Origin of the sequence: Bacillus sp. NTK034 (genome assembly GCF_017303275.1) — a bacterium.
GTDB lineage: Bacteria > Bacillota > Bacilli > Bacillales > Cytobacillaceae > Cytobacillus.
The window spans coordinates 173,015-230,685 of the sequence record NZ_JAFKOJ010000009.1 but is presented as its reverse complement, the minus strand read 5'-3'; the positions used below and the strand labels follow the sequence as shown (position 1 = coordinate 230,685).

At 41.9% G+C, this 57,671-nt stretch carries 61 protein-coding genes and 1 pseudogene (2 of these 62 running past the window's edge); 14 read left to right on the top strand and 48 right to left on the bottom strand.

From position 1 onward, the window contains the following. Nucleotides 1–632, bottom strand: the 5' portion of a protein-coding gene (locus tag JI665_RS22730; RefSeq protein WP_206844573.1) for a DsbA family oxidoreductase. It extends 22 nt beyond the left edge of the window; only the first 632 of its 654 coding nucleotides appear in the window; its start codon is at nucleotides 630–632; its stop codon lies off the left edge, out of view. A 410-nt stretch (nucleotides 633–1,042) separates the two neighbouring features. After that, nucleotides 1,043–2,050, bottom strand: coding sequence for a DUF3231 family protein (locus tag JI665_RS22725; RefSeq protein ID WP_206844471.1), 1,008 nt, complete (start codon nucleotides 2,048–2,050; stop codon nucleotides 1,043–1,045). A gap of 142 nt (nucleotides 2,051–2,192) precedes the next feature. On the opposite strand from JI665_RS22725, the gene JI665_RS22720 reads away from it, so the two are divergent. Further along, nucleotides 2,193–2,735, top strand: coding sequence for a hypothetical protein (locus tag JI665_RS22720; protein ID WP_312886286.1), 543 nt, complete (start codon nucleotides 2,193–2,195; stop codon nucleotides 2,733–2,735). 17 nt (nucleotides 2,736–2,752) lie between these two features. On the opposite strand, the gene JI665_RS22715 is transcribed toward JI665_RS22720, so the two are convergent. Both JI665_RS22715 and JI665_RS22710 read right to left on the bottom strand, forming a co-directional pair. After that, nucleotides 2,753–3,868, bottom strand: coding sequence for a cysteine desulfurase family protein (locus JI665_RS22715; RefSeq protein ID WP_206844469.1), 1,116 nt, complete (start codon nucleotides 3,866–3,868; stop codon nucleotides 2,753–2,755). Nucleotides 3,869–4,317: 449 nt separating this feature from the next. Continuing rightward, nucleotides 4,318–4,578 (bottom strand): hypothetical protein, encoded by a 261-nt coding sequence (locus tag JI665_RS22710; protein ID WP_206844570.1) that lies wholly within the window; start codon nucleotides 4,576–4,578, stop codon nucleotides 4,318–4,320. 194 nt (nucleotides 4,579–4,772) lie between these two features. Between JI665_RS22710 and JI665_RS22705 the strand changes: the two genes are divergently transcribed. After that, entirely contained in the window at nucleotides 4,773–5,066 is a 294-nt protein-coding gene (locus JI665_RS22705) for a phospholipase (RefSeq protein ID WP_206844468.1), read from the top strand. A 113-nt stretch (nucleotides 5,067–5,179) separates the two neighbouring features. Then, nucleotides 5,180–5,551, top strand: a complete 372-nt coding sequence (locus JI665_RS22700) for a VOC family protein (protein ID WP_206844466.1) — start codon at nucleotides 5,180–5,182, stop codon at nucleotides 5,549–5,551. Nucleotides 5,552–5,618: 67 nt separating this feature from the next. Here the strand turns inward: JI665_RS22700 and JI665_RS22695 are convergent, their stop codons facing one another. Further along, nucleotides 5,619–5,849, bottom strand: coding sequence for a hypothetical protein (locus JI665_RS22695; RefSeq protein ID WP_206844465.1), 231 nt, complete (start codon nucleotides 5,847–5,849; stop codon nucleotides 5,619–5,621). Nucleotides 5,850–6,006: 157 nt separating this feature from the next. Here JI665_RS22695 and JI665_RS22690 point away from each other — a divergent pair, with 157 nt between their 5' ends. After that, nucleotides 6,007–6,876, top strand: coding sequence for an EamA family transporter (locus JI665_RS22690; RefSeq protein WP_206844462.1), 870 nt, complete (start codon nucleotides 6,007–6,009; stop codon nucleotides 6,874–6,876). Nucleotides 6,877–7,128: 252 nt separating this feature from the next. Here JI665_RS22690 and JI665_RS22685 read toward each other — a convergent pair whose 3' ends face one another. Together JI665_RS22685 and JI665_RS22680 are read right to left on the bottom strand one after the other, a co-directional pair. Then, a complete protein-coding gene (locus tag JI665_RS22685) occupies nucleotides 7,129–7,974 on the bottom strand; it encodes a GNAT family N-acetyltransferase (RefSeq protein WP_206844459.1) in 846 nt (281 codons plus the stop codon). Nucleotides 7,975–8,042: 68 nt separating this feature from the next. Continuing rightward, nucleotides 8,043–8,546 (bottom strand): hypothetical protein, encoded by a 504-nt coding sequence (locus tag JI665_RS22680; RefSeq protein ID WP_206844456.1) that lies wholly within the window; start codon nucleotides 8,544–8,546, stop codon nucleotides 8,043–8,045. A 131-nt stretch (nucleotides 8,547–8,677) separates the two neighbouring features. Between JI665_RS22680 and JI665_RS29280 the strand changes: the two genes are divergently transcribed. The 3 genes from JI665_RS29280 (at nucleotide 8,678) to JI665_RS22665 (ending at nucleotide 11,398) form a co-directional block, all read left to right on the top strand. Continuing rightward, the gene (locus tag JI665_RS29280; RefSeq protein WP_142301762.1) at nucleotides 8,678–8,722 is read left to right on the top strand and encodes an erythromycin resistance leader peptide; all 45 of its coding nucleotides are present in this window, start codon (nucleotides 8,678–8,680) and stop codon (nucleotides 8,720–8,722) included. A 334-nt stretch (nucleotides 8,723–9,056) separates the two neighbouring features. Continuing rightward, nucleotides 9,057–9,929 carry a putative RNA methyltransferase gene (locus tag JI665_RS22670; protein ID WP_206844453.1) on the top strand — a complete coding sequence of 291 codons (873 nt, stop codon included), beginning with the start codon at nucleotides 9,057–9,059 and terminating at the stop codon, nucleotides 9,927–9,929. 2 nt (nucleotides 9,930–9,931) lie between these two features. Further along, complete coding sequence (locus JI665_RS22665; RefSeq protein WP_206844450.1) at nucleotides 9,932–11,398, top strand: Msr family ABC-F type ribosomal protection protein; 1,467 nt, start codon at nucleotides 9,932–9,934, stop codon at nucleotides 11,396–11,398. Between the two features lie 57 nt (nucleotides 11,399–11,455). Here JI665_RS22665 and JI665_RS22660 read toward each other — a convergent pair whose 3' ends face one another. The 5 genes from JI665_RS22660 to blaOXA all read right to left on the bottom strand — a co-directional run bounded on the left by JI665_RS22660 (nucleotide 11,456) and on the right by blaOXA (nucleotide 17,899). Beyond that, nucleotides 11,456–11,866 carry a RidA family protein gene (locus tag JI665_RS22660; RefSeq protein WP_206844448.1) on the bottom strand — a complete coding sequence of 137 codons (411 nt, stop codon included), beginning with the start codon at nucleotides 11,864–11,866 and terminating at the stop codon, nucleotides 11,456–11,458. A gap of 334 nt (nucleotides 11,867–12,200) precedes the next feature. Then, a complete protein-coding gene (locus JI665_RS22655; protein WP_206844446.1) occupies nucleotides 12,201–14,528 on the bottom strand; it encodes an alkaline phosphatase D family protein in 2,328 nt (775 codons plus the stop codon). A 534-nt stretch (nucleotides 14,529–15,062) separates the two neighbouring features. Continuing rightward, nucleotides 15,063–15,635, bottom strand: a complete 573-nt coding sequence (locus JI665_RS22650; RefSeq protein ID WP_206844443.1) for a glycerol-3-phosphate responsive antiterminator — start codon at nucleotides 15,633–15,635, stop codon at nucleotides 15,063–15,065. Nucleotides 15,636–15,882: 247 nt separating this feature from the next. Continuing rightward, on the bottom strand, nucleotides 15,883–16,902 hold the full coding sequence (locus JI665_RS22645; RefSeq protein WP_206844441.1) for an SDR family oxidoreductase: 1,020 nt from the start codon (nucleotides 16,900–16,902) through the stop codon (nucleotides 15,883–15,885). Nucleotides 16,903–17,101: 199 nt separating this feature from the next. Continuing rightward, the gene (blaOXA, locus tag JI665_RS22640) at nucleotides 17,102–17,899 is read right to left on the bottom strand and encodes a class D beta-lactamase (RefSeq protein ID WP_206844439.1); all 798 of its coding nucleotides are present in this window, start codon (nucleotides 17,897–17,899) and stop codon (nucleotides 17,102–17,104) included. 144 nt (nucleotides 17,900–18,043) lie between these two features. Between blaOXA and JI665_RS22635 the strand changes: the two genes are divergently transcribed. Further along, on the top strand, nucleotides 18,044–19,390 hold the full coding sequence (locus JI665_RS22635; protein WP_206844437.1) for a PLP-dependent aminotransferase family protein: 1,347 nt from the start codon (nucleotides 18,044–18,046) through the stop codon (nucleotides 19,388–19,390). A 112-nt stretch (nucleotides 19,391–19,502) separates the two neighbouring features. Further along, a complete protein-coding gene (locus tag JI665_RS22630; protein WP_206844435.1) occupies nucleotides 19,503–19,997 on the top strand; it encodes a hypothetical protein in 495 nt (164 codons plus the stop codon). Between the two features lie 114 nt (nucleotides 19,998–20,111). Here the strand turns inward: JI665_RS22630 and JI665_RS22625 are convergent, their stop codons facing one another. From JI665_RS22625 to JI665_RS22540, 18 genes are all read right to left on the bottom strand, one after another. Further along, nucleotides 20,112–21,197: a hypothetical protein gene (locus JI665_RS22625; protein WP_206844431.1), complete on the bottom strand. Its 1,086-nt coding sequence runs from the start codon at nucleotides 21,195–21,197 to the stop codon at nucleotides 20,112–20,114. Nucleotides 21,198–21,507: 310 nt separating this feature from the next. Beyond that, on the bottom strand, nucleotides 21,508–22,614 hold the full coding sequence (gene menC, locus JI665_RS22620; RefSeq protein ID WP_206844428.1) for an o-succinylbenzoate synthase: 1,107 nt from the start codon (nucleotides 22,612–22,614) through the stop codon (nucleotides 21,508–21,510). 21 nt (nucleotides 22,615–22,635) lie between these two features. Then, nucleotides 22,636–23,454 carry a GNAT family N-acetyltransferase gene (locus JI665_RS22615; RefSeq protein ID WP_206844426.1) on the bottom strand — a complete coding sequence of 273 codons (819 nt, stop codon included), beginning with the start codon at nucleotides 23,452–23,454 and terminating at the stop codon, nucleotides 22,636–22,638. 2 nt (nucleotides 23,455–23,456) lie between these two features. Beyond that, complete coding sequence (locus tag JI665_RS22610) at nucleotides 23,457–24,584, bottom strand: M20 peptidase aminoacylase family protein (RefSeq protein WP_206844424.1); 1,128 nt, start codon at nucleotides 24,582–24,584, stop codon at nucleotides 23,457–23,459. Then, nucleotides 24,581–25,444 (bottom strand): MurR/RpiR family transcriptional regulator, encoded by an 864-nt coding sequence (locus JI665_RS22605; protein WP_206844422.1) that lies wholly within the window; start codon nucleotides 25,442–25,444, stop codon nucleotides 24,581–24,583. The genes JI665_RS22610 and JI665_RS22605 overlap by 4 nt, the downstream gene beginning before the upstream one ends. Nucleotides 25,445–25,616: 172 nt before the next feature. Then, nucleotides 25,617–26,696: a Ger(x)C family spore germination protein gene (locus JI665_RS22600; RefSeq protein WP_206844419.1), complete on the bottom strand. Its 1,080-nt coding sequence runs from the start codon at nucleotides 26,694–26,696 to the stop codon at nucleotides 25,617–25,619. Beyond that, on the bottom strand, nucleotides 26,693–27,781 hold the full coding sequence (locus JI665_RS22595; protein ID WP_206844417.1) for a GerAB/ArcD/ProY family transporter: 1,089 nt from the start codon (nucleotides 27,779–27,781) through the stop codon (nucleotides 26,693–26,695). The genes JI665_RS22600 and JI665_RS22595 overlap by 4 nt, the downstream gene beginning before the upstream one ends. Nucleotides 27,782–27,817: 36 nt before the next feature. After that, a complete protein-coding gene (locus tag JI665_RS22590) occupies nucleotides 27,818–29,344 on the bottom strand; it encodes a spore germination protein (RefSeq protein ID WP_206844415.1) in 1,527 nt (508 codons plus the stop codon). A gap of 231 nt (nucleotides 29,345–29,575) precedes the next feature. Then, on the bottom strand, nucleotides 29,576–29,725 hold the full coding sequence (gene rpmG, locus JI665_RS22585; protein ID WP_206844412.1) for a 50S ribosomal protein L33: 150 nt from the start codon (nucleotides 29,723–29,725) through the stop codon (nucleotides 29,576–29,578). 26 nt (nucleotides 29,726–29,751) lie between these two features. Beyond that, nucleotides 29,752–30,918 (bottom strand): FAD-dependent oxidoreductase, encoded by a 1,167-nt coding sequence (locus JI665_RS22580; RefSeq protein WP_206844409.1) that lies wholly within the window; start codon nucleotides 30,916–30,918, stop codon nucleotides 29,752–29,754. A 59-nt stretch (nucleotides 30,919–30,977) separates the two neighbouring features. Continuing rightward, the gene (locus JI665_RS22575) at nucleotides 30,978–31,343 is read right to left on the bottom strand and encodes a hypothetical protein (RefSeq protein WP_206844406.1); all 366 of its coding nucleotides are present in this window, start codon (nucleotides 31,341–31,343) and stop codon (nucleotides 30,978–30,980) included. Between the two features lie 33 nt (nucleotides 31,344–31,376). Further along, nucleotides 31,377–31,628 (bottom strand): type B 50S ribosomal protein L31, encoded by a 252-nt coding sequence (locus tag JI665_RS22570; RefSeq protein WP_206844404.1) that lies wholly within the window; start codon nucleotides 31,626–31,628, stop codon nucleotides 31,377–31,379. Nucleotides 31,629–31,651: 23 nt separating this feature from the next. Next, on the bottom strand, nucleotides 31,652–31,921 hold the full coding sequence (gene rpsN / locus JI665_RS22565) for a 30S ribosomal protein S14 (RefSeq protein WP_206844403.1): 270 nt from the start codon (nucleotides 31,919–31,921) through the stop codon (nucleotides 31,652–31,654). A gap of 523 nt (nucleotides 31,922–32,444) precedes the next feature. Continuing rightward, nucleotides 32,445–32,930: a peptide ABC transporter substrate-binding protein gene (locus tag JI665_RS22560; protein ID WP_206844394.1), complete on the bottom strand. Its 486-nt coding sequence runs from the start codon at nucleotides 32,928–32,930 to the stop codon at nucleotides 32,445–32,447. 403 nt (nucleotides 32,931–33,333) lie between these two features. Continuing rightward, nucleotides 33,334–34,935 (bottom strand): ABC transporter permease, encoded by a 1,602-nt coding sequence (locus JI665_RS22555; RefSeq protein ID WP_206844391.1) that lies wholly within the window; start codon nucleotides 34,933–34,935, stop codon nucleotides 33,334–33,336. After that, nucleotides 34,935–35,837, bottom strand: a complete 903-nt coding sequence (locus tag JI665_RS22550) for an ABC transporter ATP-binding protein (protein WP_206844388.1) — start codon at nucleotides 35,835–35,837, stop codon at nucleotides 34,935–34,937. The genes JI665_RS22555 and JI665_RS22550 overlap by 1 nt, the downstream gene beginning before the upstream one ends. 2 nt (nucleotides 35,838–35,839) lie before the next feature. Beyond that, the gene (locus tag JI665_RS22545) at nucleotides 35,840–36,442 is read right to left on the bottom strand and encodes a TetR/AcrR family transcriptional regulator (protein WP_206844386.1); all 603 of its coding nucleotides are present in this window, start codon (nucleotides 36,440–36,442) and stop codon (nucleotides 35,840–35,842) included. A gap of 392 nt (nucleotides 36,443–36,834) precedes the next feature. After that, nucleotides 36,835–37,584 carry a phosphotransferase family protein gene (locus tag JI665_RS22540; protein WP_206844384.1) on the bottom strand — a complete coding sequence of 250 codons (750 nt, stop codon included), beginning with the start codon at nucleotides 37,582–37,584 and terminating at the stop codon, nucleotides 36,835–36,837. Nucleotides 37,585–37,774: 190 nt separating this feature from the next. On the opposite strand from JI665_RS22540, the pseudogene JI665_RS22535 reads away from it, so the two are divergent. Both JI665_RS22535 and JI665_RS22530 read left to right on the top strand, forming a co-directional pair. Continuing rightward, a pseudogene (locus JI665_RS22535) lies at nucleotides 37,775–38,893 on the top strand (YibE/F family protein). Next, complete coding sequence (locus tag JI665_RS22530) at nucleotides 38,890–39,666, top strand: YibE/F family protein (protein ID WP_206844382.1); 777 nt, start codon at nucleotides 38,890–38,892, stop codon at nucleotides 39,664–39,666. The pseudogene JI665_RS22535 and the gene JI665_RS22530 overlap by 4 nt, the downstream one beginning before the upstream one ends. A gap of 92 nt (nucleotides 39,667–39,758) precedes the next feature. Here the strand turns inward: JI665_RS22530 and JI665_RS22525 are convergent, their stop codons facing one another. Beyond that, nucleotides 39,759–40,778, bottom strand: coding sequence for a DUF3231 family protein (locus tag JI665_RS22525; RefSeq protein WP_206844380.1), 1,020 nt, complete (start codon nucleotides 40,776–40,778; stop codon nucleotides 39,759–39,761). A gap of 242 nt (nucleotides 40,779–41,020) precedes the next feature. On the opposite strand from JI665_RS22525, the gene JI665_RS22520 reads away from it, so the two are divergent. After that, nucleotides 41,021–41,512 carry a CBO0543 family protein gene (locus JI665_RS22520; RefSeq protein WP_206844378.1) on the top strand — a complete coding sequence of 164 codons (492 nt, stop codon included), beginning with the start codon at nucleotides 41,021–41,023 and terminating at the stop codon, nucleotides 41,510–41,512. Between the two features lie 87 nt (nucleotides 41,513–41,599). Here JI665_RS22520 and JI665_RS22515 read toward each other — a convergent pair whose 3' ends face one another. The 6 genes from JI665_RS22515 to JI665_RS22490 form a co-directional block, all read right to left on the bottom strand. After that, entirely contained in the window at nucleotides 41,600–42,403 is an 804-nt protein-coding gene (locus JI665_RS22515) for a DUF817 domain-containing protein (protein WP_206844376.1), read from the bottom strand. 68 nt (nucleotides 42,404–42,471) lie between these two features. Beyond that, nucleotides 42,472–42,681: a helix-turn-helix domain-containing protein gene (locus JI665_RS22510; protein WP_048008671.1), complete on the bottom strand. Its 210-nt coding sequence runs from the start codon at nucleotides 42,679–42,681 to the stop codon at nucleotides 42,472–42,474. A 9-nt stretch (nucleotides 42,682–42,690) separates the two neighbouring features. After that, complete coding sequence (locus tag JI665_RS22505; protein ID WP_206844373.1) at nucleotides 42,691–43,173, bottom strand: DUF2975 domain-containing protein; 483 nt, start codon at nucleotides 43,171–43,173, stop codon at nucleotides 42,691–42,693. Nucleotides 43,174–43,428: 255 nt separating this feature from the next. Beyond that, on the bottom strand, nucleotides 43,429–44,688 hold the full coding sequence (locus JI665_RS22500; protein ID WP_244671288.1) for a M20 family metallopeptidase: 1,260 nt from the start codon (nucleotides 44,686–44,688) through the stop codon (nucleotides 43,429–43,431). Then, the gene (ggt, locus tag JI665_RS22495) at nucleotides 44,609–46,291 is read right to left on the bottom strand and encodes a gamma-glutamyltransferase (protein ID WP_206844372.1); all 1,683 of its coding nucleotides are present in this window, start codon (nucleotides 46,289–46,291) and stop codon (nucleotides 44,609–44,611) included. The genes JI665_RS22500 and ggt overlap by 80 nt, the downstream gene beginning before the upstream one ends. A gap of 241 nt (nucleotides 46,292–46,532) precedes the next feature. Beyond that, nucleotides 46,533–47,087: a DUF3231 family protein gene (locus JI665_RS22490; protein WP_206844369.1), complete on the bottom strand. Its 555-nt coding sequence runs from the start codon at nucleotides 47,085–47,087 to the stop codon at nucleotides 46,533–46,535. Nucleotides 47,088–47,180: 93 nt separating this feature from the next. Between JI665_RS22490 and JI665_RS22485 the strand changes: the two genes are divergently transcribed. Beyond that, complete coding sequence (locus JI665_RS22485) at nucleotides 47,181–47,756, top strand: CBO0543 family protein (RefSeq protein ID WP_206844367.1); 576 nt, start codon at nucleotides 47,181–47,183, stop codon at nucleotides 47,754–47,756. Nucleotides 47,757–47,797: 41 nt separating this feature from the next. On the opposite strand, the gene JI665_RS22480 is transcribed toward JI665_RS22485, so the two are convergent. Together JI665_RS22480 and JI665_RS22475 are read right to left on the bottom strand one after the other, a co-directional pair. Further along, entirely contained in the window at nucleotides 47,798–48,478 is a 681-nt protein-coding gene (locus tag JI665_RS22480) for a lysoplasmalogenase (RefSeq protein WP_206844365.1), read from the bottom strand. A gap of 53 nt (nucleotides 48,479–48,531) precedes the next feature. Further along, nucleotides 48,532–49,098 carry an MOSC domain-containing protein gene (locus JI665_RS22475; protein ID WP_206844363.1) on the bottom strand — a complete coding sequence of 189 codons (567 nt, stop codon included), beginning with the start codon at nucleotides 49,096–49,098 and terminating at the stop codon, nucleotides 48,532–48,534. Between the two features lie 210 nt (nucleotides 49,099–49,308). On the opposite strand from JI665_RS22475, the gene JI665_RS22470 reads away from it, so the two are divergent. After that, on the top strand, nucleotides 49,309–49,893 hold the full coding sequence (locus JI665_RS22470; RefSeq protein WP_206844361.1) for a hypothetical protein: 585 nt from the start codon (nucleotides 49,309–49,311) through the stop codon (nucleotides 49,891–49,893). Nucleotides 49,894–50,013: 120 nt separating this feature from the next. Here JI665_RS22470 and JI665_RS22465 read toward each other — a convergent pair whose 3' ends face one another. The 9 genes from JI665_RS22465 to cobA all read right to left on the bottom strand — a co-directional run. Continuing rightward, nucleotides 50,014–50,508, bottom strand: coding sequence for a CBO0543 family protein (locus JI665_RS22465; RefSeq protein WP_206844359.1), 495 nt, complete (start codon nucleotides 50,506–50,508; stop codon nucleotides 50,014–50,016). 157 nt (nucleotides 50,509–50,665) lie between these two features. Beyond that, complete coding sequence (locus tag JI665_RS22460) at nucleotides 50,666–51,862, bottom strand: CbiX/SirB N-terminal domain-containing protein (protein WP_206844357.1); 1,197 nt, start codon at nucleotides 51,860–51,862, stop codon at nucleotides 50,666–50,668. 252 nt (nucleotides 51,863–52,114) lie between these two features. Beyond that, nucleotides 52,115–53,095, bottom strand: a complete 981-nt coding sequence (locus tag JI665_RS22455; protein ID WP_206844355.1) for an ABC transporter substrate-binding protein — start codon at nucleotides 53,093–53,095, stop codon at nucleotides 52,115–52,117. Between the two features lie 23 nt (nucleotides 53,096–53,118). After that, a complete protein-coding gene (locus JI665_RS22450; protein ID WP_206844352.1) occupies nucleotides 53,119–53,883 on the bottom strand; it encodes an ABC transporter ATP-binding protein in 765 nt (254 codons plus the stop codon). A 2-nt stretch (nucleotides 53,884–53,885) separates the two neighbouring features. After that, nucleotides 53,886–54,926, bottom strand: coding sequence for a FecCD family ABC transporter permease (locus JI665_RS22445; protein WP_206844349.1), 1,041 nt, complete (start codon nucleotides 54,924–54,926; stop codon nucleotides 53,886–53,888). After that, the gene (locus JI665_RS22440) at nucleotides 54,923–55,759 is read right to left on the bottom strand and encodes a methyltransferase domain-containing protein (RefSeq protein ID WP_206844346.1); all 837 of its coding nucleotides are present in this window, start codon (nucleotides 55,757–55,759) and stop codon (nucleotides 54,923–54,925) included. Before JI665_RS22440 ends, JI665_RS22445 begins: the two co-directional genes overlap by 4 nt. A gap of 64 nt (nucleotides 55,760–55,823) precedes the next feature. Further along, nucleotides 55,824–56,363, bottom strand: a complete 540-nt coding sequence (locus JI665_RS22435) for a cob(I)yrinic acid a,c-diamide adenosyltransferase (RefSeq protein ID WP_206844344.1) — start codon at nucleotides 56,361–56,363, stop codon at nucleotides 55,824–55,826. A 13-nt stretch (nucleotides 56,364–56,376) separates the two neighbouring features. Further along, nucleotides 56,377–56,931, bottom strand: a complete 555-nt coding sequence (locus JI665_RS22430) for a nitroreductase family protein (protein ID WP_206844342.1) — start codon at nucleotides 56,929–56,931, stop codon at nucleotides 56,377–56,379. Next, nucleotides 56,925–57,671, bottom strand: partial view of a uroporphyrinogen-III C-methyltransferase gene (gene cobA, locus JI665_RS22425; RefSeq protein ID WP_206844340.1) — the 3' portion only. Its footprint extends 15 nt past the window's final position; the window shows 747 of its 762 coding nt (coding positions 16–762); its start codon lies off the right edge, out of view — the gene reads right to left on this strand; its stop codon occupies nucleotides 56,925–56,927. Before cobA ends, JI665_RS22430 begins: the two co-directional genes overlap by 7 nt.

Sequence of the window (57,671 nt, the reverse complement as noted above, 5' to 3'; positions counted from 1 at the left end):
CCATCATCATCACAGATCATACCGTCATGATCATTTAAAACAGTAATCTCATCCTCTGCAATAATCTTCTGCAAAGCTTGAACAAACATCTCAGTTGGCTGTGCTCCGCTAAGGGCATACTTTTTATTGATAAGGAAAAATGGAACCCCTGTGATGCGGTATTGCTGGGCCAATTGCTCATCTGCACGGACTGCATCTGCAAACTCATTGCCGGCAAGCATTTTTTCAGCCCCTTCACGGTTCAGGCCAACTTCTTCGGCTAATTCTGCTAAAGCGGCATGATCCCCTATATGCCTTGAATCTGTAAAATAAGCACGCAGCAGCCGTTCAGTCATTTCTTTCATTAGCCCTTTCGTTTTGGCAAACATCGTCAGACGGTGAGCATCAAACGTGTTTGTGAGAACGACGGTATCAATGTTGAATTCCAGCCCGGCGTTTCTTGCCATCTGCACCATGTTTTTCGTGTTGGCTTTCGCCTGTTCAATCGTCATCCCATATTTTTTGGATAACTTTTCATACATGTTATCCTTTATATCCCGTTCAGCTGTCGGGTCCAGCTCAAAGCAGCGATAAGTCACTTCAATCGGATGATTAATCTGTTTAATGGCATCCTCCAGATGCCTTTTGCCAATATAGCAAAACGGTCAAGCGAAGTCAGTCCACATTTCAATATGCATTTTCCATTCCTCCAATACTGTATATTCTTCTTTAGTATAGTAGGCGGCATTTTATTTTACACGGAAAGTGCTTAAGAGTGCTGATTTGGGATTAACACCCGTATAAGGATGGGCATTGTCATTTTGGTCGCTATTGATTGTGATTAACTGCCATTTCTTATGGGATTCTTTTATTTGGTCGTTAATCAGCTTGATTAACGACCATTTCTTACGGCACTCAGCTTTTTTCGTCGTTATTGATCAAGATTAACGACCATTTCTTACGGCACTCAGCCTTTTTCGTCGTTATTGATCACGATTAACTACCTTATATAGTCGAAAAAAAGCTGGAAAAAGGTATACGTCCCTTCCCCAGCCATCAGCAATTATATATTTGCCAGTTCATCATGGTCTGCCGGATGCGGCGGCTCCTCGAACCAGCCATTTTTTATGAGAATGTTTGCACCATCTTCAGCAAAATTAGCAATTTCAGCAGATAAACGAATGAAATTAATCGCAATATCTTTTCGCGCACTTGAAGCAGCACTTGTTGCATAAATCCCTGCACTTAAGGCAATAAGGGATGTGGTCATAAACATCATTAATTTATCTGAAAAAGGTGGATCAGTGGAATCTGTTACTTCCATATCCCAACTCATGCTAACTGGCAAATAACTTTCTTCGAGCATTCCAGCAAAGACTTTTGTATGTTTGGCCGCTATGTCCCTGCCCCTTACCATGAATTGGCCAACTTCCTTCGATTGGGCAACCTGGCTAAATCCCACCATAATCGTTTTTCCCATGGCATTCTTTTTCAAATTCATATATATATTACTAATTTCAATAACATTCGGCGGTCTTTTATCACCAAACAATCCACCCATAAATTTTTTGCTTTCTACAAAGCTGGTTTCTTTTACTGGGATGACATGGGGAGATTTCATATACAAGCCTTTTTGGAGCAGCATATTTTTAAGCTTTGTTTCGTATTCATTAACTTCCATTAAACAATTATTAAAGTAATTAACGATATCAGACCGGACAGAAAGTGTTTTGGCCAGCGCATAAAAGCTGACTGCAAACATGGCAATATTATAGAGGAAATGAAGGGAAAAATTTTCTGAGAACAGCTTTGAATCTTTTGCCTTTACATCCTCTTCGGCTTTAAATCCATATGGCACGGATAACCCTTCGTTTTCAAAAAAACCAGTAAGCTTCTGTAAATGTGTTTCTGTTAATTGAATGCTATCCCAGAGCATGGACTGCAGTTCCTTATCTTCAACAGTATTTAAAAAGTATGTGAAAATACAATTACACATGCTGCTGTTCAAATAAGCAGACCATAATTGCGCTATTTCAGCTGCAGTTAATTCCGAGTTCTGATTATTACTCATTGGCTGCACGTCCCCCTTTTTTATTTTATTATTTCCAAAGTCCTGAAATAAAAAAGAAACTTTTTATTAAAAACAGGGTTTCATGCTGGATCATTTCACCATTAATAACAGACCCAAATATGGGGCATCCTATCAATGGGAGGTGTCTCTATTGATCGTATATCACGGTTCCACAAGAAAATTTGACCACTTTCACAAAGAGCAGGCCATTCAAAAAACAATGAAAGAGTTCGATACGCTTGGCATATGGTTTTCATCTGACATAGAGTCTGCTAAGCCATTTGCTGTCGGGACAGAAACAGTCATCGAAACATCAGAAACTGAGCTTTGGGAAGATGGAGTACCCAAAGTAATTCAGTATGACAAGCCAGTCCGCGGATTTGTTTATAAAGTGTATATAGATGAACCCATTTTAAAGGACTACGATTCCTTTGAACATTTCATGAATGAACGGGATCCCTATTGTGACTATGCAAGCGTAAAAAAAAGACACCTTACCTGGAAAGATAAGGCGATCTTACTGAATAAAGATGAAGCCAATGCAGCGTTTCGCAAAAGTCTTGCGAAGCAAGGCTACGATGGTATTGCCGTACAGAAAATGGGCATTGAAACCGGTGATAAGGATATGTATTGCATTTTTTCGGATGAAATTCTGCAGATTGCCGATGTCTATCCAGTGGAATAAACGGCTGCCCAGATCTCTTATAATATTTCTTTCAGCCAGGAAACTGCCTGATCGAGGTCCTCTTTTGCCGTATATCTTCCAAGACTGAATCTGACAGCACCCATTCCCACATGTTCAGGAACCTTCATTTCCCTCAAAACAGGGGACAATTCAACTTTGCCTGAATGGCAGGCAGATCCTGTAGAGGCAGCAAGCTGTGGGATGGCGGCTAAAATATCCTGGCCAACCCGATTGACAAAACTGACATTCAGGGTATTCGGCAGCCGTTTTTCTTCATGGCCGTTAAGGACTACCTCATCACCAAATGCCTCCTTCAATTGAACCCAGAAATAATTCGTTAAGTCAGCAAGCTTCCGGTCCCTTGCGTGCTCCTGAGCTAACTCACAGGCTTTGCCAAGCCCGGCTGCAAGCAGTGTGTTCTCTGTTCCTGCACGCACTCCAAACTCGTGTCCGGCCCCATGAATGAGCGGCTCAAGCTTTATGCCCTTTCTGATATATAAGGCGCCAATTCCTTTAGGAGCATACAGTTTATGACCCGCTATCGTGAGCATATCCACATTCAGGAGATTAACATCAACAGGTACCTTGCCCACAGATTGAGACGCATCGGTATGAAAAGCGATCCTGTGTCTTCTGGCGATTTCCCCTATTTCTTCAATCGGCTGAAGGGTCCCCACTTCATTGTTTGAATGCATGATGGTGATCAGGATTGTCTCTTCCCGAATCGCATCTTCAATTGCCTCGGGAGAAACCATCCCATATGCATCTACATCCACCATGGTAATTTCTGCACCCAGGCGCTCCAGAAATTTCAGGGGCTCCACGATGGCAGGATGCTCTATTTTTGACGTAATGATGTGTTTGCCTTTTTCCAGATGTTTATAATAATAGCCCTTTATAGCCAAATTATTCGCTTCACTTCCGCCGCTTGTAAAAATAACCTCTTCCGGCGAACATGACAACAAGCCAGCTGCCTGTTTCCTTGCAATCTTCAGCTTCTCTTTTACTGGCTGCCCAGCCCAATGCAATGCGGAAGGATTTCCGTAAAAGTCCGTCAGCAATGGACTCATGGCATCTATAACCTCTGGTGCCAAAGGTGTGCTTGCATTGTAATCGAGATAGACTTTGTTCATTCCCTTCTCCCCCTTTTCTTTAAGAATATCAAATTCAATAAAATAGAGGAATAGAGCTGCTTCAGCTCATAGAAAAAGGGATATCAGTTCCCCCTCAAACTTCATTTAACAAAAAATTTACAGGCCAATTATATTCTATTAATAAAGAACACTTAGAATAAAACTATGCACAATCGAAAGGAGCTGGCGGAATGCTTGAGAAACTGTTCAGATTAGTGGTCCTGACGATTTTTTGTACACTTTTTCCGTAAGTTGTAATCTAAAAATACTGCTTCAGGCACCTCTTCTTTTACCTCTACATCGAAATATACTTGATACAAACTTGCATCCTCCCTTGAACTGACATTCCTCAGGATATCCTGTTTAATCATGCTCTTACACTCATTATTACACATCAAAATTAAATCAATTAAAAAAAGAGCCCTGCCCAAGGACAAAGCTCTACCCCTTTAATAATAGTAAGGATATGGCGGATACGGGTATGGCGGGTAAGGGTAGTATGGATATCCAAATCCCGGGCCGGGTGTAAGCAATGCTCCGGTCGCTAGCCCCCCTAAAAATCCAAGTCCAAGTCCAAAACCAGGTCCTCCGAACCCGAATCCCGGACGCCCAAAACCAAATCCGGGCCTTCCGATTCCAAATCCAGGCCGGACTCGATGGTCAGTGAAATACACGCCATTGTGCGGGACATACTCCTGTGCCACTGGCATGTGCTGATATTGATAATCCAAACGGAACTCCTCCTCTATATTTGTCTACAGTAAAGGATATGCGTCAGTTGCCTATGGGGTATGGGCCCCTGCCCTTTATCCGAAAACAATCTTCATTTAGTAGATATGTAACCACACCACAACTAGGGTTATGCCATATCTATAATTAAATTGAAATTAAAAGAGGGATACTATTGACAAGAAGAAAACAGATTCCTTGCCTTTTCCCCGGCTACAGATGGTGCGGTCCCGGATGCAGCGGACCAGATGCCCCTATCAATGGCGTGGATGACTGCTGCAAGGCACATGACAAATGCTGGGGAAGCGGGAGATCAAAATGCAGCTGTGACCAGGAATTCCTCAGATGCCTTAAGCCTAAGACAAACAGGCACGGCGAAGAAGGAACAATTGCGACGATCATTTATATTTATATGAAACTCCAAACCGATTTTACCTGCAGCCGGTTTCGGAGAAGAAGACTGTATTAAAAAGCGGCGCCAGCCGCTTTTTTTAGGACAACTCTATTGCTTTATAAAATGGCTTCGATTAAACTCAAAGTGTGTTGTCTGAATTATATAAAAACTAATACCTTGGAGGATCTATGAAACTGGGAGCATTTTCAGTAAGTCTAAGCGTTAAAGATATTAAGAAGTCAAAGGAATTTTACGAAAAACTAGGGTTTGAAGCACTCAGCGGGAATATTGAGCAAAATTGGCTGATCCTAAAGAATGATAACTGTGTGATAGGCCTATTCCAGGGCATGTTCGAGAAAAACATCCTTACTTTTAACCCTGGATGGAACCAAAACGCAGAAAATTTAGAGGGATTTACTGACATTCGGGAGCTTCAAAAGCAGCTGAAGGAACAAGGGATTCATATCATAAATGAAGCGAATGAGTCAGGCTCCGGCCCTGCAAGTTTCACCCTCGAAGATCCGGATGGCAACGCTATTCTTTTCGACCAGCACAGATAGAATTCCACTTACATAATAAAGCTGAAACAGCAGTACCAATTGGCACTGCTGCTTCAGCTCAAAGCCATTACAACCGTTCATTTCCCCGTTTAAAATTCCCCGTTATCTTCGCCATGATTAATTGCCTGCTCTTTTCATCTTCCGCATCATTCATTTTTTTTAGAAACTTCTCTGCCTCTATTCCTTTGAGAATTTTCACTTGTTTTCCATTATAATCAAGAAATACTGTGCTATTCTTATTTACCCGAAAACTAAATGGTTCTTCATCCAAGCGATTTCTTTTATCAATAGGATCCATTTCCTGCCTCCTTGCTTAACCAAACTATAATATAGAATACTCAACAAGAAAACAGAATTTTATAAATAATAATAATTAAATCAGAGAATATTCTATATGCACTTCAGCAAAATAAAATGTATATAATCATCCCATTGAAGAAATGGAGATCATGTCTATGAGCATTATTTTAGCTCTGCTGGCCGCCGTTTTTGCATCCTTCACAGCCATTCTCGCAAAAATTGGCATTGAAAAAGTTGATTCCAACCTGGCTACTGCAGTCAGGACGATTGTGGTGGTCATCATGGCCTATCTTATGGTTGTCATTACAGGGGAAACGGAAAGCATCTTGACTATTTCTGTAAAATCGTACATATTTCTCGTTCTTTCTGGCCTGACAACAGGCTTATCCTGGATTTGCTTCTTTAAAGCCATTCAGATCGGCGATGTATCAAAAGTAGTTCCCATTGATAAGTCGAGCGTCGTCTTAACCATCCTGCTATCATTTATTATTCTCAGGGAGCCCGCCACAGCTTTGGTCGTTTCAGGGGGAGTCATTATCTCCATTGGAACCTTTGTTTTAATCGGCAAAGACCGGAAAAAGAGCCGCAAGAAGAAAGTATTCAATACAAAATCGTATATTTTTCTCGCAGTCCTTTCAGCTGTATTTGCGGCAGCCACCAATATTTTAGCGAAAATAGGAATTGAAGACGTCGACTCCAATGTGGCTACTTTCATCAGGACTGTGGTTATCATTCTTTTCGCCTGGGGAATTGTGTTTTTTCAGGGGACCTTTAAGGAGCTTAAAAGCATTTCGAAAAAGTCTTATTTATTTCTTTTCCTCTCGGGAGCTGCAACCGGATTATCCTGGCTGTGCTATTTCGGCGCTCTTTCCATCGGAAAGGTTAGTGTCGTCAACCCCATCGATAAATTCAGTGTGGTGCTGACAATGATTTTAAGCTTTATTATTTTAAAAGAGAAACCGGCAATGAACACAATTGGAGGTGCCATTTTGATTACGATCGGAACGGCTCTGCTGATAATCTAGGCGAAAATTAGAGTTAAACACATAAAAAAACGGCTTTAATCCTGAGATTAAGCCGTTTTTTTATGATTTTGCATGGAGATTGGACTTCCCGCAGCCGTTTTTCAGAGCTATATAAGCAGTATTGACGTGCAAGTGAAATTTACGTGCGGATAGACCAAATTTACTTTCGGATAAAATATTTTATTTGCACATAGCCCTATTTTACTTGCGGATAAAACTATTTATTTGCGTATAGCCCATATCAACATTCCCCTATCCAAAAGCCTGCGAAGCAATTGCATATAAGGAATGGTTCCTCTGCGGCATAGCCGCTGAATTTTTCATCATGACTGGTGGAGTATTTGCTTTAACAAAACCGCTTCGCTCCAAAAAAGACATAAAATCCGTTCTTCCCTCTGGAACATCAATTCGCAGCTTCCCTTTATGATGTAAAGCCAATTTTCCTGCGATTAAAGCAGCGGTTTCTGAATCAGCTGCTGCAATGGGTCCGAGTATTAAATTGACTAGCCCCTGTATGGATAATCCATATCCAATGATTTCTCCATTATTATTTTTAGCAACAAGACATTGTTTGGACTGGCTGATTCGATTGCGGAGAAAAACGCTTCGCTTATCGCCAAAGGCAGCAGCATCTATTTCGAGGATTTTCGGAAAATCTGCCTGGATAAAGGCTTCAATAGAAATTCCATCTGCAGACTTATCGGAAGCAAACTCATCACAAATAAATTTGTGAATAAAATCCACAGTGATAAAGCCCATTTTTTCATACAAAGGCTTTCCTTCCTTTGTCGCAATTAACATGACAGCAATATCGGCGGGTACACTGGATGCACACGTTTGAGCAGCTTCCTTTCCCAGCCCAAGTCCTCGATAATCCTCATGAACAATAACCATGCCGATAGAGGCCAAATTAGTATCATAACGAATGATAGCTGCACTGGAAACAATCCTGTCCTCAGCATTTTTATGTCCGAAAACTCTGCCGGACCTCAACAGGGTTTCAACCTCATGTTCGTCATAATCCCAGCCAACTGAAGCCGACAGATCAATCAGTCCGGGGATATCTTTCTCATTTAGTTCTCTTAACTCTAATATCATTGGTTTCTCACTCTATATCCCTTCTGATAAAATATACTCCCTCATTATAATTAAGGATTGCTAATGCATTATCCTTCCTGCTTTCCGCATCCCTTTAATGTATTTTGTAAAACTGCCGGTCCCAGATTACCGGAACGGGAATTGGAAAGGCGCAATTGCACGATTGCATCAGCAGAAAGTTCTGCGGATATTTCGTCAAACTTTCCGGCCAATGGGAAGCCGCCAAACCAGCTTGGCTGATCTTCTTTAACAGGATACATTTTAAATCTCCAGCTGATCACACCAGGTATTTGTGCAAACCCTTCATATTGATCATAATCGCCAAATGCTGAAGGCAAGGGCATCCAGTCAGCGTAGACTCCAATAGCTGTCCGTTCTCTGACAGGACTCCCCGGCATATCTGAATATGGTTTCTTCACTTTAGTTATAAGAGCTGTCCCCTGGATATTCGGGATATCTTTTACAGGCTCCAGCACAATGCTGCAGGGATAGGAAAGAGAAGCTGCATGCGCTGCATTTATTTGAAGTGCAAAAAATGCAAAAAATACCGTTAAAATCAAGAATTTATTCATCAGATTTCCTCCATTTCAAAGAGTAATTTTCCCCTTCCTTCTTTTTAAAATTCGGAGGAACCTTTGACTTTTTTAATAGATGAATTTATAATGACCAATGTATCTAATTATTTTAGGAGGATTATTAAAAAATGACACACGCGATGAGACTTCGATTCCCAACTTTGAACCAGTAATTTAATACGTTCAAAGGCTCTGTTTGTGTTAACAGAGTAAACGGGATTAGTCTGTCCTTTTTTAATAATCTTCAGTTCATATTGAAATAGCCCATTTTGGTGTTATTTCTTAAATTGCCAGTTATCTGTGGCAATTTTTGATATGAATGGAAAGGCGGATTTTTCTGCCTTTCTTTTTTTTATGTCTATACGTCTTTCCATAGACAAGCAAAAGGAAGGTTTATTTGCTGACGGCTCCTGATCAGCCCCTAACCGAATAAGGATGGGTCCTCTTCCCTTTACTCTGAATCACAGGCAGATGCCTGTGATTTTTTTATTGAAAGGAAGAAGAAAAATGGAGAATCATGCAAAATATAAAAATTTCGGAAATGCACTTAGATGCCCGCTCTGTGAGAAATCACTGCAGGTTGTTCAATCGAAAAGCCTGATTTGCCCAAACAGGCATACCTTTGATATTTCACACCATGGCTATGTGAACATGCTCAGCCATTCACCGAAGAGCCGTTACAATAAAGCCTTATTTGAAGCCAGGAAGAAAATCATTATGGAGAGTGACCTTTTTAAACGACTTCATGAGAAGATATCAGCCGTAATTGACACCTATTCCGCCAATTCTGACACCCCTGCCTTTATCCTTGATGCAGGATGCGGTGAAGGATCCCATTTGGATAAAATTTTGGGCAATTCCAGAAACGGAACAGTGACAGGCATTGGCCTGGATTTATCCAAAGCCGGTATTGCTCAGGCTGCAAAAAGTTATAAACATTCAATTTGGCTTGTCGGGGATCTGGCAAAATCTCCTCTGGCAGATCACTCTATGAACATGATTTTAAATATCTTTTCTCCTTCTAATTACGAGGAGTTTAAAAGGATCTTGGCTCCAGATGGGCTCATCATTAAGGTGGTTCCGCGAGCTGCCCATTTAAAAGAGCTGCGGGATGCCATTCATGGAAGCAAAGAGAAAAGTCTTTACAAGAATGATGAAACCCTTTCTCTTTTTAAAAAGCATTTTACTCTTACTGACAAAATCACTGTGACGGATGCAAGAGAGTTGGATAAAAGCGAACGGACACATTTAGTGCAGATGTCTCCGCTTGCCTGGGATTCAAATGAGAAAGCTTTGGATGCATTTATCACCAGGAGAAGCCAAATCACCATCGACGCCGATATTTTAATCGGATTAAACCAAAAAGAAATGAGGTTATAAGAATGGAAAATGTACTTTTTGAATTAGAAAATATAGAAGTGTCCTATTTAGATAGATTAGTATTAAACATACCCCGGCTGGCCGTGCACCAGTTTGACCGGATTGGCATTGTCGGTAAGAACGGGACTGGTAAAAGCACCCTGCTGAAGCTGATGGCTGGACAGTTAAAGCCTGAAAAAGGAATGGTTAAAAGATTTGCTGATTTTGCCTATTTCGATCAGCTGTCAGCGCCAGAAGCGGGCGAAATAGATTATAAACTGGCTGGTCAGCTATCGATTCCTCAAACCGAAATAGAAAATTTAAGCGGCGGGGAAAGAACCAGGAGGAAATTGGCGCAAATTTTTTCCAGCTATTATGAAGGCTTATTAATTGATGAGCCAACCACCCACCTCGATAAGGAAGGCACACAATTCTTTATTGAAGAGCTGACCTATTATTATGGAGCCCTTGTGCTTGTCAGCCATGACCGGTATGTGCTTGACAATCTCGTCACGAAAATTTGGGAAATTGAAGATGGTTCTGTGACAGAATATACCGGGAACTATTCTGATTACACGGAACAAAAAGACCTGCAGCGAAAACAGCAGCTCGAGCAGCATGAAAAATTTGTGAAAGAGAAGTCCCGCCTATTAAAAGCGGCTGAGGAAAAAATGAAAAAGGCTGATAAGATTACACAGGCGAATGGGCATATCTCCAAAAAGGAAACAAAGGCCAAAGCCAATAAAATGTTTATGACAAAATCCAAGGATACCAGCCAAAAAGCTGTCCAGCGCGCTGCCAAAGCAATTGAACAGCGGGTACAGATGCTGGAGAATGTGGATGCGCCAAAGGAAGAAATGACGATTCGTTTTCATCAGCAGCCTGCACTGGAAATGCACAATAAATTTCCCATCATGGGCGATCGGGTAACATTAAAAGGCGGAGAAAGAACACTCCTGAAAGAAGCAAGCTTCCAATTTCCCCTTGGCCATACCATTGCCATTACAGGAAAAAACGGATCAGGAAAAACAACTCTGCTCAACCACATCCTGAATCGCGGCGAGGGCATAACCCTCTCTCCTAAAGCAGTTGCAGGCGCCTATGAACAGATGGATTATCAATTCGATAAAAGCAAAACGGTGCTGGAATATATGAAAGAAAAAAGCGATTATGAAGATAGTAAAATCCGTTCTGTTCTTCACTCCATGTGTTTTACAGGGAATGACCTGAAAAAGGATGTGCGCAATTTGAGCGGCGGAGAAGCTATCCGTCTCGTGCTGTGCCAGCTTTTCCTTGGCAGATATAATGTGCTGATATTAGATGAACCCACAAATTTTCTGGATATTTATTGCATCGAAGCGCTGGAACGGTTTTTAGAAGCCTATAAAGGAACCGTCCTGCTGGTTTCACATGATAAAGTGTTTGTTGAACGGGTGGCTGATTGTGTGTATGCCATAGAAGAAAAGATGCTGGTTCTAAAGAAGAGCTAAAAGAAAAAATAGACCCGACTGCTTTTGCAGGAGGGTCCATTTCTGTAGTCAGGCTGCTTATTTTGCGTTTTGGGGTAATGCAGCAACCGCTTCTATCTCAACTAATTGGCCGCTATAACCCAAAACGGTGACACCTGACAATGTACTTGGAACATCATGAGAACCGAATTCTTCTCTAATTGCCTGCCATGCGGCCACCAAATCTGACTGGTCAGAAGATGCGACGAGGACTCTTGTATATGCCACATCCTTTAATTCAGCACCACATTCCTTTAAGGCAGCTTTCAGGTTTTCAACACAAAGTTTGGCCTGTTCTTCATATCTGATTCCCTCAGGCACTTTTCCCTCTTGGTCGAGCGGGCAGGCTCCTGCCATAAAATAAAGATCCATTCCAGCAGGAACATGGGAGGCGTAAGCATAGTCAACTGCAGGCAACATCGACGAATGTATTAACGAAATATTTTTCATTTCTAAAATTCCTTTCAAACCGTATTACCTATTTAAATTCAACCTATTTGCATGATTTCCTTTTTAGATAACTGTTATAGGGCTTCCTGACGGGTGGAAATATGGGATGTATATAGATATGATTTTAGTTTTTTCCGTTCTCCAAATGTTTGAATGTCCAAATAAAGCTGTTGAAGAAACTGGTTTTCCTCCTTTGCGCTTTTTTTCTTTCAAAAGAGTCCCAGCACAATATATTTTCCTATTGTTAACTGTTTCACCTTTAGAGTTCCTGAAATCCCTTCGTATCTAGCAGGTGGCGGCAATGTGGAAGCCACCTGCAAATGACCTCACTATCCTACTTCATCATTAGGGAAACCAGTCTCCACCATCCATCTCCAAGCTCCCCCGTAATGGACAAGTCGATTTCTTTTCCGCTGCTGCCTCCATCTAAATCAAAATGGAGCCATTTGAATTGTCCCGGTGCCAGCGTTCCGCCTGTCTCAGCAAGCATCTTGTTATCTGAATGAATGATCGTGTTTGCTGAGGTATAAATGGCATCTCCTGTTAGGAAATAAATGCGATGAATACCCGCTGGAATCGCCAGCCTTAACGTTGCTGGAGCATCCCGGCCCACGATCATATCGCGCTGCAGCTCATCCAGCTTATTTCGATCCCTCGCCGAATGGGAAGTTCCGATCCATCCATACCCCTTCGCATTATCCCAGGTATCTTCTGGAACAAAGCGTTTAAAGGACGTAAAGACAGGCGACGTTGAAACTCCGGCATCAAGAGCGAGCAGAAACTCGTCTCCAGCGGGGACAGAGACTGCCTGAACATCTCTTGGCCGGCCAAAAACAGTTGTTTTGCCGGCGTCCACCTCTACACGAAGTCTTTCTGCAGCTGGAACAGCTGCTGGAGGTGTTGCCATTACCTCAACCGTTAATGAAGATTGCGCTTCAATAACCGCAGTCACACTCTCACTCTTCCAGCCCTTAGGAACTGGAATGCTTACATGAACTTTCGCTGCTTTTTTCGTCCCATTGCTGAGGGAGACGGTAACAGGGCTTGGTTTTCCTGCTATCATCGTGTTCGCTTGAATGTCTGTTACATCCACTCCGCCTATTCGCATCGCCCCAGCCTTACCATTCTTTACTTCAAAGGAGGCGATGGTGCTTGCGGCAGCCTCTGGATTACTAGGTGATGAGACAACTCGATAATCACTTTGCCATGATTTATGTGTGACGTGAAATCGTACATATCCACGATATTCACCATCAAAGAACTTGACATGCGGATTAACCGATAATGCTGCTTCAACCTGATCCTTCCAGCCACAGCCAGAGCTAATCGACGTCCCGACAAACTCGGTAGCAAGTGTCTTGGATTTTGGATCATTGAAATCCTCCTTTAAATCATTTACCCAGCTTGAATGCCAATCCCCGCCTAGAACAATTGGATTGGATGGTCGACGCTTCTTAATAAATTCGAAAAGGCGATCCCGATCTGCCGAGTATCCATCCCACTGATCATGGTTAACACTAATTCCCTCACCTGGATCGTAGTCATATTGAGCCATCATTGTTTGCTGTGCCAGCACATTCCATTTTGCCTGTGAACGGTGAAGATTTCCGATGAGCCATAATCCTTGTTCAGATCCTACCATCGTTCTTTCCGGATTAGAAGCTTCAGGATCAAGCGGACCGCCTGGAAATCCTTTTCCTACTTGATTGTCACGGTATTGTCTTGTATCCAGCACACTGAATTCTGCAAGATCTCCATATGTAAATTTACGGTAAAGAAGCATATCTGGGCCATTCGGTTTGGAGCGGCGCCTTAGCGGCATATGCTCATAATAGGCCTGGAACGCAGCCGCACGCACTGCCAGAAAACGTTCACGCTCTCCTTCCGGATAGTTCGGATCAGAAATATCATTGGACCAATCATTATCTACCTCATGGTCATCAAACGTCACAATAAAGGGGAAAGCACTATGCGCTGCCTGCAAATCTGGTGATGTTTTGTATTGTGCATGAAGGAGGCGATAATCTGCCAGTGTTTCAGTATCCCCTTTTTCATAAATATAGTCACCAAGGTGGAACACAACGTCCAGGTCCTCCTCAGCCATATTTTTGTAAGCGGCAAAGCGTCCACCTGCCCATGCTTGGCAGGAAGCAATTGCGAATGAGAGACTCTTAAGATGTGAGCCTTCACCAGGAGCAGTTTTTGTTCTCCCCACGGGACTAATTTCATTACCAGCCTTGAAACGGTAATAATACTCTCTCCATGGCCTTAAGCCAAAGACTTCAGCATGCACTGAATGACCTAGTTCAGGCCCTGTAATTTCTTTTCCTCTACGAACAATCTTCTTAAAAGCTTCGTCTTCTGCCACTTCCCATTCAACAGAAACATAGCGCTTATCCATCCCTCCATTTCCGTCCTCTGCAAGCGGATTAGGAGCAAGCCTTGTCCATAAAACAACACTATCCGAAAGCGGGTCGCCAGAGGCAACACCCAGCGTAAATGGATAAGCTGAAAAGTCTGGTGTTTCCTCTGCGTTTACTGACGTAATGACAGGCAGCGAAAAAAAGGCTGCAACTGCGGCTGTTTTCCCTGTAACTTCTAAAAAATTTCGGCGAGTCATCTTTTTTGCGGTAATGTCTTTTAACCATTTTTGGTTATTCAATGTACTCTCTCCCTTTTACTAGATTTAAATAACTTTAAACGAGCTGGCAGGAAATTTTTCCAAGCTGACTATGCAGCTTCTAAGCTCGCTTTCTAGCTATTTCGATAACGAAAGCAGCTGCACTTAATAGGTGCAGCCAGAAGGGCGTTTATTTAGCGTCCTTATTTAATACTTTGTCTTATTTGCTCAATTAGCGCTTCCTCCCTTTCAAAAATAAAGGTTTCTATATTGAATCCACTTTCGTGGAGGTCAATTGACAAAGACAACCGAAGCAGTATAGGCTATTTCCTCATCCTATATTGACTAAAGAGAACAAAAAACCCAAGTATAGCCAGCCCTAAAAAGCATTCCTATGCTTAATAAAACTAGTAACTATACCTGGGTTTTCTCCATTTACTCCACCCTTGGCAGTTAGATAATATGTAATTTTTGACATATAAGTATTCATCATCTACATTGTCATAGTAAAACTTCATTATTAAAACAGTATTGTTATTAAGTAAAATAATTGTTAAAGATTTCTTCACATTTCAACTAGAATTTAGAGTCTAAACTCCATAAAACAGGTTCACCGATCGCTACACCGTGTGCTCCAGCCTCTAACACCTCTTTTATCTCATTCGGATTTTTAATTAATCCAGCTGTAATAATAGGACAATCTATTTTTTCGTAAATCTCCCTTATGACTCTTGGCATTAATCCGGGCATAATCTCAATTGCATCAGGCTGTACATTAGATACGTTTCGAATTCCATTTTCATATGCTTGTGTATCCAGCATAAATAAATGCTGGATCGTTAATAATCCCTCTTTTTTAGCAGCCTGAATCAATTGATTTTTTGTCGAAACAATCCCATCTGGCTTTACTTTTTGAGATAAGTACTTTATTCCTTCTCGATCATTCGCTATGCCTTTGATTAGATCAACATGCAGAAAAATAGACTTGTGATACTTTCTGCTTTCTTCAACGCAATGCTCAATTGAGAAAATATCACCTGTCATTAAAAAGATCGTCTCAACAGGTGAAAGAACAGCTCTCTCAATTAATGAGACATCGCGTACGGCAGCTATGATAGGATTATTTTTCACTAAAACCTTTTTCTCCATCACTTCCACCTCCAATAATATGTTTATAGCACTTTGTCATTAAGAAATAGGTACCCTTTTGTAAAGGTTTATTAAGTTTCTGAGTAAACAGAAGGAGGGTAACTGATAGTGTACAAACAGATGGTAAGTGTAAAAAAAATGACAGTGTAATTTGTACCTGTCATTTTTCATTAGCATTATTATTAGTAAGGTAAGTACAACCTAATATGGACGTTGGGATAATACCCCATCACAAAGTATCCTTTTTCTATTTTTGAAACCAGGCATCCAGCAGCTCTTGCTCTTTTTCACGAGATATTCCAGCTTTTCGTCCGGAATCCTGTCTCCCTTTCTCCCATTGATATACATCCTGAATTGTATCTTCAAGCGGTCTGAAGGAAAGTCCGTTTTCTATGGCCTTTTTTACGCTGATGCACATGTGCCACGGTTTATCTTCTCCATCTAACGGGAAATGTTCAGGAATCCATAACGGCATTTCAGTCCATGGCTGTATTTGATGATCCAATACAAATTGTTCATCGGCCCAGACAAATTTGGCATTGCTGTTTGTAACTGATTTACATGTATTCAAAAGCTCTTCCATCGTCAATTCATAATCGGGGCCTGTAATATTATACGTTCCAGCTTTGCTATTTTCCGCCATATTAAAGCCCCATGCTGCTATATCTTTCACGTCGATCAATTGAATTGGACGATCCGGACGTCCCGGCACCACTATATTTCCGCCTTCCGAGACACGCTGAACCCAGTATGGGAGCCGATCTGTATAGTCAAACGGCCCAACCAGCTGACCTGCCCTGATATGCAGCACTCGCCCCGGCCAATGCTTTTCTGCTTCAGCTTCGCATAACACCTTCAACGCGCCGTAATACTCATAAGGAGAAATTCTGCCTTCCTCAACATCTTTCAATCGATCCTGCGGCATAGACTGTAAATGATAGTCTTCCGTGAGATTGAGCGGAATCCAGTCTTTATATACAGAGATGCTAGAAATGTACGTATAATGTTCGATGCTATCTCCAAGCACTGCTGCGATTTTGTTAATTTGGTGCGGTGCGAATCCGCATGTATCCATTACGGCATCCCATTTTCTGTTTTTGAGCTGCGACACATCACCATCTCTATCACCTGCGAGCTGTTCCACTTCGGAAAACGCTTCTTTATTATTCCCGCGATTGAATAATGTAATATCGTGACCTCTTTTCAAGCCTTCTTCTGCCAGCGCTTTTCCTAAAAAACGAGTACCTCCCAATATTAAAACCTTCATACTTTTCCCCCGTTCACTTTAATAGCTGCAATAAATACATTCATCTTATATAACGTTTTTCCTTCTAAATAAGATACGGAGAGTATTAAGAAATATGGGAATTTTGGTAAAACATTTTATCTGTAAGCTATTTATTCCTGCATCCTTTTTACAATTGGGAAACCATAAACATGGTTTCCCTCAATAGGATCAGTTAAAATTACTCTTTAATGATCACTTTCTCCTTCAGTACTTCTACAGCAATATTCCTGGCCTCCGTACCTGTTCCATCGATATTTACCGCAAACACCCATGTGCCCTTCTCTGTTTCAATAAAACCAACGTACCAGCCCAGTCCCATGTCGGACAGCCTTGTCCCCGTTTTGCCATGCAGTATGAAATGATCCTGTTCATCCTGAATCATCATTCTCTTGACAGTTTTTTGATTTTTCTCTGTAAAAGGCAGCTTCTCCTCCACAAGCTTTTCTATAAAATCAGCTTGCTCTGCTGCGGAAATTTTCAGGCTGCTGTCCAGCCAAAACGCATCAATCCCACCGGAAATATCCTGGTTGCCATAGTCTATCTTTGAAACGTACTCTTTCATGTTCTTTTCACCAATCGTTCTCGCCAGGTCCTGATAAAACCAGATAGCTGATTCCCTCATGGCAGAAGCCAGTGAATGGTCCCTGTTCCAGCTGTCGAATTCGCGTTCAACTCCATCCCACCTATTCACTTCGTATTCATCCCTGACAGCGGCAGTTTCCAGCCCGATCAGGGCATTGGCGACTTTAAAGGTTGATTCAGGCGTCAGTCTCTCTTTGCTCCTCTCCTTGTTGTAGACATAAACCTTGTCATTCTTAAGATTTTTGAGGACCATGGTGCCCTCTGTTCCTGCAAAAGCTTCTTCAATGTGCAGGTCTTTTATGTTTTCTTGCCCGCCTAATGCCCCAGCTCCTGTACCCGTCAGCAGCAGCAGCACGGAAAGGGCCGCAATACCCGCTCTTCTCATCCACTTCATCTTTTCTTCCTCCTTCATAAAATAGGATTTCCGTCATGATGTCAGCTCTGTATTTGTCACTTATACTATAAACAGCATGATGGATACAGAAAAGAACAGTTTTGGCCATCTGTACCCATACAAATCAACGAGAGGAGTGTAAACTTGGGCACTAAATATGATGAAATCATAGGAGAAATCCAATCGAGATTGGCTGATGAACGCTTGAAATCCGGAGAAAAGCTCCCTTCCATCCGCAGCTTTGCAAAAGAATACAGCTGCAGCATCAACACTGTACTGAAAGCTTACAGTGAATTGGAAAAGGCCCATCTGATTTACTCTGTGCCAAAAAGCGGCTATTTTGCGGTAGGCACCGATTTGCCTAAAAAACACAAACCTGCAATCATTGACTTTGTCTCAGCAGGACCGGATAAAAGCAAGATGCCTTACCGTGATTACCAGCATTGTATGAATCAGGCAATTGAGCTTTATAAAGAGGAAATGTTTCAGTATTCCAATCCCCTCGGTTTGCCGAGTCTTCGGCATCAGCTTTCAGCTCAGCTTCAGGATCTGCAGGTTTTCGCCCCGGCTGAAAGAATTGCGGTGGTATCCGGCTCCCAGCAGGCTCTGGATCTCTTGGTCTCACTCCCTTTTCCCAATAATAAAACGGAGATCTGCACAGAACAGCCAACCCACTTCAGTTTCATAGATTCCATTACTTCCCGCGGCTTGAAGCCTATTGGCATAGAGGTGAATCAGAAAGGCATTGACCTCAATTACTTAGAAAAGATATTCAGAGAGAGAAACATCAAGTTTTTCTACACTGTTTCCAGATTTCAAAACCCTACAGGCTGCAGCTACTCCAACCAGGAAAAAAAGGATATGGTCGAGCTCGCTCAGAAATATGATGTCTACATAGTGGAGGATGACTACATGGGTGATCTTGATACAAGAAAAAAGGAAGATCCCATGTTTGCCTTTGATCCTTCCGGAAGAGTCATTTACACAAAAAGCTTTTCGAAAGTTTTGCTGCCAGGGCTGCGATTAGGATTGGCAGTCCTTCCAGAAGCCTTAATGAAAAGTTTTACACAGGCCAAATTTGCAGCGGACGTCCATACACCCGTCCTCACACAAGGGGCACTTGAGATTTACTTAAGCAGCGGTATGTTTAAAGCCCATATTGAAAAACTCCGGCGTCAATACAAGAAAAAGGGCACCATTCTCAAAAAGGCATACCTGGAGCATTTGCCTCCCAATACTTCATTTACGGGCGGGGATTCGGGATTCTATTCGACAGTTGTCCTCCCGGGCAGAATGAAAGCCAAGAATCTTGTGAAGCATCTCCAAAAGAAAAATGTATTGGTTCAGGATGCTGCACCAATGTATCTTCCAGAATATCTAAAGGAAAATAGAATTCGATTGAGTGTCTCTCAGGTGGAGGACCGGAAAATTGGAGTTGGAGTGAAGAAGATCGGGGACGGGATTCGTGCGTTAACCTATTCTTATATCTAAAAGGTAAGCTTAAATATGGACTAGCCGCCACCGCCCAAAATGACATGACCCCCGATTAACAATCATATCTATAATGATGGGGTTCCAATATCCATAAAAGGAGATGGTTCGATTGAATCCTTATTATTATTATCCATATTATCGGGCAACTGGCTGGGGAGATATATTAACACTGCTGCAGCAAAGTTTATATGCTGAGGAAATGGTTTGTTCCATGAGTTCTGAACTTTTTCATATTCCAGAGACCAAAGATTTAAAAGGAAATGCAGAGATGCACAACCACCTCGTTCCGGCTTCGTATCACCGCGTGACCGCTGTTGGATGTGCACATAGACTAGTAAATGGAGAACAGCGGCAATCGATTATCACCACAATGGCGGCTTGCATCGTGAATGCGGAAAATCAGGATAAAAAGGTGCGGGAAGGACTAAAAACGATGGAGGAAAATGCAGGTCCAGAGTATAAGGCGTTTATAAGTTTAATCATCAGATGGCAGGACCAGGCAGAAAATTACCTCTCTCAAGCTAAAGAAGCTTTGCGAACGATGGGTGTAACTTTTCCTTCAGCTGGAGGCGGACCGGAGAACTCAGAATATAATCTTTATTAATGAATAAGGAATCCAGCCACTGCAGGTACAGTGCCCCAAGACAAGTATGAGGTAAATTTGAGAAGGTATAGAAAGCTCAGGGATACTGAGCTTTCTATTGTTTCAGCATAGTTTTTATTGTTTTAAAACAACTTCACTCCCTATACTTCCAGACGTCTTCCTCTTCCCCCTAAACCAGGCAACCACAATCGCCGCAATCAGTGTAAATCCCAGGTATCCCATCAAAGGATAAACCGTCCCTACCAGTGTAATGAAGCCTGCGAAACTGGCACCGAATGCTGCTGCACCAAATAATACGGCAAAAAGATTGAATTTAGGATTTTCTTTTTTCACGACCCTGGCCGTGAAGGCATACAGCATACCAACAGCTGTGTTGTAAATCATGCCCAGCAATACAACGAACATCAATAATCCAAACACAGGTGAAATTTCATTGGCAAGAGCAAGAATTGGCATGTCTGAGCCACTCACCACATCCATTTTGACCAGCATGGCTGCATTGATAAGCAAAATAAGTATACCCAGTCCAGCACCGCCCAGGATGCCGCCTACCCCTGCCTGCTTTTCATCTTTCGTTGTTCCGCCCATGACAGCCAGCATCGCGGCCCCAGCCGCAATATTGTAAGAAACATATAATAGTCCGCCCATGAACCAGTTGGAAGCGGCAGGCGTTTGGCTTTCCGCCAGTTTCTGAACTTCTGATAAATCCACCCCCATCGTGCTGAGGGCATAACCGCCAATGATCACCACCATGATTAATAGAAACGGTGTGACCAGGCTGATAATTGAAACCACTTTTTGGATATTCAGGCAAACGGTCAGGACCGTCAATACGGCCATGATGATATTCCCCGCCATGCTCGGGATTCCAAACTGTTCCTCAAAAATGGATCCCGATCCCGCAAGCATGACAGCTGCCACCCCAAAAAGAAAGAAGGTAATGATGAAATCAACAGCCATCCCCAGATACCTTCCGCAAATATGATATATCACGTCTTTGTGAGAATCTGTCTGCAGACGGCTTCCAAGCTGAGTTAAATTCATGCCAAGAAAAGCAAAGAAAAAGGTTGCAAGTATGGCTCCGGCAATCCCCATCCAGCCAAAGCCCGTGAAAAACTGCAAAATCTCCTGGCCTGAAGCAAATCCCGCTCCGACTATGACCCCAATAAAAGCACCGGCAATTTGAATACTCTTTTTCATTCTGATCCCCCTTTTATATATTTGAATTTTTTGACAATTTAGCTTAAAAGAGAAAGAGAGAATCTCTCTCTGAGCCCACTCGCGGTTATTTATTCGACTTCAGCGGAGCTATTCCTGGCGTTGGGTGACACTCACATTTGACTATCTGACTTAAGCGGAGCTATTCCTGGCGTTGAGTGCCACTCGCGTTTGATTTTCCGACTTAAGCGGAGCTATACATGGCGTAGAGTGCCACTCGCGTTTGATTATCCAAATCAAATGGAACTATTCCCTCCAATGAGTGCCTCTCGCGCTTGATTATTCAGCTTGCTTAAGAAAAGCTTTTTTCAAAAACAGTAAACTGTTTAATGGTCTCATAATTTGGTTCATATCCCAAGCCTGATTTTTCAGGAACCTTAATCATTCCCTCTTCAACAGTTACTTCAGGGTCAATCAGATCCTTCTCCCAATAGCGGGACGATGCAGCTGTGTCCCCTGGCATAATAAAATTGGAAAGTGTGGTTAAGGCAATATTGTGCGCCCTGCCAATTCCGGATTCCAGCATGCCTCCGCACCATACCGGAATGCCACGCTCCTTGCAGAGATCATGAATTCTCCTGGATTCTTTCAGCCCCCCAACCCGGCCGATTTTGATATTAATAATTTTGCAGCTTCCCAGCTCAATCGCCTTGCGCGCATCTTCATAGGAATGAATGCTTTCATCGAGGCAGACAGGCGTTCTGAGTTCTCTCTGAAGGACGGCATGATCAATAATATCATCTGATGCCAGCGGCTGTTCGATCATCATTAAATCGAATTCATCCAGCTGTTTTAATAGTTCGATATCTTCAAGGGTATATGCTGAGTTTGCATCTGCCATAAGCGCTATATCCGGGAAATGCTTTCTCACTTCCCTCATGACCTCAACATCCCAGTCTGGCTTGATTTTCACCTTGATGCGCTTATAGCCTTCCTCTACATATTCTCTAATAAGGTTCAGCAGGTCATCAACACGATCCTGAATCCCGATGCTGATTCCAACCTCAATTTCATTCGCTGTTCCGCCAAGGGCCTTTGCAAGCGAAATTCCCTTTTGCTTTGCATATAACTCCCAAACCGCCCCTTCGAAGGCTGATTTCGCCATATTGTTTTTCCGTATGTAGGAGAGAGTTTCCGAAACCTCATCAGGGTGTTCGATTTCTTTGTTTAATAGATTCGGGATGATGAAATCTTCAAGCATATGCCAGTTTGTTTTCAGCGTTTCTTCGTTATACCATGGTGAATGAAAGGCAACAGACTCTCCCCAGCCGCTCACACCATTTTCGTCCTTGGCTTCCAGCAAGAGAAATTCCTTATCCTGAAACGTGCCGAAGCTTGTTGTAAATGGAGCTTTCATTCTCATTTTCATATGCCGCAATACGACTTCTGTCACTTTCATATTCATTCCCGCCTTTTCCTGTTAGTTGAGTTTAAGCTGATTCCTCTGAACGAATACATAATAATGCACCGGGCCTTCCAGCCCTTTTTGAAATCCTGCCATGGCGTACCCTTTAGAAAATAACTCCTGAAAAATCCTTCTTGTTTTAAAGCGCCAATCGATCGCAAGCTCGAAATTCTTATTTTTAATAGTCTGGAAGTTTGCCGGAATTGGAACTAGCACTGGACCGGCAGCAGCATCCCATTCAGTATTTAATAAAACAGGAAAGTCATCCTCCGATACTCCCCAATCGTAGGGATTCTCTGCGTGCGCTGTTTCAATGCCCAATGGCTCCTCCACATGTGAACTGGTGATCCACCATTCTGCCTTTAAACGGTCTGTCGGCAGCCCATGGTTCAGGCTATCATCCATATCTCCGTAGCAATTCTCCACATATGTGGAACAAACCGCATTCAGCTTGGAAAGATTCAGGTAAGCATTCCGGCTTTCAAGCGGATCAAAAGTCCAGGTGATCAGGTCATAGCCCATCCCGGAAGCCAGTTCTTTTTGTTTCTGCTTCAATAATGCCCCCATTCCCTTATCCTGGTGGTCAGGATGAATGCCCAGCATATGGGAGCATAAATAGCCTTTGCCCTTGTGAAAGCCGGGAAATCCGTAGCTGAATCCCACAAGATCATCTTCAATAAATGCCCCGAGGAGCAGCCCTCCGTTCTGGGCAGCTGTGATGGTTTGATGAACCGGAAGGGGAGCCATATTCCAGATTGTCTTCTCCAGCTTTTGAATGAGATTCATATCGGATGCTGTCTTTAATACTCGTACATCCATTGTCACAGCAGCCATCTTCACTCCTCCTTTTCCAAAGTGGCCATTACCGCTTTGGCCAGTATTTCCATTCCCGAGTAAATCGCTTCCCGATTGAACGTCATGTCCGGATGATGAAGCCCCGGCTTTAAATCACAGCCCAATCCGAGCATCGCGGCCTTAATATTCGGCTTCTTGAGAGTATAAAAATGGAAGTCCTCCCCGCCTGAAGTCAAGATTGGCTCCCTTAATTGTCCGGCTCCAAGGACATCAATTATGGCCTTCTCCAGAAAATGCTGAGCTTCCTCATCAACTTCAGCTGCTGCCACATTCGCTTTTGTCTCAAGAGTAATCTTGACTCCATACAGCTTGGATAAATACTCAGTGATCGTCTCAATTTTTTCTGCCAGTGCATGAATGACTTCATTTGTTTGTGCCCTCAGATCCAGGCTAAAGGATGCTTTTCCCGGAATGATATTGCCTGAGTCACTGCCGGCATGGAATTTGGTCATTTTAGCCGTATGCGGAACCATCGGATCCAAATAAATATTTTTAATTTCATGGATGAAAGAAGCACCGATCTCGATGGCATTCTGCCCAAGGTGCGGGCGGGCCCCATGGGCATCTTCCCCGATAATTTCCCCGGTCAGAAATCTTGCAGCACCATGGTAAATGGCTGCAGACGCTTCTCCATCCCTTATTTCCTGGATTGGCCTAAGGTGTACACCGTACAGGTAATCCACATCATCCAGCACGCCATGCTCAATCATTTTCAGGGCACCAGTGCCCTTTTCTTCAGCCGGCTGGAAGATGAATTTCAGTTTGCCTTTTTTAGGAAAGCCTGCCTTTTGAAGCAGCAGCATGGCCCCAACCCCCATTGTCATGTGGGCATCATGTCCGCAGGAATGATTAGCCTGGAACTTGCCGTCCACCTCCTGCCAAAGTGCGTCCATATCCGCTCTAAGCGCAACGCATGGACTCCCTTCCCCCACTTCAACAGCCAAACCAGTGCAATCCCCAAACAGCTGAACCTGGAACCCCCGGCATTCCAGGAATTTTTGCAAGTACTCAGTGGTTTTATATTCCCTCCAGCTCACTTCCGGGTTTTCGTGCAAATGATCAAAAACCATATCCAATGCAGGCTTAACCTCTTTAATAATTTCCTTCAATCCATCTTCCCTCCCGGCTGAATAAAAAAATGTTCACTTTCAAGCTTTTCATATTGCTCTTTCCTTGTTTGAAACCGGTCACAGTCTTGAATGGATACACCCGCAATCACCGCATTCAGAAAGGAAAAGAGTGCCGGCGCCGCATCAATCGTCGATTTTTCCGATGAATGGATTTGAAAAAGCAAGTCGGCATGCTCCTTAATCGGCGCGATAGCTGAATCTGTTATGCCAATTACAAATGCTCCCTGCTTTTTCGCCAGTTCCGCCATTTTAATCGTATCTTTCATGTAGCGGTCAAATGAAATGGCAATGAACGTGGCTTCTTCATCCATTTCAGTGATCGTCAGCAGCAGATCATCCGTATCCGGCCGGATCAGCTTCGCATTTCCCCTAACAACACCAAGGGTAAAAGAAAGCCAGCTTGCTGCCGCAAAGGAAGACCGCAGACCTGTAACATATATTTTTTTCGTTTGGATCAAACGCTCCACTAAAACATCAAAATCGTCCTGACTTATATTCTGAATCGTTTCTCTGATATGGAGACAATCCTTTTCCATCACACTCGCAAGGAACTCCGGCTTTTCTGCCAGTTCCACCTTGCTGGTAAAATACTGACCAAGTGTGCTATTCGCCTTCAATAGCTGTTCCCTTACCATCTTCTGCAGCTCCGAATACCCGGAAAGCTGAATGGAATAACAAAATCGAATAACTGTCGTTTCACTGACCCCGATTCTCTTGCCGATCTCACCGGCTGACTTCACGGCGAATTCCTTTGGATGATCGAGCAAATACTTTGCTGCCTTCTGCTGTCCTTTGGAAAGGTTATTAAACTCTTTTTCTATTGTTTCTGTTAATATCATTAGACTCACCTTAAATCAATGAAGTTTATGCTTTTTTTTTATATTTTTGAAGTCTGAACTTCGTTTTAACTAAACTATCACATATCCCCCCGGAAAACAATAATAATTCTGAAAATTTTATAATTAAAAATGACACCCGCACGGATGCCAATTTCAATTATAGTTCACATGATCATTCAATAATCCCGGACTGAACAGCATTTACATCTGCTTCGATCTTAATTTCCATTTCACTATACTGCTCTCTCCATTCCTTCCGATTGAAATCGGAGCGCTGCCTGGCCTTTTCACCGATGCGAAGAGGATCTGTGTTCAATTCCTGAAACCTCCTGACCATTTTCTCCGCTCTCTCAGTTATTTCTTTTTCCACTGCTTTTTCAATTCTCTCAATCGTTTTCTTGTCTGTAAGATCTAAATCAACTCCTTCCATTGCTCTGCCGTTTACTTTCACCTTAAAAGTGGCTATATATTTTCCATTCCTCTTGTCCACCATTATTTTAGGTTTTGATGACAGGTTTTCCAGACTTACATCTTCTCCGCTGCTAAGTTCAACTTCAAATTGGCCCCGCCGGAATTTTTCATAAAGTATTTTAAAGATATAGGCATCACCAAAGCTGATTGTATCAACAAGCTTATCGTCTTTAAAAATTCCCATTCCGCTGACTTTTAAATGCTTACCCTTTTTCTCTATTAAAGGTAAAAAAGGGTCTGCATCTTTGCTGTAATAGTGAACAAGAAAACGGTGTAAATTGATCTTTGGAATGGTCTGCTCAAGATTCTGTTCAACTACATCGATTAAATACTGTGATACAGAATCGCTTTGCGAGTAATTAGAATCAATGATGTCTTTCGCCTTCTCCTTCGATACAACAAGCAGCAATTTCCGGCCGATGCTGGGGTTTCTCTGCAAACTGTCTATTTGATTTTCAATCCCATGCTCTGCGAGTTCCTGATTGAAAATGACTAGTCCCACCCTGCCGATGACTATGGGCCTTGCTGCTTCCGCCTGAATCTTTTGCCTGATCCGTTTACTTGTCTTCCCTGTTGCGGTAAAAACCTCATTTACCGGCAGTGACTGTTCACCTGGAGGGATATTGGAAGACCCTGCTGTTCCTTCAAATTCCTCACCATTGACATAATCATACCCAATGGTCTGCACCAATTGGAGATCCTCCAATACTTTTGGACTTGGAGTACAGCCTGCCAGGAGGATTGGAATCAAGGAACAGCATAAATAGTTTTTAACATTCATCCTTTTTTCACCTTCATGATGATATATTGTAAGACCAGTAAGCATGGTAAGTAAAAGTAGATGGTATATAACCCGATTTGGGAGACTGCTTTCTGCAGCAAATCAATTTGCTGTCTATTTGTTAATAGAACGCTGATGAAAAACAGCAATAGGCAAAAAATCCTCAAGGCACTTCTTTGAGAGACGGGAAACAGACGGTTCAACCCTCGGCTGGCACACCAGAGACCGATGCAAATATTCGGAAGAATGGTAAAGAACCATACGGAAATTCCTATGTATTCGAACCTTTCCACAATGATTAAGTCCACGATTTTCCATAGTGTGAGTGTAGCCCAAATGGTGCCTTTCAACTGTTCCTGGTTGAAGTAGACAAACGTAACAAAAGCAGTCAGCAGGTAAATAAATATACTGAAAAGTACGCCGAAATAGGCCCACTTTTCAGATTTCGGCCCATCTTTAATAAAAGGATAGAACATAAAAAGCGTCTCGAACCCGAGAAAATTAAGGGTCATCTCTTTTGAAGCTTTAAATAATTCTGCAGGAGAAGCATTCAGGATTGGCAGGAGATTTCCATAATCGGCATACTGTAAAGGATAAAATTTCACCAATAATAATGGCAATCCGTATAGAATCCCTAAATAGCTTACTCCTGTTACAACCCGGAAACCTCCTGTAACATAGGAATAGGCTAAAAAAATGATAATAAGTATGAATATCCATTCAGAGACTTCTGGAAAAACCCATACCTGGAGCACTTCCACATATGATCTCAGTACAACCAATGCAAAGGAAAAGAAATATAAAGAAAATAAAAAGCTGAAAAAACCGCCGATCCATTTTCCCATAATTTCAGCATGTATGGCTACGATGTCATTGTTCCCCTTATTCAGGATGCGATAGGAAACCCACACCAATCCGATAATGGAGGCGCCGGATGTTAAGATTGCGATCCAGGAACTATAACCGGCAGACTGGACAATAATTCTTTCGAAGCCCAGGATGCCTACGCCTATTTGCATTGCATGTATTAAATAAAATACAAAATAGGGAGATACCTTTTTATCCTCTTTAGGCAATGGAAACATCAGCTATCCTCCTTTATCGGAACATATTAACCCCAATTAATCTTCTATGTCTGTTTTCGATTTCTCGTGCTTTTTAGGCTGAAAACGAGCTCGTACAGGTGATCTGACCTGCAATGGCCGCTTCGTTTGCATGAAAAACGGAAGTCGGAAGAGAGAATCCCTTAAATCATCCAGCCGCAATGGATAGACGGGTGCCAGATATGGGCGTCCCAGAGAAGTCATCTTTAGCAAATGGCTCAAAATGTATGAGAAACAAAAGGTAACTCCGAGAAGTCCCCATAATTGGGCAGTGATTAAAAAAGGAAAGCGGATTAATCTGATCGTGTTGCCCATTTGGTATACAGGCGTTGTAAAAGACGCCAGGGCCGCAAGCGCCACGATGATCAGCAGCACATTACTGGTCAGCCCAGCCTGTACAGCCGCAGTCCCAATTACGATACCGCCTACGATACCAATCGTCTGTCCGATTTTTGTCGGCAGCCTTGCTCCAGCCTCACGCAAAAGCTCAATGGTCAATTCCAGAATAATCGCTTCCAGAATCGGCGGGAACGGGATGCCGCTCCTTGAAGCGATGAGCGGATTAAGCAGGTTCTCCGGAATCATTTCGTAATGATAGGTTAGAACGGCGACATAAAGAGAAGTCGACAAAACGGAAAAGAATACCGCAAACAATCGGACAAGACGAAAAATAGAAGCAATATGCCACGATAGAAAATAATCTTCAAAAGCGGAAAAAAACTCTACGAGAGTTGTTGGGCCGGTTAGAGCATGCGGTGAGCCATCTACAATGATCGTTATTTTCCCTTCCGAGAGCACACTCGCAACCCTATCAGGCCTTTCCGTGTCAATTAAATGCGGAAAGGGAGAATTGTGGTTATCAGATATGATCTGGTTAATAAAGGAGCTGTCCACGATTTGATCAAATTGAATCTCATTCAGGCGCTGAAGAATCGTATTCACGTTTTCTATATCTGTAACTCCTTTAATATAAAGAACAGCCACCCTTGTTTTTGTCAGGCTTCCAATCTTCACTTCCTCCACGATGAGATCAGGAATAGGCAGCCTCTTCCTGACCAGATTGATGTTAGCATCAATCGATTCGACAAAGGCTTCTTTTGGCCCCACAACACTGTACTCGACTTCCGGCATACTGACGGGCCTTTTCTCAAGCGATACTGCAGAAATGACAAGAGCCTCTTGCAGTGAACCTTTTACTTCTATCACAACACAGCCCGTCAGCAGCTTATCCCTTATTTCATGAACATTATCTATAATTTCAGTATTATCAATGGGAATAGCCTGCTGCAGATCAAAAAGAGTCTGGCTTTCATTCTCTTTGATATAAGGCAAGACATATTGATGCAAGATATTAATATCTACAATTGTCTGGTAATAATGAATATAAAATGGGCTGGATTCTGAATATCTGTAGGAAACAAAATCTGTAGATTCTTTACAGCGATGAAGGAGTTCATCTATCCGCAGTTCATGCTCACTATTTTCATTCTTCCTTTGTTTATTGTCCCTATTAAACCTTTTTAATTTTGATTTAAAAAAACCCACCGGACACTCCTCCAAAACTTAACAAATCGTAGTTTTAGTATGTGCCGGCGGGTTTTTAATATTCTATTTCAATATGTTAGCTTAATTTTTACTTTTAGCGCTTTGAAAATCAATATTACCATTAATAAAGATCTACAATTCGTTTTCTAAAGGTGCCTACATGACTCTAACCTTTAAACTTTCTGCAGCTATTATGCTTACAAATAGTAATTAAAGTATTACATTTAACCCTTACTTCGTCTCACGGTGCAATGTATGCTTCTTTAAACGTGGAGAATATTTCCTTAATTCGATCCGGTCAGGATTGTTCCGCTTATTTTTGGTGGTAATATAATTCCTGTCCCCTGTTTCTGTACAAGCAAGTGTGATTGTTACTCTCATTATAAAACTCCTCCTATAGTTACTTCTTATACACTTCTGACAATTCTCTCTGCCGCCTGGCGCGCTCCTGAAATATTTCGGGCGATCGGCCCAATCTCCAATTCTGCCAGTGGTCCTGTTACATATAGATGCTGGCACCATTCAAGGGATTGACTTATGATCGGATATCCGCACTTTGCACATGGAAGGCCAAACGTTTCAATGGCTTTCTCGAGCCAGCTTCCGCCAGGTCTGGATGGCCTGAACCCGGTTGCAAAAACAATTGACTGCACCTTGACTTCCTGCGTGTCCACGGAAAGAATCAGTTCCTTGTTTTCTCCTTCCTTCACCGAAGTAACCACTCCGTCTGCCAGCTTAATCGTTTGATCATTTTCAAGCTTCCTAAGCTTATGAAATAATTCTGAGGGCAGCGATCCCCGGTTTCTTGCCTTTTTGATTACATCTCTTCGTTCGGAATAATCCGTGATTCGCTGGTAGTTTTTTTGATATTTGGGTCCCAGCCATCCCGGATCACTGTCAAAATCACAAACCTTAAAGGGATGCCTTTTTATTAAAGTGACTTGACCTGGATAGAGTGCCGAAAGCTTGATGACTGTATGGGCAGCTGTAATCCCTCCTCCAATGACGGCAACTGGCGTCCTCAATTCAGTAAAATCTGCAGCTTCATCAAAAATATGAAACAGCTGATTTTGGGTGTTTTTAATAGAATCTGCCCATTCCGGTACATGCAGCTGGTCGTTTATGCTTAACGCCAGTACGACTTTATTGGATTTTAGACGTTCTCCTTCAGCTGTGCTTACAACCCAAAAATTGTCCTCTCTATCGAGACCGTTTACATATCCCTGATGCCAGCTGGCCCCTAACCCAAGATCATGGAGCAGTGTTTGACTGTGCTCATTGAACATTTCCAGGGATGGTCTTTTATAGACCCCATAGAACTCACTTTTCTTCCATTGGTGATTTGCTGCATAACTTCTTAAGCTGAACGGATCGACATCAAGGTGATGTACAAAGGGTGAGCGCAGAAATTTCATGCCAATCCGTTCCGTACTTTTAGTCCACTTAAATAATGGCATTTCATGTGGATCAATAATGCGCAGCTTATCAGTTGATACCTTATTATTCTTTAATAAGAAGGCTGCAATGGTACTGCCCTGAATGCCGCCTCCTACAACGATCCAATCATAGATCATATGACCCTCCTGATGCAGGTTTTAATACGAAATCATTACGATTTAAAGTACAAACTTTTTTACGATTTACTTTCGTTTAAGGAGAAATAAAAATATTTAACTTTATTCCTTTTTTTTCTTGCCCGGACACTGTCTGTTAATTCGACCCATGTTACATGTTTCAATTTATTCTCAAGCTGCCTGTTAATCATGTCTTCAATTTCATGCATGGTCATCATCAGCTGTCCAAATGAAAGGTTAAAATGTGCTGCAGCCTGCGTATGAGGTGAATGCTTCACAAGAAGAGCCATAAATTCTTCGGAAGTCGAAGCCTTTTGAGCCAGCTCTTCTTCCAGGCCAACGACAAATTCATAAATCTCCTTTTGGTTAGGAGGGAGTGACTTTACAATCTCTCTTGAGATCATTTCCATAAGATGTGAATTCATATCTTTCACCTCACCTTGCCAAGTGGAGAAACCTTACTTATTATTCATGTTATATTTCTTCATAAATCGTTCAGCACGTCCGCCGCGATCCGTGAACTTCTGAACACCAGTATAAAAGGGATGTGTGTCTGAGCTTACTTCAACTTTAATTAGTGGGTATGTGTGTCCATCTTCCCACTCGATTGTTTCATTTGTAGTCTTTGTTGATCCTGTCAAAAATTTATAGCCGCTGTTCATATCCATGAATACTACTTTATGATATTCCGGGTGAATATTTTCCTTCATTTTCATTCCCTCCACATTTTATTTTACCAGCTGGATTTCTTTACTCCCGGAACTTGCCCTTTGTGAGCATATTCCCGGAAAGCGATTCGGGACATTTTAAATTTGCGGAGATATCCCCTTGGTCTGCCCGTCACCTGGCAGCGGTTTTTCAGCCGTGTCGGTGATGAGTCTCTTGGCAGTTTCCTTAGAGCCTCATAATCCCCTTTTTCTTTTAGTTCCTTTCGTAATTCTGCATACTTTAATACAAGCTCCTGGCGTTTGTTTTCCTTTGCTACCTTAGATTTTTTTGCCAAGGTATGTCACTCCTTTCTGATGAAAATCGTAATTATTACGATTTGAATAATGCTATTTAATCACAAAAATTTTGATATTGCAACACATGTAACTTCAGAACTCCTTTAAGCTGATATTAGGTATGTAATAATGTTTTTTGCCTATTAATGTTGTCCGTTGATTTCCGCTCCAGGCTGCTCGCTTTCCGCGGGGCGGGCGGTGAGCCTCCTCGATGCTGCGCGTCTGCGGGGTCTCACCTGTCCCGCTACTCCCGCAGGACTTTGAATAATCTTCCTTGAGTAAACACCGCACGAAGAAAATGCGAATGTATTTTCGAGGATCTCGCACCTTCCGCTACAATCAACTCTTTAAAATATACAAAAAGCAACAAACCTTGCGAAAATAGCCTAAATAAAAAACGCAATCCCTATATGGTAATTGAGTTTGATATGAAGTACAAAATATTAAAAATAACCATCAGAAAAGAGGTGCCAATTCTCACCTATTTTTTGTTTACCGTTTGAATAGGAATTCGCACCTCAATTAGCTTACCCAAGTTTCTTTCGACTCTTTAATTTTCCATTCTCTATTTTTATAATAAACTGTACTCTCTACACCGATTGCACCTTTTCCCGACTTAAATTTAGAGCCTTCGAATAATACATTGTTATTGAGTTTAAAATCAACTTTCTCAATCCTAAGATGCACACCTTCCAATGCCTGTGTGTCTGAGTTGTAATAACCTTGTTCTTCTAGTTCATCCATTGTGGCATTCATTACCTCAACCTTATATTTATCTTTAAAATAGTTTAAAATCGCTTTTTTCTGTTCCTCATTTACTCCATCAAAATTACTCATATCAAAAGCTATAAATTCCATATCACTATTCAACTCTTTATCCTTTTGCATAATGGAGTCCAATGCAATGGTGTATATTTCTTCCAAGTGGTCCTTTGGATTTTCCCCAATGTTACAAGCAGTAAGAAGAGTTGTTAAGATAAATAGAATAGGGATAAATCTAAATTTCAATTTAATACCCCCTTTATTTATAGACGAAAGTTGTTGAAAAAGATTACAATTACCTTATTTAAATAATAGCATTTAAGCTCAATACCTTGTTAGAAAATCCCAGTCTATATAAAGTGTGTTGCAGTACAATTAAACTTACGATTCACAATAAATTTGGAGTTGTAATTAACAAAGGTTTTGGTAAGTTGCCATTGGCTTTTGTCAATTCTGCTAATGTATTCGTTAATTCAGGTGTTAATTTATTGATAAAAAATCTAAATACATAGATATATCAACAAAAATTAAAGATTCAAATCGTATGCGATTTGAACCTTTAATTGATATACTAATTTATTTTTTGTACTCTTAAACAGAACCCGTTTCCTATATGGAATGCGTTTCTTAATTTCCATTTTATTATTTATTACTGCTCAATATCCCGCTTATTAAATCCTATAAACCCGGCTAACGCCAGCACCCCGGCAGCCATACATAAGCACAGCAGCGGAATAAGTGTAAATTCCTCTATCGGCGCCTGCGGAATATGGCCAAAAGGAGAAATGCTGCCGATCCAGTCAGAGAATTGGAACAATCCTCCTAAATACAACACAATAAAAGAATATAAAACATAAAGCCAAATAAAACCCGTGAATTTTGGCAGGAATCCAATCAGAAAGACAGCCAGGCTAATCATGACCAGCATGGCTGGATAATAGGACAGTGCTGCCCCAAAGATCATTCCAAAGGATAAACCTCCTTCAACTGCTGCAGTTCCCGCAGACCATAGCCCGAGTGCTGCCAGCGAGATCATGAGAAATCCATTAATGACAGAAATTACGAAATAGCTGCCTAACAGTTTGGTCCGAGAAACAGCTCTGCTTAAAAGATGAACAATTCGTTCCTTCTTCTCTTCACCTCGAAGTTTATTCATGGCCATCACTGGAGGAATAGTTGCCATCAGTGAAATAACAATCATCAGCATGGGAATGAATTGTTCCACCAATGTTACCCCTTCTGTTGGCTTAAGGAGCTGCTTCATGGCTTCATTATCGGAGAAAAATGATTCCAGATCCCCTAATACTGAACCGTAAGAAGCCCCCAGGACCAACATGCCTATTGCCCATGAAATGATTCCGGTCCGCTGCAACTTTAACGCAAGGCCGATTGGACTCTGTAAAAAGCGGGATGCATATTGTTTTCCGGGCCTGGATGGCAAAAATCCGCGATCCAGATCCCGAATAGCGTTCAAATAATTCGCAACAGCAAATAGAACCATGGCTGCAGCAATCATTAAGACAATTGGCCACCAATTATTAGAATCATACACTTCCGCTTTTGTTACCCACGCGAGCGGCGAAAGCCAGGATAATGATTCATTGCTGATGTCTGTGATCGCTCTAAAAAGATAAGAAATTAGAAGAATGGCTATCGAATAACCAATTGTTCCCCGTGAACTATCTGAAGCTTGAGCAAATACGGCTGTTACACCTGCGAAAAAAATACCCGCCGCCCCTAATGCTGCACCATAAAGCAATGACCCTTCCAGATCCATGCTTTCAATTCCTAGGGCATAAAGGCCGAATCCATTAATCAGAGCCAATCCGATGCAGGCTGCCGATACTACAAGCAGTGATGCATTTAAATAGGATAGACGCCCTACTGGCAGTGAACGGAGCAATTCCAGGCGTCCATCCTCTTCATCAGCCCTGGTATGCCGCGCAACCAGCAGGATGCTCATTAAGCCGGTTACAGCAGCAGTCATTAAAAGCATTTGATGAGCTGTCATGACACCAATTGTATAATTGTTTAAATCAGCAGGACCAGTCATGGCAGTCATTGCCGGGTTGGCCATCGTTTGTGCCATAGCGTCTCTTTCCTGCTGAGAACTGTATAATCCCTTGAAGGCTGTTGGGACAATTATCGTAAAAAAGGAAAGTGCCACCACCCAAATTGGAATCCGCAAACGGTCCAGCCGGAATATAAATCTTGAAAGGAAAGCGGTTTTTGCCAAGTGATTGCCTGCCATCAGAGGACACCTCCAGTATCCTTTTCTCCTTCATAATGACGCATAAATAAATCCTCTAATGTTGGCGGAGCACTTTCCAGCCTGCTGATGCCAAATTGGCTAATATGCCTGATAACTTCATCTATTTGCATCGTATCAACCTGAAACTTCATTCCATGCTCACTTTCTTCAATGCCGTGGATGCCTTTCAGCTCATTAAGACCCGTAATCGGCTGCCTCGTGTCAACGAGCATTTGTGTCCTGGTTAAATGGCGAAGCTCACTTAAGGTCCCAGACTCAATAATCCTGCCCTGGCGGATAATACTAATACGGTCGCAAAGTTTTTCTACCTCAGATAATATATGACTGGAAAGCAGGACACTTTTACCCTGCCTCTTAATATCCATTACACATTCCTGAAAAACCTTTTCCATCAATGGATCAAGTCCTGATGTCGGCTCATCCAGAATGAAGAGGTCAGCATCAGAGGAAAAGGCCGCAACCAGAGCAACCTTTTGCCTGTTCCCTTTAGAGTAGGTTCTGCACTTCTTGGATGGATCCAGATCAAACTTCTCTATTAACTCCTCACGTTTTGCCTTATTGGCAGTTCCGTTCAATTTTATAAATAAATCAATGACCTCTCCGCCTGTTAAGTTCGGCCATAAATTCACATCACCAGGCACATATGCCACCCTTTTATGAATGTCGACAGCATCCTGCCAGGCGTCCTTGCTGAAAATCTTTACTTCTCCATTTGTCGCCTTTAAAATTCCCAATAACACCCGGATGGTGGTTGACTTGCCCGCGCCATTGGGTCCGATGAAGCCCAGTACTTCACCTTTATCCAACTCAAGATTTACCCCATCCAATGCCGTAAATTTGCCGAATTTCTTTGTCAGGCTGGTTACTTTTAAAAGGCTCATGCTCATTCCTCCCCATTTTTATAAAAACAGCGCTTTAAAATTTCCTTATAGCTGTCCCATTCGTTAAAAAGCTCGATACCGATATCCTCAAATGACTTGATTTTCGCGATTTGCAGTTCTGCGAAACCCGTCATGGTCCAATTCAGGATATTCATCGCTTTTTCAGGTTCTATCTCCTCCCGAAGCTTTGACCAGTCGATATTTTCGTAGATTCTTTTGAAGCCATCTTTTTGAATGTTTGCCAGCAGTTGATTTATATCCGATTTTACATCCTGCGCATCTTCTTCCAGCAGCGATTTTAAGAAATCAAATACAAGGGGATACTTTTTTTGAATGTTTAATTTAATGAACCCCACCTGACTGATTCTTTCAAAAATGTCCCTTTCATTCATGTCTATTTCAACATAGATTTGTTCAATAATGTTTACTGCATTCTTAATCAAAAAAAAGTACAAATCCTTTTTATTGCTGAAATAGTTGAACAATGAGCCTTTGCTTATTTGTGCATCCTTTACAATTTCATTTGTTGATGCCTTCTCATAACCGCTCTTTACAAATTCATTCATGGCTGCATTGATAATTCGTTCCTGTTTTTCGGGTTTCAAGCTGTAAAAAGTAGTATTTATTATATTGCACTCCTTTCACAATAATGACCAATGTGGTCATATTAAAAATAACAAAATTGACCACTCTGGTCAATATTATTCCTTCAATCATTTTGACAAAAATTATCAATTTTTTATTCTTAGTTTTATTTGAAAATACAGGGGGGATACATGCTATTAAGGAGGTGATTAAATTGACTTTGCTTTTCTATAAAGCAATGGAGGCTTTCAAGAAGGATGCTGAAAATCAGAAAAAAGAGAAACAGCAAAAAGAAATGTTGAACGTGCAAAAGAAATAATGACATGAATCAGCTCTTTCATCCTTTTGGATGATTTTTTTTTGCAAATGCATGATAAGTTCTACTTTAGGCGATAGGCAATCACAAACAGGATTACATTGTTTGCGTAACAATCTCCAGCAATCTCTTATATTGTTCCCCGGAAACATTTTCAGATAGCCTTGCAGCAGCAATAATAGGAGCCCACTGGAAGATTTCGTCTCTTGTTAAGCCTGTATTTCTACAATAAATATGCACATACATTTCTGCTAGCTTCACCGAAGCTTCTGATAACAATAGAAATGTGCGGATGACATCAGCACGTACATCGCCAGAACTCGAATCAACCCAATCTATAATGCTTACAGTACCATCATTCAATATCAAGTTAAATGGATGAAAGTCTCCATGGCACAGTCTTGGTTTAATAATCATTGATCCTAATTTTTTCAATAGAAAATTTTTCTGAGTTCTATTTAGTGTTTCCGCTAATTCAATCTGGTATTGCAGCTTATCTGTCATAGAACCAATAACAGACTCATCGGCTGGCAAAGCATGGATCTTTTGCTGCATATCCACACAAATGTTTAAATAATTCTCTGCGGATTCCATATTACCGAGTATCAATTCACCAGCTGTTTTACCTTTTACATACTCCATTATAATTGCCTGTCTGCCCTCAATTTCTGTTACTTCGAAAATTTCGGGAACAGGCAGCCCATATGAGGAGGCATATTCTTGTTTTTTTGCTTCATGTAAATGTTCAGAAGGCGGTAAATGCTTTTTAAATACTTTAACGATTTTGTCATCAAATTGATAGATTTCAGCGGTATTTCCAATAGCTATCGGATTGACTAGATTCACTTTTTTTCTCTCCTAATAATAAATAATTTTATACTTTGATTAAGGTTATTCGATTTCCCTAAATTAGAATCCTTCTTTCACAAATTTCTCCAAAGATTTGAATCCCGATAAACTTGACTATCCGAAAAAGTTACTGATATCCTTATTCCGTTGCAAAGGTCTTGTATTTTTATACTGCTGGAGGTTTATTTTGAAAAACATCCCTATTAAAAAGTTCTATTTTTATATCATATTGGCAATATGCATAGCTGCCTCCGTACTGTTTGTCCAGAACAATGATTCTTTCTATGAACGGACAATAGCTGAAGTAAAGGAAGTCCAACTTGTTCACTCTGAAGAAGTAACGGATATTTATGATAATGTAGACCGCGTATATGAACAGCGGATCATAGCAGAAATTACGAATGGAAAAGCAAAAGGACAGCATATTCTCTTAACAAATCAGTATTCGAAAGCCAAAGCATATGACTATGAAATTCAAAGCGGCCAAAAATTATTTGTGTCCATAAAGGAGAATAAAGCGGATGCTGCAGAATTAAGCGGAGATATCCTTGATCTGAAGCGGGATCATTACATACTGCTAACAGGATGAATCTTTATCCTGATACTTCTCTTTGTCGGTAAAAAGCAAGGTCTCTTTTCCATCATCAGCCTGGCAGTTAATGCCGTGCTGCTTTCCTATGCATTAGATGTTTATCTGAAGAATCCGGAAATAAGCCTGCTGCTGATATGCAGTGCGGCAGTCATTTTATTTACCGTTACCTCCCTTCTGCTCGTAAACGGCTTTAACGAAAAAACATATGCTGCCATTATCGCAACTCTTGCAGCAACATTCTTGTCATTATTGATCACTTATCTGGTCATATGGCTAACTGGCGGGAAGGGTCTAAGATACGAAGAACTCCAATTTATAACCAGGCCCTATCAGATGGTTTTCTTAGCCGGTTTATTTATCGGCTCGTTAGGAGCGGTTATGGATGTAGCCATTACCATGTCATCTTCACTGTTTAGCTTATATGAAAAGAATAACAGCATTCCAGTGCAGGCTCTTAAACGCTCTGGAATGGAAGTGGGCAAAGACATTATGGGCACCATGACGAATATCTTGTTTTTCGCCTATATCAGCGGCTCCATTCCGATGCTTATTTTGTATATAAAAAATGACTCACCGCTCGGATTCAGCCTATCCATGAACCTTTCTCTTGAATTAGCCCGGGCACTTGCCGGAGGAATCGGAATCGTGATCACCATTCCGATTGGCCTATATACTGCCATATATTTCATTAATAGAAAGAGGGCACGAAAATGAATGCAATACTAGTGCTGGCAGCCATATTATTTATTCTGATGACCCTTATAGGCGGAAAAAAAGGAGCCAGATCATTTTTTGCGATCTTCCTCAACTTCGGAGTGATTATTTTCGTCCTTTTCTTCATGAACGATCCAAACATCAATCCAATTATCGTTACATTAATTGCCTGTGCCTTCATTGGCTGTATCAATCTATTTTTTATAAATGAAGTGAACATTAAGACGATAACCGCATTTCTGGCTTCGATCATTACTACGGTCGTTCTCATTGTGTTCATTGTCATCATTGCAGAAAAGGCCATGATTCAGGGATTTGGTGAAGAGGAAATAGAAGAGTTGAGCATATTTTCGCTTTATATTGGGGTTGATTTCGTTAAAGTGGCTGCGTCTGTCATCATCATGAGTACTATCGGAGCCATAACGGACGCTGCCATGGCCATCTCTTCCCCCATGAGGGAAATTCATTATCATCACCCGGACATTAGCAGAAAAGAATTGTTCCAGGCTGGCATCAGCATCGGTAAGGATATTCTCGGAACAAGCACCAACACGTTATTTTTCGCCTTCTTTGGCGGATATTTAGCACTGCTTATATGGTTTAAAGACCTATCTTATTCACCAGGTGAAATTATCAATTCTAAGATTTTCAGCGGCGAGATGATTACGATCTTCTGTGCAGGAATTGGGGTAACAATGGTGATTCCTATTACTTCTTGGATTACCGCACTGTATTTAGTGAAAAGAGGAAACTCTGCTGATTCCTCTGAATAGCCCTTGAAGCTCAACTGCAGTCCCAGTGAATGACTGCAGTTGAATATTACTGGGCAAACCCATAACTGGAGTAAAATTTTTCTGATTTCTTGCTACTGCTTATTATGTATCAGCATCTTCCTATTTGTTACAAGCGGGGGCTGTTCGAGCCATTTTTGCTTTACCACTATATCAAAGGTATCCTTTGCATAAAGCATGACTTCTGCAATGATCTTACTATATTGAGATGTTAGATCAGTTCTCATGGACACTGACATGGCATGTGAAATTAAGCTAATGTCTACGGAATTCAAAACATTGATCATTGAAAAAATAAGTTTATCCGAGAAAGGTGATACAATCGATTCTGTTACTTCCATTCCGACAGTCACGGTTCCAAGAAGCTCTTCCTCCATTAATAAGTTATTGAAAAAGGATATCTGTTTTTCGCTGATCGTTTTTCCTTTCATGATATGCTTCTTTAATTCTTTATCTTTAACCACTTGAGCAAACGCAAGCATGATGAGTACTGAAAAGTAATTTCGTTCAATGTTGAAGAAGATTTCCGATAATTCAATTGCATTCAAGGGACGCTTAGTCCCTATGATTCCTGTAAGAAAGGATTCTTTTTGAACATATTCAATTTCTTTAGGATAGTTCATTTTTGGAGGGCGATCATAAATGCCCTTAGACAGCATCATCTTGACAGCTTTACCAAACATTTCAGTTGAGGTATGTATACATTCTGTAAAAAAATCCAGTACATCAAGACGAACATTATTTGATGCAGTATAGCTGAAGTTAATCATTCCCAATCGATTCATCATATAAATGTAGCTTAAGGTGAACACATCATTAAATAATGGAGGGGCTGACAGATTGATATCCCCTTCAGAAAAAGCAGCAGGCACTGGAAAATTTTCAGCAAGGAAGATTTTTTTTATCTTATCTAATCTCCCTTGCGAAATGTTCAATGACTCTTCTGCTAATGGAATGATTTCCTCATCTTGAAGATGGTGTAAAAAATACTTAAGAAAACAGGAACTCATGCTTTCTTGTAAGTAAACTCCCCAAAGGCCTCCAATTTCTGTGCAAGACAGTTCAATATTTACCTTCTTACTCTCGAATTCCACAGATAACCCCCCTACAATGTTTTTGTAGGTTTAGTATTTCATAAAGGCTTACAAAAAAAACCATATTTTATAAAGTAAAGTACCCCATGAATATGACCATCACTTTTATCAAACAGCTGCTGTTCAGCATCTTAACCTAACTCACAAATAGATTTTTTAGGATAATTTATCCATTTTTACATATATTGGTATTTTATTTCAGATGTCGTCAATACTAATTACCAGAAAAATGAGGTGAACGTATGCATTGCATCCTTGTTATACTGGTCATTATCTTTGCTTATTTTAGAGGAGACTGGAAAAGTTGGGAAAGTTATTATCCGACCATGCTTTATATATCCGTGGCTTCTTTCATTTATGAGTTTATTTCACATAGCCATTTTCACTTATGGGAACTTGAAAAAGGTCTTTTAAATCTAATGGGAGTTCATCTATTGCATAATATATTGATCAATCCTTTAATGGGGTTTGTGTTTTTATCTAAGTTTCCCAGCCAGTTTAAAGATCAAATCTTCTATTACGCAAAATGGATTGTCTTGTTTTGGGCTGCTGAATGGCTCGCATCACGATTTAGTTTCATAAGCTACCATAATGGATGGAATATTTGGTGGTCTTTTTTATTTGTCGTCATTATGTTTCCTATGATCCGACTGCACTATATCCATAAACTGCGGGCATTAATTCTTTCGGTTCCGATTGCAGCCCTTTATTTATTTATCTTTGATTACCTATAAATAACGTACCGAGGGATGCCGGTCAAAAGCATAGCCTTTGAAAATGACACTTGAACGCAAAAGTTATAAATTGTGACAAGAAGCTCCCTAAGCGGAGTTTTTCTCCTTAACCTGCTTTAGCGTCGCCACTATAAGGAAGCTGACAATTACTAATAGAAGCCAGGAACTCACCTTCCCCAGATGAACGAGACTCCATGCATCGGTCTGATTGGGATACTCCCACGCCCCAAAGAATGTTGCGATATTTTCCGCTATCCATATGAAGAATCCGATAAGCACAAAAGATAGTGCAAGCGGCATACGGTACAGGATACCGCCTACCTCGTAACTGACCCAGGATCTCCAAAAAACGACCAGAACCATTCCGGAGAGCCACCAGCGGATATCGATCCAATAATGGTGGGTGAAAAAATTCAGATAAATAGCAGCGGCAAGAGGCACTACTGCGAGAAATGGCGGCCACTTGACCAGGTCAACCTTGAGCCTCCTCCATGCCTGGCACAGATAACTTGCTACACTGGCATACATGAAGCCGCTGTACAAAGGAACCCCAAAAAATTTGGAATAACCCTCCTCCGGATAAGCCCATGAGCCCATATGTACCTTAAATAGTTCAAGTGCAAGGCCGATAATGTGGAACAAGGTAATAACCTTCAATTCATCCTTTGTTTCAAGCCCTGATTTCACCATCGCCCACTGCATTAGAAGACAGATGATCAGCAGCCAGTCATACCGCGGCAGAATGGGCAGCGGCAGAAATTTGGTCAAAGCTAAAGAAGCAAAAATGACAACAGGAAACAAACAGGACAAAGCCTGCTCCCAGCCGAAACGAAAAAGCTGCTTTAGGAATCTCGTCGGCTGGGCTTCTAATTTTCGAATAGTCAAATGCATTCTAATCCCTCCCTTTTAGGACAGGTTCTTCGTCCGTCTGGTACAAGGAACCTGTCCCCTAGTCCCGCTTATTCATCACTTCGATATTCCAGGATATCTCCAGGCTGGCAGTCCAATGCCTTGCAAATGGCCTCCAAAGTTGAAAAACGGATCGCTTTCGCCTTTCCATTTTTCAAAATAGAGAGGTTTGCCATGGTGATTCCTACCCTCTCTGAGAGTTCTGTTACACTCATTTTCCTTTTTGCCAGCATCACATCAACATTTATAATAATAGCCATGTTCTCACCTCAGACCGTTAAATCATTTTCTGATTTGATATCAATTGCTTCTTGCAAAAGCTTCTGCAGAACTGCCGCAAAGACTGCGATAACCATTGAAGCAAAAGGAACCAGCAAGCCAACAAAAATGACACCCGGGGCATCGTCTAATTCTGCAAAAATATAGAATACCGGCAGAACCAGTACATGCAAACCGGCGATGGTGATGGCACAGTATTTAATTTTCTTTAAAGCTATGACGGATAAATCAGAGAAAGCTTTATTTTTGTCAATATAGCGCAAAAGTTTGAACGCCTGATACAGAGCAAAGTAAAAAGGAATCGTTGAAGCATAAAACACGATGTAAACCCAATATTTAAGGAAAGCAAACTTCGGCAGCAATTCACCTGCAACTCGCCCCAGTTCAGGGACCAAAAAAATACACAGAACTAAAATGGGGACTCCTAAAAGAAAAACGGCTATTTTTAAAAACAATGTTGTTACTTTTTCCATAAAAAACACCTCACTTGTTATTTTCAGTTTGATTTTAATCTATTATTTATCGTTTTTCAATAAATAATTAATGTTTTTTATTATTTTTTTATTGAAGGAAAGATAATCCTCATTCTGAAATACTAAAGGAATGGTCTTCATTCTCATAAAAAACTAATCAAAATCAGGAGGTCTAAAGCTTTTATTCTTACGTGGCACATTCTTTTTTTCATCAAAAAACCCGGCCCACTCAGGCCAGGCTTTCACGTTTCTATTCTACACTTTGCTTAACCTCTCGATCGTCCTTGCCAGTAAAGCCGTTCGCTTCGGAAACGTTTTTAAATCGATATACTCATCTGTCTCACTGTGGGAAAATTCTCCGAGCGGCCCCATGCCGTCCACGGTTGGGACGCCTTCAGTGGAAGTATACGCTGCATCCGAACCTCCGCCCGTGCTGACTTCCCTAATAGACATTCCTAGTTCTTCCCCTGCAGCCTTTATTTCCTCAATCAATTTATCCGTTCCTGCGACTTTTTCCATTGGCGGCCGTCCAATTTTGCCTGATAAGCTCGTTTCTGTTCCCTGCACTTCCTCCTCCTCTGCAATTTCTGTGATTTTTGCCGTAATCTCCTTTGCCTGTTCCATATTCTTCACTCGAACATCCACTTGCGCTTCTGCATCCGGGGCGACGGTATTAGAAGAGATGCCGCCGTCAATTAAGCCCACATTGACTGACAAGCCTCTCTCGTAATCATTTAAATCATGAAGTTTAACTACTTTATGTGCCAGTTCATCGATGGCGCTTCTTCCTCTTTCGGGTTCAACCCCGGCATGGGCGCTTTTTCCTTTAACATCAAAGATAAATCTTCCAATTCCCTTTCTTTCTGTGACTATGCCATCATCTGGCCTTCCGGATTCAACAACAAGTGAGAATTTTTTACCTATCGACGCCTCTTTAATAATGGCTTTTGATTTTCGAGATCCGATTTCTTCATCACTATTAAAAATCAAGTGTACATTTTTATATGCGTCCGAGCCATTTTCCTTAAGAAGTTTCAATGCGTACAAAACGGATACATGGCTTGCCTTTTCATCACTCACTCCCGGCCCATATGCTTTATCCCCGATCATTTTGAATGGGCGTTTTTCTGCTTCGCCTTCCGGAAATACGGTATCCATATGGGCGATAATAATAATATTGGGGTCACTATCCTTTTCCGCTTTTATCTCCAGATGGTCCCCATACTCTGATTCACGGTGAACAAGTACATCCATATCCAATTCCTCAAATTCCTTTCTCAAAACAGTGCCAACCTTGTCCACTCCTTCTTTATGATAAGAGCCGCTGTCTATATTCACCAGTTCCTCGAGCAAGTTCATCATTTCAGGCATCTTGTCTTCAAAATAGGCTTCATATTGATTCAACGAAATCACTCCTTTGTAAATAATCACAGGGTTACGCTTCGTTAATTCCAATGGCTGATCCTGGCCTGCTTGAATCAGCAGCTCCATGCAGCATTCCAGTTTTTTGGTCAATGAAGATCGCCTGGACGTTGCCAATGGGCCTGTCTGTATCATCAAACTGAAATCCCATTTGACGGAGCTTGTCAATTTCACTTTGGCCAATGCCCTGCTCAGACCAGACATCCGGTCCCACACTGTTATAAATCCTGGGTTCTTCGATTGCAGCTTTTACATCCATTTCAAAATCGAGAATATGACTGATAACTTGTGAAACTGATGCAACAATAGTTGGACCGCCAGGAGAGCCCAGCGTTAAAGCAGGCACCCCATCCTTGAATACTATAGCAGGTACTTTTGCGCTGACCGGCTGTTTATTTGGTGCCAGGCTATTGATATGGTCCGGTTCCGGGGTAAAATCGGTCAAATCATTGTTCATCAAAAATCCGTAACCTGGTACCATGATGCCTGAGCCCATAATATGCTCATTCGAAGACGTGCATGCAGCAATGTTCCCCCATCTGTCAGCTACGGTAAAATGCGTAGTATCTTTTCCTGTTTGATGCACTTTTACTTCTCCCCTGGGACGATCGCTGCCCTGGAACTTCCAGGGATTGCCGCATTCAATTTCCGGATTTCTCGATTTCCAGTCGATCATTCCCCGCCGTTCTTCTAAATACTCTTCTTGAAGCAGACCTTCAACCGGAATTTCAGAAAAATTAGGATCTCCCATATAAGCCAGCTTATCAGTGAATGCCAATCTCATTGCCTCTGAGAATAAATAATACTTTTCCCAGGAAGATACTCGATACCTGTTAAGCTCAAACCCTTCCAGAATCCCTAACATCTGCAGCAGTGAAATTCCCCCGCCATTAGGTGGTCCTGGAACGGCAATTTCATAGTCTCTGTAGGTTCCTATCACCGGTTCTTCTATAGGAGCCCGATAGTTTTGCAGATCCTCATTCGTCATAATACCGCCCTGCTCTTTAAGTGTCTTGATGATAGCATCTGCAATTTCACCTTCATAAAGCGCTTGTATTCCTTTCTTTTGCAGGATTCTAAGAGTCTTTGCCAGGTCTTTGTTTTGAACCCAGTCTCCTTTCACTAAAGGAACTCCTTCCGGCATAAAAAACTTCTTTGCTTCTTCCCCCAATCTGATATGAAGAATTTCGATGACTTCGTCCCATTGCCAGTTCACCCTAAAGCCTTCTTCAGCCAGTTTAACGGCAGGCTCAATCAGATCCTCCAGCGGCTTTGTCCCAAACTTTTGATGCCCTTCATCCATAGCCTTCATGATTCCGGGAATGCCTACTGACTTGGCATCAATGGTCTGCTGAAAGTAAGGAGTAATCTCTCCTTTTTTATTTAAGAACTGATCTTTATCTGCCCCTGAAGGGGTCTTTGAATGACCGTTGATCACCTTCGTCTTTTTTGTTTTCTGATCATAATACACGATATATCCGCTTGCTCCAATGCCAGTGTTAAACACTTCAACCACACTAAGAGCAAATTGGATTGCGACCAGGGCATCCATGGCGTTGCCGCCGTTTCTTAAGATTTCGGCACCAGCTCCTGTTGCTTCATGAACCGCAGAAGCAGCCATCCCATTGGTGCCAGCCGCCTTCTGCCGCTTGTCCTCGGTGTCTCTTGCCATATGCCTGGTATCTACCTTATCCATTGATATCCCTCCTATGGGGTACAGCCAAAATCTCATTCATATATCTTAAAAGCTTTTCATTTCTTGTACCCGGCTAAAAATAGCTGAAACATACAAAAAAAGGCACCTTACCTTAAGCCATTTAGATGACTTAAGATCCGGGCACCTGTTATAAATGGATCTTTTATTTGAATTTATAATTCTACTCAAAAAAACTCATCCTAAAAAGTAAAAATCCAACTCAAACCTTTGAGTCGGATTTCTACCTTTGTGGGGAACCTGGAGCATAGTAATAGGGCGGAACTTTGAGCCATCCCCTTTTCCTCATCAAGGTTTTTACAGTTGCTCCTATTGCTGTCCATTCTAAAAAGAATTCAGTCCACATGAGCCCTACATCATTTCGGACAGCATCAACCTGGCCCGTTGCACATGCTTGTGAACATATTACTAATTTGAATGCGACGCCATTGGCAATTTCATCATCCGTTAACTTAACTCCCAAAGGAATATCCTTCGGGTTTGAATTTGGTTTTGAAGATGTTACGTCAGGTAAAGGAATCCCTTCGTTTTTCATGAATTTGCTTAATCTTTTTACTTGCGCTTCACATACCTTTACTACATCTGTAAGCATTTCCCGCACTTCATCATCTGTAGTTGTGTTTAAGCTCATTTCTTCATACCGGATAAATTCTTCTACCAGGGTTAAATACTTCCACAAGTCTCCGACTTCAATCACATGCAGCGGAGATTTCGGTTCATTAGTATTATCAAATGAAATTCTGAGCATATTAAAGATTGCTTCTAATGGGTTAGGCATCTTTTGACCTCCTTACTTTTATATGTTGTCTATTGGTGGAAAGAAAATACAAAAAAGCAATTGAAAATAAGTAAAAAGAATGGGGGCGCAGCCATGGCGTTTGAAAAAGGACTGGCCAAGTCTGAACAAGCATACGAACAATATACGGAGATAAGCACAGCATTCGCGGATATAGTGAAAAACGAATTTATTACTACGGGGCAATGGTGGGCTGGTCTTGCTTTGTTTATCATTCCCTGGCTGATATGGTTTAAGTATAGGAAGAAGGACAGCACCGGGCGTCTTCTCTTAGCTGGCTTATTAGTCATCATAATGTCTCTTATTATCGATTTAGCTGCGTTATCTATGGGATTATGGTCATACCCTATGATCATTATTCCACTGGCACCATTTTTATTTTTGCCATATCACTTTTCATTAGCTCCAGTCGGAGTAATGTTTGCCCTTCAAATAATGCCTAAAATGAATAGCTTCTTTAAAGGAATACTCTTCTCTGCCATTGGAGCTTTTGGAGGGATGAATTTCTTTGATGCCATCGACTTTTATAACCCAAAAAACTGGTCTACTTTATATGACTTTGTCATCTTCCTCACTCTTTACTACAGTGGGTATTGGATAACGAGAATGGAGAGTTTTCATGGTCTGGAAAAAGGATCAGGAAAAGAATAAAAGACTTTCTTTTTATAGAGAAAGTCTTTTGGGCATACAAATCACAGCTGCTGTTTTACATCCAGTATTGCTGCCTTTTCCCCTGCCGATTCTCCAAATGAAGCAAGGCTATCGGCAATCAGAAATTGGGCAGAGTAGTAAGTAGTCATAATAAACACATCTGAATAAACAATATCTGAAACAAACATATTCCATGAAAGGATTGAATCCGAGATAACAAACAAAATGCTTCCGGCAATGGCCCTCTTGTTCCCGGTTAGTATGGATGATAAGGCCATTAATGAAATGACAAGCATGTAGGCCATAACCGGGATCACTAATGCATCATTTCCTCCTTCAGATAAGGAAGCAATCAGCTGGCTGCCAATAATCAAAGAATAGAAACCTATCGGGATGATGGCTGAAAGGCGCAGCTTTGACATCCGAGACATTTTGAAAAATCCAGTCAAATAAAAAAGATGCCCTACAAGGAAAGCACCAAGACCTGCAACAAACGAAACAGCAATGAATCCATCACCAAGCATGCAGAAAAACAGGCCAATAACGACAAAACGCAATGCCGGCTCTGGACTGGCAGGGAGTCTTCGGAATGCATAAAAAATAATGAGCACCATAGGAATCAGCTTAAAGATAATTTTGATTGCCAGAGGCTCATGGGGAACAATGAAAATATAGAAGATAGCCGTCAGTACAATTAAAATAGTAATCAGCATTTTTTTCAATAGAAATCCATCTCCCTGTGTCGGAATGAAAGTTGCTATTTGTTTAAAAGGTTTTAAACCCTTTCCAGCTTTTTAAAAGGCTTAGGCGGAAATTGAACGCGGATTTCATCGCCTGGCTTCACTTCTCCGCTCTCCAGCACGATCCCCATAATACCAGCCTTTCTAATGAGTTTTCCATTTTCATCCTTCTCTATTACTGCATGTAAAAGGCCAGGCTGAAATTGATCGATTTGAGCACAGGGATTGCGCAATCCTGTTATCCTGATAACAGCAGATTGCCCCAAAAAAAGGATTGTGTTTACAGGCAATTCAAGAAGATTGATTCCGGAAGTTGTAATATTTTCACCAATTTGCCCTGGTTCAATAGGGAAACGGTCTGCTAACTCCTGAAATAACTCACTGTGGATTAAATGAACCTGTCTTAGATTCGGCTGGTCAGGGTTTTGTTTCACTCTGGACCGGTGTTTAACTTTTGAACCAAAATGGGCATCTCCTTCAACCCCTAAACTCTTCACCAGCTTTATGATATTTTGATTTTTTTTACTGAAAGTATGCTTTTGGCTTAAGCTAACCGCTATGACTTTACCCACTAGTGAAAATTTCTTTATGTCATCCTGCATTTATTCCACACACCTTTTTTTTCTTTAGTCTCCTGTTAGTTATTTATTCCATAAAGAATTAATTAGTCCTTCACTACTTCAACATTGTTTGATAAACGATAAGTTAATGATTAATCCTTTCTCAATATCCTTTTATAATCACACATATAAAAATAAGAAATTTGGAAATATAGACATAACTAACTCGCAGCTAAAAGGGGTTCATTTGCCATGGAGGAAAACCGGCTAAAAGTATTTGATCATATTGTCAAAATGGGTAAAGAGGGACAAAAAGCTTTAAATGATTACTGGTTGGAATTCAGCATTTACACTTCTTTTGAATACTGGTTTATGGTTATGCTATTTATTGTTCCTTTACTTGTGTTATTTTTTAAAATTGATAAAAGGAAATTATTTTTTATAGGATTTTATGGTTATAGTATTCATATGCTTTTTGGCTATATCGACTTGTACAATAAAAATTCCGGGCTGCTGAATTATCCTTTTCCAATGATTCCAATGATTCCAGGTATATCCCTTGACTCAAGTTTCGTTCCTGTTACATTTATGCTTGTTTATCAATGGACATTGAATCATAAAAAAAATTACTATGTTTATACTGTGCTGACTTCTGCCGTTTTAGCATTTGTTTTTAAGCCTCTTCTTATAGGTCTCGGTCTTTTCAAGTTATATGGAGGCACGAATTATTTTTTTCTTTTTGCATGTTACCTAATCGTAATTATATTAGCGAAGGTAATAACGGACGTTTTTTTATGGACAGAGCGTAAATTTAGTAAAGCTGACCATTCACATTAAACGTGGAATCCCGGTTGTGCATTCTTAGACTTTGCAAGGAGTAAGAATCACATAAAAAATGCTGCCGTAATGGCAGCATTAACTTTTTATGGAGATAATAAGGCCGTTTGCAGAACATCATTAACCTTCCATCTCAGATAAGTTCCGATTATTCTTTAATCGATCCAATGTTTTAATAAACCCGACAAATCCTCTTATAGTGAATAAAGTAAAGTTCACACTGCCAAATGTATGGAAAATGGACCATTTCCTCCACCTAAATAGTCTCGTGTTTCTTTCAAAGAACCATTGGGCAATGCTCATTGGCACACTGAACAGCAAGCTTTTGAGAAGAATATTGCCTAACTTGTCATTGTAAGAAATTTTAACCCAAATCACACTTAAAAGCGGGAAGAACAAAATATCATAAATCAGATTCGTTTTAAAAATTCTTGAAAAAGGGCGGACTGGATATTCTACTCTTTTTGTTCCAACAACATAGGCATCAATCAGAGTGGCAAGAACGCCTTTCGAGAAAAAAATAACTAATGTCTCCCTCATTTTTTTCCCTTTAAACAAAAACGGAACTGAACAAATGCACAATCCGAGAAGCAGGTTTAATAATTTTTTCTCCATTGAAGACCAGCCTTTCTATTACAGATAGTACTAAATTCACCCATTTTGAATTTATTTATTCTTTGAACCTGTTAATTCTAATTTGCACCTAAGCTTTTAGAAAAAAATAAAGCTGCCATTTGGCAGCCGGATCCATTATCATATAGAATTATTCATTTTAATGATGGTGATGATGTTCATAACCGTGTTCTTCTGCATACTTACGGAAATTTTCCAGGTCCTGCATTCCAGTCGAAGTGCCGTCAAGGGCTTGGTTCATACGCTCTAATAGCACAGTTCTCAGCTTTGGATGGTAGCCGAAGTATTCAGCAATATCTATGGTTATTTGAGGATAGGTTTCTTTAAACTGTTCGGACATTTTGTTCATTCTTTCCATTAAAATGCCGGTAAATAAGAAATACGGCAGCATGATGATTTTTTTGGCGCCAAGTTTAATGCAGCGCTCTATCCCATCCTTGACGGTTGGGGTTGTAACCCCCATGAATGCACATTCAACGAATGATACATTTAACATTTCCCACAGCAATCTGCTGATCTTATAAAAATCAGCATTGGCATATGGATCGCTGCCGCCTCGTCCGATTAATAAAATGGCTGTATCTTCATGCGTCTGATTTACATCAAAGCCGGTTTCTGCAAGTCTTGTTTTTAATATTTCAAGAACCTCATCATGAACCCCTATCGTCTGGCCATAGGTAAACTGAATATCCGGGAAGTGCTCTTTGGCATGTTCAATTTCTGCTGGAATGTGCAGCTTGGAGTGTCCCGCATGCAATAGGATGATGGGAATGACATGGATTTCATCTGCCCCTTTTTCAGCACAAATCTGAATTCCGTCTTCAATATTGGGGGATGCAAATTCTAAGAAGCAGGTTTCTACCAAGAGGGCTGGGTCAATATAGTCTCTCATTTGATCAACGAATTGGCGGACTTCGTGATTCCCTGCCTCCATCCTGCTGCCATGGCCGACAAATAGGACAGCTTTTTTCATTGTTCCTTTTCCTTTCTTGTATTTATCGATTCCTTTTATGCGGTTTTCATTGCGTTTGCGTTCGCCGTGTTCCATGGAGTAAATGATTGACTCTTCCTTCACTGCTTCATGAACAATATCGCGGGCTGTTTCTTCCTGCTGGACTGAATACCAGGTTCCTTTTGGGTAATCAATGACGACGCATTTGTCTTTGCAGCGGCCGTTGCAGCGGGTACGGGATGTGTGAATATGCTCGTCTAAACGGTTTTTCCGGATTTCATCGCGTATTTGCTGTGTGACTTCTTCTGCTCCAGCACCCATGCAGGTTGCGCCGTTGCATATTAGCAGGTGACGCTGCATTTGCGTTAGGTTCCAGGTTGTCATTAGGTGACCTCCCTCTATTAATTTTGATACTCTATCTTGAAATCTTGTTTAGGCTTAGTATTAAGCCCGTTGCTTTCCGCTGCGGGCACTTGCTTTCCGTGGGGCGTGCGGTGAGCCTCCTCGGCTTCGCCTGTGGGGTCTCACCTGTCCCGCTGCTCCCACAGGAGTCAAGTGCCCTCCGCTCCAATCAACTCAGCGGTTATATTTAAATAACCGTTCAAAAGCAACAAAGTTCTCATAAACACCCAAATGTTAAAAAGCCTCCGGATAGAAACCCTTGGCCAAAACCTCAAGCGCTTCCCCTACACGAACTCCTTCAGATGCTGCCGACAGCGGGAGGATGACAAAGCGTTCGTTTTGTACGGCAGGTGTCTGGCTTAAGGCCGGGTCCTTTTTAAGGAATTCTATTTTTTGTTCGGCAGTTGTTGAGCCATAATCTATCACTACGATGACATCAGGCTGGCGTTCTACTGCGTCTTCTTTTGAGACGGTGGCCCAGTTTCCTTTTACATCACCAAAGACATTGTGCCCGCCTGCCATTGTGACAAGTGTGTTCATGAAGTTTTGTGTGGCCGTGAACACGTCTGTTTCCCCGCTGTCGTAAACCAGCACATCTAATGGCTCTTTTACTTCAGGCAATTGGGATGTAATGGCATCAATTTCTTGATTCATTTGGTTAATTAGTTTTTCACCGCGTTCTTCCACACGGAAAATTTTTGCGATATTGCGGATGTCACTATAGATATCTTCCAGGGTTGGTGCCACTTTCACAGATGAAGATTGTAAGTAGCTGTTAATGCCTAATTCCTTTAGTTCTTCACGTGTTGCAATGTTTTTCTCATTGAAGGCACTTTCCCAGCCGCCATATAGAAAGTCTGCTTCTGATGAGATGACTTGCTCTTTTGATGGATATTGCTCTGCCAATACTGGTACTTTGCCGTATGCCTCCTGTAATGGCTCATAAATTTCGTTATCCAAGAATGCAGTACCAGCCATTGAATCTTCTAAGCCAAGTGCCAGCATGATTTCTGTCACATGCTGATTCAATGATATCGCACGCTTTGGCGCTGCTTCGTATTCATTCACAAAGCCTTCATTTTCAATAACCACTTTCTCCGTCTGCTCCGCTTGTTCACTTTTCACCTTTGCTGTGTTTGCTTCCTCTGCTGAGCATGCGGCCAATAATAATGCTGCCGCTAAAACCAGGAAAGCCCAAATTCTGCTGCTTTTCATTTTCATAGGTCCCTCAATTCACGTTAATAGTTTGTGTGAAAAAACAGATGAAGTTTTTTGGTAAATGGATTTTTCGAAACACCGGCCTGCATATGAAAGACTTCCTTCAATGTCTCTTCTGTCAGGACTTGCTCCGGTGTTCCCGACATATAAAGAGCTCCATCGTTCATGACAAGGAGTTCATCGCAATACCCTGCGGCCAGGTTTAAATCATGAAGGGCAGCCACAATGGTGATAGGCAAATCCTTCACTAAATCCATTAATTGATATTGATGTTCAATATCCAGATGATTGGTCGGTTCATCCAGAATTAATATGTTTGCCTGCTGTGCCAGGGCGCGTGCGAGCATCACCCGTTTCTTCTCGCCGCCGGATAATTGGTTAAACATGCGGTTTTCCAAGTGAAGCACATTTGCGAGCATCATGCTTTCTTCGGCAATGGCAAAGTCCTCCTGTTTATCAGCGTCAAGCCATTTTTTGTACGGCGTCCGCCCCATCATGACCAAATCTTTTACTGTAAAATCGAAGAGTACCGGTGTTTCCTGACTGACAGCAGCTAACTCCTGAGCAAGCTTTTTCTGCGGAAGATCGAGAATATCTTTTTCATATAACGTCACGAAACCGCTCGTTTGTTTTAAATGACGATAAATGATTTTTAGCATCGTCGATTTTCCGCTTCCATTCGGTCCAATGATTCCAACGAATTTTCCCTGTTCCACAGAAAAAGTGATATTATTTAAAATTTGCTTGTCCGGCACTGAAAAGGACATATTTTTGACCTGGAGCATCCTTACTCACCGTCCCCAAAAGAATAACGCTTTCGCCTAAGCATCCAGATAAAGAATGGGCATCCGCAAATAGCGGTAATAATCCCGATTGGCATTTCTTCAGGCGCCAGCACCATACGGGCGGCCATATCCGCCCAAACTAAGAAAATGGCACCGATCAGTGCGCTTATCGGCAGAACCAGTTTGTAATTAGACCCCACCAACATCCGCACGATGTGAGGAATAATCAGCCCGACGAAGCCAATGCTTCCGCTGACCGCGACGACCACACCGGTCAGAAGGGATACAAAGAGAATGATAAAGATTCGAAACCGGTCCAGATTAACGCCAAGTGTCGCGGCCGTTTCCTCTCCAAGCAATAAAGCATTAAGCTGCCGATAATTCATGAGCAGCAGAATAAAAACGAGCAGCAGTGAAAAAAACGGGATGCCAAGATTGGACCATTTCGCGCCCGCCAGACTGCCGAGCATCCAATGCATGACCGCTTGAATGCCGCCCTGCTGCTTGGACATCATCAGCATAAAATTGGTAATGGCGGATAACACCATCGAAACCGCAATTCCTGCCAAAAGGAGACGAATGACCGATACGCGTCCATTGACGCGTGCTAAAAAAAACACAATCATGACCGCAAAAATGGCGCCTAAAAATGCGGCCAGGGAAATGGCATAGACGCCAAGCACGCTGAATGCACCAAGTAAAATAACAGATGCAGCTCCAACAGATGCACCGGAAGATACACCCAGAATGTAGGGATCTGCGATTGAATTCTTTACTAATGCTTGAATGGCTGCCCCGCAAATGGCCAGTGCGGCACCTACTATGGCCGCAAGTACAATACGAGGGAATCGTATATCCCAAATAATAACCGCCTGTGCCTTAGAAGAATCTGTTGCTATGAATATACCCAGCTTGGAGAACAGCACTTCCCAAATAAGGCGCGGGGTAATGTCCACAGATCCCACCATCACGGCAAAAGTCATGGAAGCAAGCAGCCCCGCCCCCAGTGAAGCCAACAGTAATGCAAACCGTCCCCTTGTCATATATGCTTCACAGGCTCCCAGCTGATGATTGCCGCATGGAAAGGATAACGGTACACATACCCGCCATCCTCTTTGGAAATAAATCGTTCCAATGAAGCTTCTACATGTGCCTGCTCAAACCGGGGAGATAAGATTTTCTTGCTCCCGGCATCAAGTAACTGCTGCCATGTATCATAACGGTGCTCCCGCTCAAGCTTTATTATTTCACAATCTGCATAAATGCCTAACTGGTACAGCATGTTGACGATCATGATATAATCCCTGCGCGGGTATTTAATGTCATAGCCAAACTGTTCATCCAACAGGACGTAATGCGGCTGAATAGGACCGGTCGTTAAGCCGATTATGGCACGCTTTTTTGCCAGCCTGTTCATTTTCTTCAACGCTTCATTCATTTCATACATTCGATAAAAGCAGTTTACCCCCACCACGACATCATGCGGCTCCAATGGTGCTTCTTCCCATTTACTGTGGACAAACTGGATAGGGGTCTCCTCTTCAAAATACTGCTTTAAGTAAGCGAGCACGCTCTTTGAACCATCCACGAGCGTTAAACTTCTGACATCCTGGCTGAGCGGAAAGGTATAGTTGCCCCATCCCGGACCGAATTCAATACAGCTTGAGTCTTCCGGGATATGCTTCTTCATTTTTTCGTAGATCCTTTTGGCATACTCATCTGTCTGCTTGTATTTCTTTTTCTTCATGGACTGCGTCCAAAAGGCTTCCTCCAGTCCATCATCTACCATTCGCTCCGGCATCCTGCCATGCCAATCCAGCATGCCTTCTTTCCAGAGCTTCTCAAAATCGTATTGCAAAGGGGATTCTTTTATCATTGAAATTCTCCTCAATTTCCAAAACCTAACTAGATACAGGGTCCTAAATAGCCGGGCAGGCTGCTTAAAACTCCAGCCCCTTCATGGCTTTAACATCCTGTTCGGCATAATAATGTTTGGTGGCATCAATGGTAGACGCTAAATCGGCTAATTCGAGAATGGCAGGATGTGCAGAACGCCCTGTGATCACCAAATGCATCGTTTTGGGACGGTTTTGAATGGCCTCCAGCACCTCTGCTAATGGCAGCACATCATCAATGGGAAAACGTGTGATGGCCAGGGCATTATTCAGTTCGTCCAGCACTAATACATCTGTTGTTTCATCTTTTAATTCTTCTTTTACCGTCTGCCAGGCTCTTGCAAGTGCTTCACGGTGCTCCTCCGGTGTTTTCGTCCAGGTAAACCCGATTCCCAGCTGCACAGTTTCAACACCCAGTTTCCTGAGGGCCAGCTTTTCACCATATGTACGTTCCGGTGATTTAATAAATTGATAGTATTTTACCTTCATGCCCCGGCCAATTGCCCTTAATGCGACACCAAGCGAGGCGGTTGTTTTTCCTTTGCCATCGCCTGTATAAACCAGCAGCATCCCTTTTTGTGCCATAGACCATACCTCCTTAAAGCCACGTAGTCTTTTCAGCAAATGGTGTACGCTTTTTCTCGGAAGCAATTTCTTCTGCCGGGTAGCCGATGCATAGCGTTCCCACTAATTGCTCCTGCTCAGATGCACCAATAAAATCATGCAGTGAGGTATCATGCACCAGACCAACGCCTCTTGTACGCCATACCATGCCTAATCCCAGCTGTTCTGCCATCAGCCACATCGACATAATGGCACTGCTTACGGCAAAGACATTATCTTTTGTCGCCCCTTCATCGCCTTCAACAATGGCGGATGTCACAACAATAATCAGGGGTGTGTTCGTGATGGCTTTCATGGAGCTTTCCACTAAATGCGGCTTCGCTGGAAAGCGTTTTTGCAGGTAATCAAGTGCCACCTGCTTGTAGCGTTTTAAGCTTTCTCCCTGCAATACATAGAAATGCCACGGCTCACGCATGCGGTCATTTGGTGCGTATGTGGCTGCTGCTAATAATGTCTCGATTTTTTCCCGTTCTACTTCGCGCAATTCAAAATTTCGAATCGCACGGCGTTTTTTCAAGGCTTCTAACATAATTCATGCTCCTTTTCTATAAACCAGGCAATTTGATCCCGTACTCCAACCACATCTCCAACCAAAATCATCGATGGATTCGAGATGCCATGAATCCGGATATCCTCTGTAATCGTTTCGAGTGTCCCTGTAATCGTCCGCTGCCTGGCAGTTGTGCCCCATTCAATCACAGCAGCAGGGGTTGTTCCGCTTTTTCCATTAGCTATTAAGCTTTTCGTAATGTGTTCAATGTTGCCAATGCTCATATAAAAGGCGACCGTGTCAATTTGAGCAAGCGCAGACCACTTTAGAAAGTCCTGCTCCTTTTCGGCGCGGCCATGGCCAGTTACAATCGCAAAGCTTGCCGCATGATCACGGTGTGTCACAGGAATTCCTGCATACGCAGGCGCAGCAATTCCGGCAGTTATACCTGGAACAATTTCAAAGGGAATACCTGCTTCCCGCAATATGGCCGCTTCTTCAGCACCTCGTCCAAAGACAAATGGGTCGCCTCCCTTTAAGCGCAGCACCTGCCTGCCAAGGTTTGCCTGTTCTACCAGCACCCGATGGATTTCATCCTGAATCAATCCATGCCTGCCAGGCTCTTTCCCGCAATAAATCAGCTCTGCATCTGCTTTTGCGTGTGTTAACATTTCCACATTCACAAGACGGTCATATAAAATCACATCAGCCTGCTGGATGCATTCCAAACCGCGAATTGTCAGCAGTTTGGGGTCACCTGGTCCAGCTCCAACAATATA

Coding starts and splice junctions, on each gene's coding strand:
- JI665_RS22470 (WP_206844361.1), top strand. CDS start 49,309: ATGGAGGAAAACCGGCTAAAAGTATTTGATCATATTGTCAAAATGGGT.
- JI665_RS22520 (WP_206844378.1), top strand. CDS start 41,021: ATGCATTGCATCCTTGTTATACTGGTCATTATCTTTGCTTATTTTAGA.
- JI665_RS22695 (WP_206844465.1), bottom strand. CDS start 5,849: ATGGATCCTATTGATAAAAGAAATCGCTTGGATGAAGAACCATTTAGT.
- JI665_RS22650 (WP_206844443.1), bottom strand. CDS start 15,635: ATGGAGAAAAAGGTTTTAGTGAAAAATAATCCTATCATAGCTGCCGTA.
- JI665_RS22485 (WP_206844367.1), top strand. CDS start 47,181: ATGGCGTTTGAAAAAGGACTGGCCAAGTCTGAACAAGCATACGAACAA.
- JI665_RS22690 (WP_206844462.1), top strand. CDS start 6,007: ATGAGCATTATTTTAGCTCTGCTGGCCGCCGTTTTTGCATCCTTCACA.
- JI665_RS22615 (WP_206844426.1), bottom strand. CDS start 23,454: ATGGCTGCTGTGACAATGGATGTACGAGTATTAAAGACAGCATCCGAT.
- JI665_RS22505 (WP_206844373.1), bottom strand. CDS start 43,173: ATGGAAAAAGTAACAACATTGTTTTTAAAAATAGCCGTTTTTCTTTTA.
- JI665_RS22665 (WP_206844450.1), top strand. CDS start 9,932: ATGGAAAATGTACTTTTTGAATTAGAAAATATAGAAGTGTCCTATTTA.
- JI665_RS22515 (WP_206844376.1), bottom strand. CDS start 42,403: ATGCATTTGACTATTCGAAAATTAGAAGCCCAGCCGACGAGATTCCTA.
- JI665_RS22455 (WP_206844355.1), bottom strand. CDS start 53,095: ATGAAAAGCAGCAGAATTTGGGCTTTCCTGGTTTTAGCGGCAGCATTA.
- blaOXA (WP_206844439.1), bottom strand. CDS start 17,899: ATGAAGTGGATGAGAAGAGCGGGTATTGCGGCCCTTTCCGTGCTGCTG.
- JI665_RS22625 (WP_206844431.1), bottom strand. CDS start 21,197: ATGAAAAAGAGTATTCAAATTGCCGGTGCTTTTATTGGGGTCATAGTC.
- JI665_RS22680 (WP_206844456.1), bottom strand. CDS start 8,546: ATGAATAAATTCTTGATTTTAACGGTATTTTTTGCATTTTTTGCACTT.
- JI665_RS22670 (WP_206844453.1), top strand. CDS start 9,057: ATGGAGAATCATGCAAAATATAAAAATTTCGGAAATGCACTTAGATGC.
- menC (WP_206844428.1), bottom strand. CDS start 22,614: ATGAAAGTGACAGAAGTCGTATTGCGGCATATGAAAATGAGAATGAAA.
- JI665_RS22475 (WP_206844363.1), bottom strand. CDS start 49,098: ATGCAGGATGACATAAAGAAATTTTCACTAGTGGGTAAAGTCATAGCG.
- JI665_RS22575 (WP_206844406.1), bottom strand. CDS start 31,343: ATGAATTCACATCTTATGGAAATGATCTCAAGAGAGATTGTAAAGTCA.
- JI665_RS22510 (WP_048008671.1), bottom strand. CDS start 42,681: ATGGCTATTATTATAAATGTTGATGTGATGCTGGCAAAAAGGAAAATG.
- JI665_RS22530 (WP_206844382.1), top strand. CDS start 38,890: ATGAATGCAATACTAGTGCTGGCAGCCATATTATTTATTCTGATGACC.
- JI665_RS22685 (WP_206844459.1), bottom strand. CDS start 7,974: ATGATATTAGAGTTAAGAGAACTAAATGAGAAAGATATCCCCGGACTG.
- JI665_RS22710 (WP_206844570.1), bottom strand. CDS start 4,578: ATGCCAGTGGCACAGGAGTATGTCCCGCACAATGGCGTGTATTTCACT.
- JI665_RS22555 (WP_206844391.1), bottom strand. CDS start 34,935: ATGGCAGGCAATCACTTGGCAAAAACCGCTTTCCTTTCAAGATTTATA.
- JI665_RS22595 (WP_206844417.1), bottom strand. CDS start 27,781: ATGTTTCCATTGCCTAAAGAGGATAAAAAGGTATCTCCCTATTTTGTA.
- JI665_RS22440 (WP_206844346.1), bottom strand. CDS start 55,759: ATGATAAAAGAATCCCCTTTGCAATACGATTTTGAGAAGCTCTGGAAA.
- ggt (WP_206844372.1), bottom strand. CDS start 46,291: ATGGATAAGGTAGATACCAGGCATATGGCAAGAGACACCGAGGACAAG.
- JI665_RS22465 (WP_206844359.1), bottom strand. CDS start 50,508: ATGGAGAAAAAATTATTAAACCTGCTTCTCGGATTGTGCATTTGTTCA.
- JI665_RS22550 (WP_206844388.1), bottom strand. CDS start 35,837: ATGAGCCTTTTAAAAGTAACCAGCCTGACAAAGAAATTCGGCAAATTT.
- JI665_RS22605 (WP_206844422.1), bottom strand. CDS start 25,444: ATGATATTAACAGAAACAATAGAAAAAGAGTTTAATAACCTTTCCAAA.
- JI665_RS22570 (WP_206844404.1), bottom strand. CDS start 31,628: ATGAAGGAAAATATTCACCCGGAATATCATAAAGTAGTATTCATGGAT.
- rpmG (WP_206844412.1), bottom strand. CDS start 29,725: ATGAGAGTAACAATCACACTTGCTTGTACAGAAACAGGGGACAGGAAT.
- JI665_RS22430 (WP_206844342.1), bottom strand. CDS start 56,931: ATGTTAGAAGCCTTGAAAAAACGCCGTGCGATTCGAAATTTTGAATTG.
- JI665_RS22445 (WP_206844349.1), bottom strand. CDS start 54,926: ATGACAAGGGGACGGTTTGCATTACTGTTGGCTTCACTGGGGGCGGGG.
- JI665_RS22700 (WP_206844466.1), top strand. CDS start 5,180: ATGAAACTGGGAGCATTTTCAGTAAGTCTAAGCGTTAAAGATATTAAG.
- JI665_RS22580 (WP_206844409.1), bottom strand. CDS start 30,918: ATGATCTATGATTGGATCGTTGTAGGAGGCGGCATTCAGGGCAGTACC.
- JI665_RS22490 (WP_206844369.1), bottom strand. CDS start 47,087: ATGCCTAACCCATTAGAAGCAATCTTTAATATGCTCAGAATTTCATTT.
- JI665_RS22715 (WP_206844469.1), bottom strand. CDS start 3,868: ATGAACAAAGTCTATCTCGATTACAATGCAAGCACACCTTTGGCACCA.
- JI665_RS22435 (WP_206844344.1), bottom strand. CDS start 56,363: ATGGCACAAAAAGGGATGCTGCTGGTTTATACAGGCGATGGCAAAGGA.
- JI665_RS22645 (WP_206844441.1), bottom strand. CDS start 16,902: ATGAAGGTTTTAATATTGGGAGGTACTCGTTTTTTAGGAAAAGCGCTG.
- JI665_RS22460 (WP_206844357.1), bottom strand. CDS start 51,862: ATGACAACCTGGAACCTAACGCAAATGCAGCGTCACCTGCTAATATGC.
- JI665_RS22450 (WP_206844352.1), bottom strand. CDS start 53,883: ATGCTCCAGGTCAAAAATATGTCCTTTTCAGTGCCGGACAAGCAAATT.
- JI665_RS22660 (WP_206844448.1), bottom strand. CDS start 11,866: ATGAAAAATATTTCGTTAATACATTCGTCGATGTTGCCTGCAGTTGAC.
- JI665_RS22600 (WP_206844419.1), bottom strand. CDS start 26,696: ATGAATGTTAAAAACTATTTATGCTGTTCCTTGATTCCAATCCTCCTG.
- JI665_RS22725 (WP_206844471.1), bottom strand. CDS start 2,050: ATGAGTAATAATCAGAACTCGGAATTAACTGCAGCTGAAATAGCGCAA.